A 57,671-nucleotide genomic window follows, 5' to 3' on the forward strand; every position below is an offset into this window, starting at 1 on the left:
AACTCAGAAGTGAAACGTTGTAGCGCCGATGGTAGTGTGGGGTCTCCCCATGTGAGAGTAGGGAACTGCCAGGCATTAAATAAGACGAGAAAGCCAACCCAATGGGTTGGCTTTTTTGCGTTTGGGGTTTTTATATAGCTTAAAAATCTAAAAACATGAGTTGCTTGTTTTATATTGAAGCTGTTAATAAGATAATTGCTAAATAATACCTTGGCTCCAACGAGAAAATTGTTCAATCCCCATCCGGTTCAATATATAACGAAACCAAACACTGTAATTTTGTGCATTCTCTTCAATATCTTGATAAAGAGAATCAAGAGAGATCCAGCGATAATTCATTACTTCATCTGGATTGCTATGTGGTAATTCGTTACTAAACCCAAGAAATAGGTGATCAAATTCATGCTCTATCAGATCATCTGTCACTTTTTCGTTATACAGAATAGTTCCAATAGATTGCATATCACATTTCATACCTAATTCTTCATCTAGACGACGATGAATAGCATCTGAAAGTAATTCGTTTGGAAGCGGGTGGCTACAACATGTATTTGCCCATAAACCACCAGAGTGATATTTAGATATTGCACGTTGCTGAATAAGTAATTGCTGTTTTGAATTAAAAATAAATATTGAAAAGGCTCGATGTAAGGCGCCTACAATATGAGCTTCAAGCTTTGGCATTGTTCCCAGCTCATTATCATTTTTATCTACGAGAATGACAGCGTCTTCCACAAGAAATCACCTTAATAAAATAATATATTGTTATAGCGTGAATATAACATGACTGTATATCAAATAATGATTTATTGTGTTGTTCTTTTTATGGCATCACAGGAATGATGCCTAGAATAAAAGGAAAGGAAGATCTAAGGGGTATAATATTGAACACCAATCTTAATAAGTTCTCTACCTTGTGATTTTCGATGCTTATTTGTATCTCTTAATGAATAAATACAGCCGCAATATTCTTGTTGGTAGAATTGTTCACGTTTACTTATTTCGATCATTCTGGCTGAACCCCCCTTTTTACGCCAATTATAATCCCAATAAACCATATTAGGATAAGACGCTACTGCTCTTTCACCACAGCCATTTATCTGTTTCATATCTTTCCAACGTGAGATCCCAAGTGAACTAGAAATAACGGAAAAGCCATTTTCAGAGGCATAAAGGGCTGTTCTTTCAAAGCGCATATCAAAACACATTGTGCATCGAATACCACGTTCAGGTTCTTTTTCCATTCCTTTAGCTCTTTCAAACCAATTATCAGTATCATAATCAGCATCAACAAAAGGAATATCGTGTTTTTTAGCAAAGCGAATATTTTCTTCCTTACGAATTAAATACTCTTTTTGGGGATGAATATTGGGATTATAGAAAAAGATAGTGTAATTAATACCTGAAGCTTGTAATGCTTCCATGACTTCACCAGAACAAGGAGCACAGCAAGAGTGTAGTAAAAGCTTATTTGCATTTGCAGGTAATGTGAGTTTTTCTCGTATAAGAGTCATAGATGATCCTAAATAACATTATTTTAGTTGTAAAATGATGCCTTTATTATAGTAATAAATACGTAGGTAATCTGCTTTTTTAAAATTATTTAAAAATAACCACTTGTTTTATATAAATTAAAAATGATGAACGAAAATGATTTAGGTAATGACTATCAGAGAGTTTGCTAGATTCATATTATGATGAGAGGTAAGATGAAATACTAATTCTGCTACTGATTGTAGCAAAATCTAAAATAAAGGAATTTAGTTATGTCATCTATATTACCTCGCTCTGTAACCTCGCCAAAAAAATTCTTTATTGGTAGCCAATTACTGTCTTCTGTCGGTAAATATGTAAAAGATTTTGGTGATAATGCATTTATTATTAGTGATGAGTTTTTTTTAGAAAAAGTAACTAAAGAAGCAGTTCCTTCTTTAAAAGAAAATGGCATTGTTTCACTGGTTGAAAAATTTAATTATGAATGTACTGAGGCAGAAGTTAATCGCTTAGGTAAAATTGCGGTTGAAAATAAAGCGAACGTTATTATTGGTATTGGGGGCGGTAAGACATTAGATGTGTCTAAAGCGGTTGCTTATTATCAGCATATTCCTGTTATTTTATTCCCAACTATCGCTTCAACTGATGCTCCTTGTACTGCATTGTCTGTGTTATATAAAGAAAATGGTGAGTTTGATAAATATTTATTCTTACCACAAAACCCTGATGTTGTTATCGCAGACACCGCGATTATCGCATCAGCACCACAACGCTTTTTCTCAGCGGGTGTTGGTGATGCACTAGCAACTTACTTTGAAGCTCGCGCTTGTTATCAAGCTGACGGCTTAAATTTAGTGAATCAACGTCCATCACGTACAGGCCTTGGCTTAGCGCAACTTTGCTTTGAAATGCTAAGTGAAAATATTGATAAAGCAATGGATGCGATTCGCCATAAAATTACCACTCCTGCATTAGAGCAAACTATTGAAGCAACAATCTACCTTAGTGGTGTTGGTGCTGAAGCAGGTGGCTTAGCAGCTGCTCACGCAGTAAATAATGGTATGTCTGCAGTTGAGTCTTTACACCGTGTTCAACATGGTGAAAAAGTAGTATTTGGTTTATTAACTCAACTAGTGTTAGAAAATGCACCACAAGAAGAGATTGATGAAGTGATCCGTATTATCAAAGCGGCAGAATTACCACTGACACTTGAAGATATGGGTATGAAAGAATTTATTGAAAGCGAATGGCGTACTGTTGCTAAAATTGCCTGTGCTGAAGGTGACACAATGGGCAATATGCCAATGAGAGTGACTGAAGAAGATGTTTATAATGCAATGATTGCAGCTAACGCATTGGCTCATCGCTATAAATAATTCTTAGCTTGGCAAATGATTATCTTAAAACCCCAAATTAAGTTTGGGGTTTTTCTTTAGTCTAATGTTGGATTCATTTGAGCAAGATCGAAGGGTGTTATCTGATAAACATAGTAGTTCAACCAATTTGCAAACAATAAATGTCCATGACTACGCCAAGAAGCGATAGGTTTTTTGTTCGGATCATTATTAGGAAAATAGTTTTCTGGTAATTGAGGATCTAACCCTGCTTTAACATCACGGTGATATTCATCTGCGAGTGTATTAGGATCGTATTCAGGATGCCCTGTTGCAAAAACAACTCGTTTATCTTTTGATGCAAATAAATAAGCACCTGCTTCTTCCGAAGTTGCAAGGATCTCCAAATCAGTATTATTTTGAATAAAGTCGATAGGAAAACCAGCGTAACGAGAATGGGGGGCAAAGAAAGTCTCATCAAATCCGCGTGTTAACAGTGAATATGGTGAGCAAGTATTATGACTATATACGCCTGAAATTTTTTGTTCTAGCGTATATTTAGGCAGATCATATAAGATATTCAACCCAGCTTGAGCCGCCCAACAAATAAAGAGTGTAGAAGTAACATGCTCTTTAGCCCATGTAATCACCTCTTTTATTTCATCCCAATAAGCTACATCTTCAAATTCAACTAACCCTAATGGTGCGCCCGTGACAATAAGGCCATCAAAATTTTGCTCTTTAATTTGGTCAAAATCGCAATAGAAAGTATCGAGGTGCTCTATAGGTGTATTTTTAGGAATACGAGAGTCAATACGTAATAATTGAATATCAATTTGAAGAGGACTATTAGAAAGCAATCGCAGAAATTGATTTTCTGTTTCTATTTTCTTTGGCATTAAATTAAGGATAAGCACTTTTAAAGGGCGAATGTCTTGAATACTCGCTCTACTGGATGTCATAACAAAGACATTCTCTTTTTGTAAACAACTGACTGCGGGTAGCTCATCGGGTACTCTAATTGGCATTTCAATAACCTCTAAAAACTTCTAGACATCTAGAAGCCTAAATTTAGCTAATAACCTTTTGAATGTCGAGGTCTTCATGTTGTGTATGAAGAATATTCATATAAGAAAAAGCTATATAGCTAAAATCATCAAGCATTAACCATTCCTTTTCTCTGTTTATTATCGATCTCTTCCAGATCCCTCGAGTTATTTTGAAATTTTGATTTTTGTACAATAAAAAAACACCGATGTAATCACATTGTTAAAAATTATTTAAATAAAAATGGAATTCATTTTTGATTTTTGTAAAAACTGCATTAGTCTTAATCAGGTGTGCAAAAGCTTTTAGGGGAATGCAGAATGTCACAATCGTTAACTACAGAAGAATTAAATTTTACGCAATCTTTTGGTGAACAGGAAAAAGAGATATTAAATCATGATGTTAAATTATTTTTGACTGATTTGGTAAGTCACTTTTCAGATAGACGCCATGCTTTATTAGCTGAAAGGGATAGCTGGAAACACAGAGTTGATAATGGCGAGCTTCCTGATTTTATTTCGGAATTAGATTCCATTATAAAATCGGAATGGAAAGTTAATCCTATACCAAAAGATCTTCAAGACCGTCGTGTTGAAATAACGGGACCTGTTGATCGTAAAATGGTCATCAATGCATTAAATGCCAACGTAAAAGTCTTTATGGCGGATTTTGAAGATTCCTTAGCGCCTACATGGGACAAAGTGATTGATGGTCAAATCAATTTACGTGATGCAGTCAAAGGCACCATTTCTTATACCAATGAACAAGGCAAATGTTATCAGCTTAAAGCGTCACCTGCGGTATTGATTGCAAGAGTAAGAGGTCTTCACCTTCCTGAGAAGCATGTGTTATGGCAAGGCAAGCCTATTGCAGGGGGATTATTTGATTTTTCTCTGTATTTTTACCATAACCACAAAGCCTTATTAGAAAAAGGGAGTGGCCCTTATTTTTATATTCCTAAATTGCAAACATGGCAAGAGGCTAAATGGTGGAGTGATGTTTTTCATTTCACAGAGAAGCGCTTTGGTTTAGCAACAGGAACCATTAAAGCCACGGTATTAATTGAAACCTTACCTGCTGTTTTCCAAATGGAAGAAATTCTATTCCATATGAAAGAGCATATCGTTGGGCTTAACTGTGGTCGTTGGGATTATATTTTTAGCTATATCAAGACATTAAAAAATTATCCTGATCGTGTATTGCCCGATAGACAAGGGATCACGATGACTCAACCTTTCTTAAGTGCTTATTCGCGTTTACTGATCCAGACTTGCCATAAACGTGGTGCTTTTGCGATGGGTGGAATGTCTGCGTTTATTCCAAGTCGAGATCCAGAGCAAAACGGCATTATTTTGAAAAAAGTATTTGATGATAAAGAGCTTGAAGCAACAAATGGCCATGATGGTACTTGGATTGCTCATCCAGGCCTTGCTGAAACAGTATTGTCTGCTTTTGATGCCGTATTAGGGGCTCGCTCAAATCAACTCGATGTGCAACGTAATGAAAAAATAACAGCAGAAATGTTATTGGCACCTTGTACAGGTGAACGTACAGAAAAGGGCATGAGAGCTAATATCCGCGTTGCTGTGCAATATATCGAAGCTTGGATTTCGGGTAATGGTTGCGTACCTATCTATGGATTAATGGAAGATGCGGCAACAGCAGAAATATCGCGTACCTCTATTTGGCAATGGATACGCCATCAAAAAACACTGTCTGATGGGCAAGTCGTGACTAAAGATCTCTTTCGTAAAATGCTGAAAGAAGAGCTTGAAGTCATACACCAAGAAGTCGGTGACACTCGTTTTGAAGAAGGGCGTTTTAAAGAAGCGGCTTCTTTGATGGATAAGATTACAACCCAAGATGAATTAGTCGATTTTCTGACTTTACCGGGTTACCAACTTTTAAATTAAAAAAGATACGTCAAACGTATTTATAAACTGCAAACATCATCACTACCGTATTTATAGGAGCTGTTTTTATGACTATTAGTAGATCAGAGCAAATCGCCCAATTAGAGAAAGAGTGGGAACAACCTCGCTGGAAAGGCATTACCCGTCCTTATAGCGCTGAAGATGTCATTAAATTAAGAGGTTCCGTTAACCCAGAACATACCTTAGCAAGACGCGGCGCTCAAAGGCTTTGGTTATCATTAAATGGAAAATCAAAAAAGGGTTATGTTAATGCATTAGGTGCTTTAACGGGTGGGCAAGCATTGCAACAAGCAAAAGCAGGGCTAGAAGCTGTTTATCTTTCAGGATGGCAAGTAGCAGCAGATGCTAACACAGCAGCAAGTATGTACCCTGATCAATCTTTATATCCGGTTGATTCTGTTCCTAATGTTGTTCAGCGTATCAATAATACATTTAGACGAGCTGATCAAATTCAGTGGTCAAATGGTATTGGTCCTCAACATAAAGATTATATTGATTTTTTCCTTCCGATTGTGGCTGATGCTGAAGCAGGTTTTGGCGGCGTATTAAATGCTTTTGAATTAATGAAAGCGATGATTGAAGCTGGAGCGGCTGGCGTTCACTTTGAAGATCAGCTAGCTGCGGTAAAAAAATGCGGACATATGGGAGGAAAAGTATTAGTTCCAACCCAAGAAGCGGTACAAAAGCTGGTTGCTGCCCGTTTAGCTGCGGATGTATCTGATGTACCTACATTACTTGTTGCGAGAACAGATGCCGATGCTGCCGATCTTTTAACTTCAGATTGCGATCCTTATGATAGCTCGTTCTTAACTGGAGAGCGTACGCCTGAAGGTTTCTTCTGTACTCACGCGGGAATTGATCAGGCTATTAGTCGTGGTCTTGCTTATGCGCCTTATGCCGATCTGGTGTGGTGTGAAACATCACTTCCTGATCTGAAAATGGCCGCTAAGTTTGCAGAAGCTATTCATGATAAATATCCCGGAAAGATGCTGGCTTATAACTGTTCGCCTTCTTTTAACTGGAAAAAGAATCTTGATGATCGCACGATTGCGCATTTCCAAGATGAGCTTTCTGCGATGGGCTATAAATTCCAATTTATTACTTTAGCTGGCATTCACAGCATGTGGTTCAACATGTTCGATCTGGCACATGATTATGCCAAGGGTGAAGGTATGAAACATTATGTTGAGAAGGTACAAGAAAAAGAGTTTGCGGCACTTAATCAAGGCTATACCTTCTCATCGCATCAACAAGAGGTGGGAACAGGGTATTTCGATAAAGTAACGACAATTATTCAAGGTGGTATGTCTTCTGTAACGGCACTAACAGGCTCAACAGAAGAGCAACAATTCTAAGATCCCAAAATATCATTATCTGTTTTTGTGGTGATAATTCAGGAGCAGGATGCTCCTCTTTTTCTTGAGGTTGTTAATGACGCCAGAAGATTTGATTGCTCAAACAATTTTACAAGGCTTTGATGCACAATATGGCCGCTTTCTTGAGATAACGTCAGGGGCACAATATCGTTTTGAGCAAGCAGATTGGCATGGTGTCCAAATTGCGATGAAAGAGCGCATCCGTTTATACGACAATCATGTTGGATTAGTGGTTGAGCAACTAAAATGTATTCGACATGATATTGATAAAGAAAGTCTTTTTCTACAAAAGGTGAAAGAGAATTATACGCAATTATTGCCCAACAACCCTCGATTTGAGATTGCCGAAAGCTTTTTTAATTCTGTTTATTGTCGTCTGTTCTACCATCGCGAATTGAATAAAAAGAATCTTTTTGTTTTCTCATCACAACCAGCTTATCGCTTTACACAAGCGCCTCGGCCATTATCAAAGCAGTTTGTTATTCAGAGTGATTTACCGACATTACTGCAAGATATTTTATCGCGCTTACCTTTGCGGTTACCGTGGCAAAATAAACAACGCGATATTCACTCTATCTGTGATGTACTTACTGCTCAATTCTCTTCTGAACAATTGCACAATGCGGTATTTCATATTGCAAACGAACTCTTTTATCGTAATAAAGCGGCTTGGTTGATAGGAAAAATAGTGATTAATGATCAATATATTCCGTTCTTATTACCCATTCATAATATTGAGCAACAGTTACTGATTGATACTTGCCTTATCTCTGCGGATGAAGCGAGTATTGTCTTTGGTTTTGCTCGTTCTTATTTTATGGTTTATGCCCCATTTCCTGCGGCATTAGTTGCTTGGCTAAGAGATATATTACCGGGTAAATCTATCGCTGAGCTTTATATGTCTATTGGATGCCAAAAGCATGGTAAAACAGAATATTACCGCGAATATCTTGCCTTTATGAATTTTTCATCAGAGCAATTTATTGAAGCTCCTGGGGTAAAAGGTATGGTGATGTTGGTATGTACATTACCAACGTATGATCGTGTTTTTAAAGTGATTAAAGATAAGTTTGCACCACAAAAAACGATCACTGCAGAGCGAGTAAAAGAGTGCTATCAATTGGTTAAAGAGCATGATCGTGTTGGACGAATGGCGGATACTCAAGAATTTGAAAATTTTGTGATCGATAAGAAAAGAATTAGCCCTGAATTAATGGCGATCCTTGAACAAGAGATCCCCAATAAGTTGGAAGATCTGGGTGATAAAATACTGATCCGCCATCTTTATATGGAACGTAGAATGATACCGCTCAATATCTATATGGAGCAGTGCGATGAAAATCAACTTAAAGCTGTTGTTGAAGATTATGGGCAAGCGTTGAAAGAGCTTATCGCGGCGAATATTTTTCCCGGCGACATGCTGTTTAAAAACTTTGGTGTGACTCGACACCATCGTGTGATTTTCTATGATTACGATGAAATTAGTTATATGACAGATATGAATTTTCGTGCTATCCCGCCAGCTCGTTATCCTGAAGATGAATTAGCGAGCGAGCCTTGGTATAGCGTTGCGTTCAATGATGTATTTCCTGAAGAATTTCGCTATTTTTTATGTAGTGATAAGCAAGTTTGTCACTATTTTGAAGCTCAACATCGTGAGCTTTTATTCCCAGAATATTGGCAGCAACAACAGCAAAAAATTAAAGAAGGGTATATCGAAGATGTTTATGCCTATTCTCAATCTAAGCGATTTACTTAATAAATAGTCCTTAGAAAAGATAAAAATAAAGATAGGTACAAGGGGATACCTACCTTTATTGGATAAAACCTATTTTTATACAGAAATAATTAACGCTGAGTGCCAGCGACAGCTTCTTTAGCTAATTCAGTAATACGTTGGAAATCACCTGCTTTCACTGCATCATTAGGCACTAACCAAGAGCCACCAATACAAAGCACACTCTCAAGTGCAAGGTAATTACGGTAGTTTTCTGGCGAAATACCGCCAGTTGGGCAGAAGCGGACTTTTGAGAATGGTCCTGCAATTGCTTTTAATGCCTTCACACCACCATTAGCTTCCGCAGGGAAAAATTTAAATTCATTTAATCCGTAGCTCATTCCCAGCATTAATTCAGACACTGTTGAAATACCTGGAATTAAAGGAATAGTACCTGCAACGGCTGATTTGAGTAATGCTTCTGTTAATCCTGGGCTGATAGCAAATTGAGCACCTGCTTCAGTGACTTGCGCTAATTGTTGAGGATCAATTACTGTACCTGCGCCTACAATAGCTTCAGGAACTTCTTTGGCAATACGGCGGATCGCCTCAATTGCGCATTCTGTACGTAATGTTACTTCTAAAACTTTTACACCACCGGCGACTAAAGCTTTTGCAACAGGGACGGCATCATCAATATGGTTGATAACAATAACAGGAACAACAGGCCCTGATTTTAGTACAGACTCTGCACTTGTATTCCAATGATCCATGATTGTATTTCCTAATCAGAAAGTGGTGAGCAAATGAATTTAATCTGCTCCTCGTTAAGCCTCAAAACTTGCCTACATTAAAAATCAATGCAACAAGCACCTTGTTCAGCACCTGATAAATGACGGCGTAAATTAACGAATAACTCACGACCACAGCCTGTATTATTGGCACTTAAATCAGGAATTTCATCTTGGCGAGAATTTAATGTTTGCTCATCAACAAGCAAGGTTAACTCACCTGTTTTACCATTAACGCGAATGATATCACCATCACGTACTTTGGATAGTAAACCACCATTTACAGCTTCTGGAGTAACATGAATTGCGGCGGGTACTTTACCGGAAGCCCCTGAAAGTCGGCCATCTGTAACTAATGCGACTTTATAGCCTTTATCCATTAATACACCTAAAGGTGGCATAAGTTTATGTAATTCAGGCATACCATTCGCTTGTGGTCCTTGATAACGTACAACAACCACACAATCTTTATTTAGCTCACCAGCTTCAAACTTAGCAGCAATATCATGTTGGCTATTAAACACAACAGCAGGTGCTTCGATGATTTTATTTTCATCAGGTACCGCAGAGGTTTTCATTACGGCTCTACCTAAATTACCTTGCATCACTTGTGTGCCACCATGTGATGAGAATGGGGTATTAATATCCGCAATCACATCTTTATCTAAAGAGCTTATAGCGCCTTCACGCCAATCAAGTTTACCGTTATTTAACCAAGGCTCTAGGGTATAACGCTCAATACCAAATCCTGCAACAGTGTTCACATCCCGATGAATTAAACCTTTTTTCAGTAGCTCACGAATGATCAGTGCAATACCACCAGCTGCTTGAAATTGGTTAATATCGGCAGGGCCATTAGGATAAATGCGTGCAATAAGAGGAACAACTCGTGATAGTTCAGAAAAATCATCCCAATTAATAATTATACCTGCTGCGCGTGCCATTGCGACTAAATGCATGGTTAGATTAGTTGAACCACCTGTTGTTAGCAGCGCAACAATGCCGTTTACAATGACTTTCTCATCAACTAATTGACCGATAGGAAGATAATTACCTGAATTTTCGGTTAATCGTACAATCTGATTTGCCGCTGCATCAGTTAATGCATCACGTAGTGGTGTATCCGGATGGACAAAGGAAGCGCCGGGTAAATGTAATCCCATCATTTCCATGACCATTTGATTAGAGTTTGCGGTGCCGTAAAAAGTACAGGTTCCAATGCTATGATAAGACGCTGCTTCGGCTTCTAATAAAGCATTACGATCAACCTTACCTTCAGCATAAAGTTGACGAATACGAACTTTCTCTTTGTTTGGCAAACCGCTAGTCATAGGGCCTGCTGGAACAAAAATAGCAGGAAGATGACCAAAAGAGAGAGCCGCCATAGTCAGTCCAGGAACAATTTTATCGCAGATCCCTAAATAAAGTGCGCCATCAAACATATTGTGAGACAAACCGACCGCAGCAGACATTGCGATAATATCACGGCTAAGGAGCGACAACTCCATGCCATCTTGACCCTGAGTAACACCATCGCACATTGCAGGAACACCTCCTGCGACTTGCCCTACTGCACCAACAGCATGTAATGCTGTTTTAATTTTTTGAGGATAATCTTCATACGGTTTATGAGCCGATAACATATCATTGTAAGCAGTGATAATGGCAATATCATTATGAACCATATTTTTCAGGCGATTTTTATCTTCTACCTGACAAGCTGCGAAACCATGAGCCAAATTACCGCAAGCCAATTGAGCACGATGCACGGTTTGGCTTTTTGCTGTTTCAATTTTGTTCAGATAAGCACGACGAGTCGCTTGTGAACGAGCAATAATACGCTCAGTCACTTGTTTTACTGTCTCGTTAAGAGGAACAAAGTCGTTCTGAATTGAGTCATGATTTTTAGGGTTCATAATGATGCTTCCTTTATTCACACAAGGGTGATGAGCGTTACTATTAGCTTTAGAAAAAGAATATTTAAATTTGCTATAGTATTTGTTACCGGTAACATTGTTACGGGTAACAAGAAGAGTTGCAATACTCTTAATACGTCTTAAACAACATCTGTGATCGACATCAATTTTTTAAGGTGATAAGTAACAGTTTTTTAATATTTGATGGGAATAAAGAGGGAAAAGTCGACTTTTTACCAAGCTGAATCGTTTTATTTTGGAAAATACCTTCCTTGTTGTTGATGACAAGGAAGGCAAAAGTCAGGTTAACTTTTTACACCACCGTATTCACGGCTAATTTGTTTTGCTGCTTTGATAACCATCGCACCTAATTCAGTAATACGTGAATCTGTCATTCTAGAAACTGGACCTGAAAGTGAAATAGCCGCAAAAGGCTGGTGGTGTTCATCATAAATACAAGCACCAATACAGCGAAGACCTAAAGCATGTTCTTCATCATCGAAAGAAAAACCTTGTTTACGAGCTTGCTCTAAGTTTTCTTTTAGAGATGAAGGGAGTGTTCGGGTGTGAGGTGTATAAGCCATTAAGCCTTTTTTCTGGAGCAAAGGCAGTAATTTATTTTCTGGCAAAGTAGAAAGGAATGCTTTACCTGCACCAGATGCATGCATTGGTAATTTACCGCCAATAGGGGCAGACATTCTCATTAGTGCATTGCATTGCACTTGATCGACAATCACCGCATCAAATTCAATTTGGTCAAGAATAGCCAGATTAACGGTTTCGCCAGAATCTTCCATTAATTGACGCAAAATAGGATGCACCATTACCAAAAGATTACGGGTTTGTAGAAAACTACTACCAACAATAAAGGCGTGTGTTCCTACAACCCATAAGCCTAAATCCCCGACTTGGCGGACAAAACCATGTTGTTGAAGTGTTGTGAGTAGGCGGTGTGTTGTGGAATTAGGTAATCCAGCTTGAAAGGCAAGATCTGTTAGGGCGATACCACCCGGAGATTCGGAAATATATTCCAATAATGTCAGTCCACGACTTAGCGACTGAACAGGGCCTCCTTGTGCGGTGCTTTGAGTGGCAGTTGTTTTCGTCTTACGCACTTTTTTATTTGTAGGGGAAACTGTCATGCATACACTCCAGAAATGCTATCCATATTAATATCTATTATGAACTATCTGGTGTAATAAAACTCCTCCGATCACTGCATTTTTCAAAACAAAATGTGTGATAAGAAATATTTATTAAAAGCGTTTATCACTAAGTGAAAATCTCTCATCTTCGTCTTAGAAATCTTTGCAAAAAGATATGGTAGGATAAAAAAACAACGAAATAACAATAAAGAAAAACAAGCACAAAAGCATTCTCGATTAAGAGGAAACAACGTGGCAAACATAAAACAACAACTGGTAGAAGCATTAGGAAAACGTATCTTAGTACTTGATGGCGCAATGGGTACGATGATCCAGCAATATCAACTGACAGAAGCCGATTATCGAGGTGAGCGTTTTGCTGATTGGGATTGTGATGTTAAAGGGAATAATGATCTTTTAGTCTTAACACAACCTCAAATTATTGCAGATATACATGATGCATATTTTCAGGCTGGTGCTGATATTGTTGAAACTAATACTTTTAACTCAACGTCCATTGCGATGGCTGATTATCACATGGAGTCGTTCTGTTTTGAGCTGAACGAAGAGGCGGCAAAATTAGCGAAAGCCTGTGCAGATAAATGGAGTGCCTTAACACCGGATAAACCTCGTTATGTAGCGGGTGTTTTGGGGCCAACAAATAGAACAGCATCCATATCTCCTGACGTTAATGACCCCGCTTTTCGTAATATTTCATTTGATAAGCTGGTGGACGCTTATCGAGAAGCAACGCGCGGATTAATTAAAGGCGGTGCTGATTTAATTATGGTCGAAACTATTTTTGACACATTAAATGCGAAAGCAGCTATTTTTGCGATTAAATGTGAATTTGAAGCGTTGAATATTGAATTACCTGTGATGATCTCTGGCACCATTACAGATGCTTCAGGAAGAACTTTAACGGGTCAAACAACAGAAGCGTTCTACCACTCTTTACGTCATGCTGATGCGCTCTCATTTGGTTTAAACTGTGCGTTAGGCCCTAAAGAATTACGCCAATATATTCAAACACTCTCACAAATTTCTGAAACTTATGTCAGTGCTCACCCTAATGCGGGTTTACCTAACGCATTTGGAGGCTATGATTTAGATGCCCAAGAAATGGCTGAGCAAATTAAAGAGTGGGCACAAGCGGGTTTTCTTAATATTGTCGGTGGATGCTGTGGAACAACCCCTGCGCATATTCTCGCAATTTCACAAGCAGTAGAAGGTATTGCGCCAAGAGTATTACCTTCCTTGAAAAAAGCATGTCGTCTTTCAGGTCTTGAACCATTAATCATTGATGAGAATTCACTGTTTGTGAATGTGGGAGAACGAACTAATGTTACAGGCTCTGCTAAGTTTAAACGTTTGATAAAAGAAGGTAATTATCAAGAAGCGTTAGATGTTGCACGTCAGCAAGTTGAAAATGGCGCTCAAATCATCGATATCAACATGGACGAAGGCATGTTAGATGCTGTTGAAGCCATGACGCGTTTTCTTAACCTTATTGCTGGTGAACCTGATATCGCTAAAGTACCCGTGATGATTGACTCCTCTAAATGGGAAGTGATTGAAGAAGGTTTAAAATGTATTCAAGGCAAAGGAATTGTTAACTCCATTTCGATGAAAGAAGGAGAAATACCGTTTCTTGAACATGCTAAGTTGGTGCGTAAATACGGTGCCGCTGTTGTCGTTATGGCATTTGATGAAGTAGGACAAGCAGATACTAGAGAACGCAAAATTGAAATTTGCCGTCGAGCTTATCAATTATTAACAGAGCAAGCGGGTTTTCCACCTGAAGATATTATTTTTGATCCTAATATATTTGCTGTCGCAACAGGAATTGCAGAGCATAACAATTATGCTGTTGATTTTATTGAAGTCTGTGCAGATATTAAATCTCAATTACCTTATGCCTTAATTTCTGGTGGGGTATCTAACGTTTCCTTCTCATTTCGGGGTAACGATCCTGTTCGTGAAGCAATTCACTCTGTTTTTCTTTATTACGCCGTAAAAAATGGCATGGATATGGGAATTGTAAATGCAGGGCAACTTGCCATTTACGACTCATTACCTGATGAACTGCGTAATGCAGTTGAAGACGTTATTTTAAATCGCCACGAAGAAAGCACTGACAACTTATTGGCATTGGCAGAGCGTTATCGTGGCACTAAAAGCGATGAACAAAATCACCAGCTTGCTGAGTGGCGACAATGGGATGTAGAGAAACGCCTAGAGTACGCGTTAGTTAAAGGGATCACCGAATTTATTGTTGAAGATACAGAAGCATGTCGCCAACAAGCATCAAGCCCCATTGAAGTGATTGAAGGGCCATTGATGAATGGCATGAATACGGTGGGTGATTTGTTTGGTGAAGGCAAAATGTTTTTACCTCAAGTTGTGAAATCAGCAAGAGTGATGAAACAAGCCGTTGCTTATCTTGAACCTTATATTCAGGCCTCCAAGCAAGCAGGTTCTTCTGCAGGTAAAATCTTACTGGCAACGGTAAAAGGTGATGTTCACGATATTGGTAAAAATATTGTGGGTGTTGTTTTGCAGTGTAATAACTATGAGATCATCGATCTTGGCGTAATGGTGCCTTGCGACAAGATCCTACAAACAGCAATTGATGAAAAAGTTGATATTATTGGTCTTTCAGGACTGATCACGCCATCACTTGATGAGATGGTGAATGTTGCCAAAGAGATGGAAAGACGCGGTTTTTCTTTACCCTTAATGATTGGTGGAGCAACAACTTCTAAAGCGCATACCGCAGTAAAAATAGAGCCAAATTACAGCCATCCTACCGTTTATGTGCAAAATGCATCGAGAACTGTAGGTGTTGTTGCGGCACTATTATCTGAAACACAACAAGCTGATTTTGTTGCTAAAACGCGTCGTGAATATGAAGTCGTACGCCAGCAATATGCCAGAAAAAAACCTCGTACTCCTCCTGTTTCTTTAGCGGTTGCGCGAAATAATGCGCTACAAATTGATTGGCAAAATTACACGCCGCCAAAGCCCAATCAATTAGGAGTGCAGGAAATTACCGCCAGTATCGAAATTTTGCGTGAATATATCGACTGGACGCCTTTCTTTATGACGTGGTCTTTAGCAGGTAAATATCCTCGTATTTTAGAAGATGACGTGGTCGGTGAAGAAGCTAAACGGGTATTCGCTGATGCGAACACGATGCTGGATAAGCTAAGTCGTGAAAAATTATTAACACCTAAAGGAATAATGGGGATCTTCCCTGCTAATCGTTTGGGTGATGATATTATTATTTATCAAGATGAAAGCCGACAGCATGAGTTATTGCACAGCTGCCATTTGCGCCAGCAAACAGAGAAAAAAGAGTTTCCTAACTACTGTTTAGCTGATTTTATTGCGCCAGTGGAAAGTGGTATCCCTGATTATTTCGGTGCTTTTGCAGTCACAGGTGGGTTAGAAGAAGATGCCCTTGCGAATGCTTATGATAATGCTCATGATGATTACAATAAAATCATGGTAAAGGCGTTATCGGATCGTCTTGCTGAAGCTTTTGCGGAATATCTTCATCAATTGGTTAGAACAAAAATTTGGGGTTATAGCCCTGATGAAAACCTCTCTAATGACGAACTTATTCGAGAAAAATATCAAGGAACTCGACCTGCACCGGGATACCCTGCCTGTCCGGAACATACAGAAAAAGCCAAAATTTGGCAATTACTCGATGTTGAAAATCGCATTGGGATGAAACTGACAGATGCTTATGCCATGTGGCCCGGCGCTTCGGTATCGGGTTGGTATTTTAGTCATCCTGAAAGTAAATATTTCGCTGTTGCTCAAATTCAAAAAGATCAGGTTGAAGATTACGCAAAACGCAGAGAAATGAGCGTAAGTGAAGTTGAACGTTGGTTAGCGCCTAATTTAGGGTATGAGTCTTAGTTTATTTTTATTTTCAGATCTCAATAATGTAATAAATAGTGAGGGGATAGTAATATCCCCTTGTTATTTTCACTGGTCGATCCCATTAAAGATGTTTAAGCTGTGAACCTGTATCAGAAAAAAGGACATTACAATGAACTATACTTTGTACCTTCAGAAAACCCCACCTGCTGGCGCTGAGGTGCCGTTTCCTTCTTTAGCAAAAGGAAATTATCCATTAAGTGAAGTTTTAATTAATGCTTTTTTAAATCTGATGCAATTAACAGGAAGCTTAGATACTGATGTTATTTTAGATGAAAAAGCCTTTGATAAAATTTGGCTGAAAGCCGAAATGACCCCTGCCCGCATTGAAGAAGTGGGAGACTATATTTATCATAAAATTCCTACCTCTCCAGAACCTGTTGAAGAAGAAATAGAATTATTTAAACAGGCAATGAAAGAAGAAGAAGCGTTATTAGCCAAAGAGAGTGGAAAAGAAGGAAATCTTCCTATCCATAAATTTGCTACTAATGATGGTTGGATTGTCACGCCGAAAGAGTGTGAGATTATTGCTTCTACACTTACCGCTAAACTGCTAGAAGATAACCGCGTTTTTGTCGAAAAAATTGCGAAGATGTCTCATTTATCGCATAAGACTTTAGAGATTGCCTTAATTGATTTCGGTAAATTTAATCAATTTGCGAAAAAATATAACGGTTATCGGGTGTATTAAATTATTAAGAAATAGGCTTCTTATTAGAAGAAGCCTATTAGAAAATTTTAATTTTGTTTTATTTAAAATTAAAGGGTTAATTAATTTGTAAATTTATTTCTTTTAATTTACCTACATGATGATCTACCATTTTTAAAATTTTATCATCAGATAATTTAAAATATTTGTCGCTAAGTATATCTAATTCATTTTTATATCTGTGAGTGATATTATTTGTGCTTTCAATAAATTTATCTAGATTATTATCATATTGTTGAAGTTCTTTTATATACTGTCTAAGTTCAGTTGAATCCATTTCTTTTTCATTTTTAATTTCATGGCAATTTATTTTATCAAGAATTTGGGATTTGTATTTGTTATATTCATTTATTTTTTCAGGGATGTTTTTATCATCAATGTTTTCAATTTCTTTTGTTATTTCCTGAAAGCATTTATAGTGTATATCAATGAGTTCTTTTATTTTCTCGTTGGGTCCTTTTATTTTATTAAATAGCTCTTCTTTAATTTTTAAAAGAGTTTCTTTTTTACTTACTTCACTTTCTTGACTTATTTTTTTTATATTTTCTTTTTCAAGTTTATTTAGTAGTGTGTTGTATTGTCCTATTGCAATAATATCTTTATTTTTACATATGTTCTTTATTTTCATTATTGATTCAATACATTGTTGATCTAATAAAGAACTATCTTTTATATCATTAGAAGAAGTCTTATTTAACTCAATATTTTTTAAAATAGAGAGTGTGTTTTTCTCTGCTGTTGTATAACTTTGATTTGAGTTTTCGACCGAGGAAAGCTGATTTTTTATTTTTTTTAAAGTATTATCTGCGTTAGAGTATGTTACTTTTTCTGCATTGTTTTTTATAAAATTGCAAAGATTACCATCAAGTTTCATTTTTATTACTCCATTAATAAAATTAGAGTTCTATTCTAATTATTATTAAATGAAGCTCTTTAAAGCTTACACCATTTCAATCATTAAGGTTGAATTTTGAGAGAGATAAAATTTTATCTCTCTTTTATATATTGATAATTGGTTATTAATTAAAACAAAGTATCATGTAATTTACGCACAATATTATCTGCATCTTTGCCATCAACTAATAAACATAAATTATGAGTACTTGCACCGTGGCTAATCATACGAATATTGTAATTTTCTAATGTGCCGAAAATCTTAATACCTAAACCATTTACCTGTGAAAGAGAGTTACCAATCACGGCAACTAACGCCAGATCTTCTTCTACTTCAACACGGCATAATGCAGAAAGCTCGGTTAATAAGGCATTCGTTAATAAACTGCCTGATGAATTTGTTGTACCCGTTGTATCGAGGGTTAAAGCAATACTGACTTCAGATGTTGTTATCACATCAACTGAAATATGATGGCGCGATAAAATGGTGAAAATTTCAGCCAAGAAACCACGTGCATGAAGCATTTTCAAGCTATGTAACGTGAGCAATGTTTGCTTTCTACGCAGTGCGATTGCGCGAAATACAGGTGGATTTTCTGTTTGCGTACACACTAAAGTACCACCTTCTTCGGGAGCTTTGCTTGAGCCAACAAACACTGGAATACCGCTACGAACAGCAGGTAATAATGTCGCAGGGTGTAATATTTTAGCGCCAAAGGTTGCCATTTCAGCCGCTTCATTAAAGGCGATTTGATCGATGCGATGTGCTTCTGGCACTATTCTTGGATCTGTACTGTAAATGCCGGGTACATCTGTCCAGATATCGACACGAGACATTCCTAGTGCTTCACCAATCAAGGCAGCTGTATAGTCACTTCCACCGCGACCTAGTGTTGTGGTTCTGCCTTTTGGCTCTTGACCAATAAAACCTTGCGTTACAATAACTGTTTCTTCTAGGCGAGGTTGAATAAGGTTTTTTGTGAGTTCAGTAAGCTGCGCCATATCGGGTTCAGCGTGACAAAATAGATCATTCGTTTTCATCACTTTTCTGACATCAAACCAATCTGCCTGTATGCCTTTTTCACGCAATAACTCAACGAAAAGCAAAGTTGACATTAATTCGCCATGACTGACTAATTCGTCAGTTAACGCATCCGATGTAGCAAGTGAAGCAGCTTCAGAAAGCATCTCAATATTTTCAAGTAGACGATTTATTTCTTGCGAAATAATCTCTGGCTGAGAAAGCTGGTTGATAATCGCGTATTCAATATCACGAACTTGTGAGAGTAAAGCTTCTCGCTGTGAAGGTTCAGTACCTGCTGCAAGCTCAATCAATAGGTTAGTTATTCCCGCAGATGCCGAAAGAACAACAACACGAACTGACTTTTGTTTAAGAATAATATCTGCACATTTTTCCATTGCTGAAAAGTTAGCAACACTGGTGCCACCAAATTTAGCGATAGTGTATGGTGATGATGCAGGTGAAGGCGTAGCAGTATTATCAGTCATTGTCGTATTCCTTTAGGCAAAAATGAGATGTTGGACACACTTAGGAATATCGGTTATTAAGTAGAGAGTCAATGCAGAGTGAAGAATAATCAATTTAATTAATAATCAGCTCTGCATTATCGGTTTTACCTATGTAAGTAATTAGTACTAGATTTGTTGAATGGTTTTGACCAATATCATCAAATGAGAAAGAATTGACTGTAACTATTAAATGTCAGGCTACAATCTGAGAATATTGGATTGTAATCTTAAGAGAGTATTGTGAATGAAAAATGTAAACCCAACCCAAACCTTAGCCTGGAAGGCATTAGAAAACCATTTTTCGGTTATCAAAGATACCGAGATGAAAACACTGTTTGCTCAGGAATCATCACGCTTTGAGCAATTTTCAAAGACGTTTTCAGACCAAATTCTAGTGGATTTTTCAAAAAACCGTATTACGAAAGAAACATTAGAAAAATTGCAGGCTTTGGCTAAGGAATGTGATGTTGAAGGCGCGATAAATAGCATGTTTACGGGTGAAAAAATCAACCGTACTGAAGATCGTGCTGTATTACATACTGCATTACGTAATCGTAGCAATGCTCCCGTTATCGTTGATGGCAAGGATGTCATGCCAGAAGTTAACGCTGTGCTGAATAAAATGAAGAAATTCAGTGAGCGTATTATTAGTGGTGAGTGGAAAGGTTACACAGGTAAGGCGATTACTGATGTTGTAAATATTGGTATCGGTGGTTCTGATCTTGGCCCTTATATGGTGACAGAAGCATTACGCCCGTATAAAAACCATCTTACTATGCATTTTGTTTCTAATGTCGATGGTACGCATATCGCAGAAACACTGAAAAAATGTGATCCTGAAACAACGTTATTCCTCATCGCATCAAAAACATTCACCACACAAGAAACCATGACAAATGCGCATTCAGCAAGAGATTGGTTCTTAGCCTCTGCGAAAGAGAGTGCATTTGTTGCTAAACACTTTGTTGCGTTATCGACTAACAGTACCGAAGTGGCAAAATTTGGTATTGATACTGCCAATATGTTTGAGTTCTGGGACTGGGTTGGTGGCCGTTATTCATTATGGTCAGCAATTGGTTTATCTATCGCATTATCTGTTGGTTATGACAACTTTGAGCAATTGCTGGAAGGTGCTCATGCTATGGATAACCACTTTAGAACAGCAGATGCTGAAAATAACATCCCAATGATCCTCGCTCTGATTGGCATTTGGTATAACAATTTTTTTGGCACAGAAACTGAAGCGATTCTGCCATACGATCAATACATGCATCGTTTCGCTGCTTACTTCCAACAAGGCAATATGGAATCTAATGGTAAGTATATTGATCGTGATGGAAACAAAGTGAATTATCAAACGGGTCCTATCATTTGGGGAGAGCCGGGTACAAACGGTCAACATGCGTTTTACCAACTGATCCACCAAGGAACCAAAATCATCCCTTGTGATTTTATTGCTCCAGCAATTAGCCATAATCCATTATCAGATCATCATGCAAAACTGATGTCTAACTTCTTTGCTCAAACAGAAGCACTTGCTTTTGGTAAAACACGTGAGCAAGTTGATGCTGAATTTGCCGCAGCAGGAAAAGATCCTAAAACCATGGGTTATGTTGCACCTTTTAAAGTGTTCGAAGGTAATCGTCCAACTAACTCTATTCTGTTAAAAGAAATTACGCCTTATTCATTAGGTGCATTGATTGCAATGTATGAGCATAAGATCTTTGTACAAGGTGTTATTTTCAACATCTTTACGTTTGACCAATGGGGTGTTGAATTAGGTAAACAACTGGCTAACCGTATCCTTCCTGAATTAAAAGGTAAGGAAAGTGTTAATAGCCATGATAGCTCAACAAATAATCTGATTAACCGTTACAAAGCATGGCGTTAATCGAATAAACTGAATATAAGTAGTTGGTTAGATAAAAAGGAGGTTTTTATAACCTCCTTTGTTTTTTGATTGTTTAGTGCTCAATCTGATTTTCTTTTAACGCTTTTTTAGATTATTTATGCGAAATGTTATCAGCTTTTAACTTCCATTAGTCACATCATGATATCCTTATGCATCATGACTCACACAAGCTAGGATCATCAAAGCGTGATGATGAATAAATGTTCAAAAAATCAATAATTACCCCTGCACCTATCCATTGGCTACCCAGTGAGGAACATGCAACTATTCAAGAAAGTACATTAAGTTGGTTAATGGAATTAGGCTCAATGACACGGCGATTTGAACAATATTGCCAGAAAGTTACTGTAATGCCTTATCAAGAAGGATTTATTGAGGTTATTGAATCAACTGACGAAAGCGTGTGTTTACCCAAAAGTCAGCGTTATTGGTTAAGAGAAGTGGTATTGTGTGGTGACGATATTCCTTGGTTATTAGGGCGGACGTTAGTACCAGAAGAGACATTGACAGGCGAAGATAGAAAACTGGTCAATCTAAGAACCGTTCCACTTGGGCGTTATCTGTTTCAGGAAACAACCTTAAGTCGCGATTTTATTCATATCGGGCAACAAAATGGGTATTGGCTACGCCGTTCTCGTTTCCAGCTTTCAGATAAACCTTTATTATTAACCGAGATGTTTCTACCTGCATCACCAGTGTATAAGAAGTAATTAGGGGGAGCTAAAATTGGAGGGAAGTATGACGCAAAGTAAATGGCAAGCATATAGCCGTTTAATGCGTATAGATAAACCTATCGGAGCGCTATTATTACTTTGGCCAACTTATTGGGCTTTATGGATTGCTGCTAAAGGCTTTCCTGATTGGCATATTCTGATTGTCTTTACTATTGGCGTGTTCTCTATGCGTGCCGCTGGGTGTGTAATAAACGACTTTGCTGACCGAAAAATTGATGGCAGTGTTGAACGAACTAAAAATCGACCATTACCTAGTGGGGCTGTGACAGAAAAAGAGAGCAAAATTTTATTTATCGTATTGGTGCTCTTGTCCTTTGCATTAGTTCTAACACTTAATACCATGACTATTTGGCTCTCTGTTGCAGGGCTTGCGCTGGCATGGTTTTATCCTTTCGTTAAACGGTTTAGTAATCTACCTCAGCTTATTTTAGGTATGGCTTTTGGTTGGTCAATCCCTATGGGATTTGCTGCCGTTTCTGAAAGCTTGCCGTTAGTGTGTTGGCTATTATTCCTTGTCAATATTGTCTGGTCTGTTGTTTACGATACGCAATATGCAATGGTTGATCGTAATGATGATATAAAAATTGGGGTTAAATCTACTGCTATTCTATTTGGTCGTTATGACAAAATTATTATCGGTATTTTACAACTGGTGATGTTGGCATTATTAGTGGGTATCGGTATTTTGCTGAATCTGAAAGGTATCTACTACTGGTCGCTATTGTTAGTAACGGCGCTGTTTATTTATCAACAGAAGCTTATTGCAGAGCGTGAAAGAGCGCCGTGCTTCCAAGCTTTTATGAATAATAACTATGTTGGCTTTGTTTTATTTGCGGGTATTTTATTTAGTTATTTTTAAGATAAGTAAGCGCTGAAGTATTCTCTACTATTGAGTAGAAACAAAAAGGGATAAGCAATGAGCTTATCCCTTTTTCTATTTTGGTCATGGCACTATTTACTGATTACTCATCAGATTCAGACTCACTTTTTTCATCAGCAGCTTGTACTGAATTGTTATCTTCAGTGATCCCTACGCTTTCAATGGTTAAGCGAATTTCTGGTGACATTAATTTTGCAATCACTTGGTAAAGGGCAGATGCGTCTGCTTTTAGGATATCTTCATTATCATTGAGATAGCCTTCTTCACGTAGTGTTGAAACTAAGGTAGAGAATACCGCTTTATCAAAGAATTCAGGTGCGTTGATACCATGTAAGACAGAAAGACGTTGTGCCAAGATACGGCTCTCTTTTTCCAATAATGCACGGCTAATTTCAGGAGCAAAATTGAGTAAGGAAAGCGTAATCCCATAGCGTTGCAATGTTTCTCTGACGCTGGCGGCTAAAAGTTGTAATGGACGAATACGCGCTGGATTAATACGCAGTAAGCCATCACTATCACAACAAATCAGGCGCTGACGGCACAGTTCTGTAATCAAAGTATTAATGACTTCAGGGAGCTCTTCTTTCTCATAACGAATAAATAGTTCCGCTTTGATAAGAGGGAAGATTAGCTCAACTTGTTTCATTAAATCATCACGATGAATTTTTTCATGATGTAAGACGATGCTTGCAATTAATGATGGAGTGATCATTAAGTGGATGGTGTTGTTGCGGTAGTAAGTCATTAATACCGCACTTTCACGAGGGAGCACCACAATATCACCTAGGCTGTCTTTTTCGACTTGGAATTTATCTGATTGCAACGCGTGTTCTAATAAGGCTTCAGCATTTTTATCAGACACAATCATGTCTGTCGAATAAGGCACATTGCGTAATAATTGCAGATAACAATCGACTTGCTCTAATAGTTGCTCTCTAGTGAGAGCACGCTGACGTGATGCCAACAAGGCTGTTGAAACAAGGTTGATTGCATTAATAGACGCCGCATTATTGATATGAACCATAATATTATCGGCCAGTGTGCTTACTGTTGGGTTTAACCAACTTGGGCGTTGTGGCTCAATTGGGTCAATATCATCACGCCATTGTGGAACAGCCTGATTTAAGTATTGGACAACAGAAATCGGTTCACCAAAGTTCACATAGCCTTGACCAAGGTTACGTAATTTACGTAATCCTCTGACCATCTGCATAAAGCCTTCTTTCTCTTTTGTTGCGCCACGTAACTCTTTGGCATAGGTTGCCACTTCCATAACGTGTTCATATCCAATGTAAATTGGAACAACAGAGATAGGGCGTGTTTCACCGCGTAACATGGCTTGTACAGTCATTGAAAGTGTTCCTGTTTTAGGATCTAACAATCGACCGGTACGAGAACGTCCACCTTCAACGAAATATTCAATCGAGTAGCCACGTGTAAATAGCTCACCTAAATATTCGCGGAAAATGGTGGAGTAAAGCTTGTTACCTTTAAAGGTTCTTCGGATAAAGAAAGCCCCTAAACGGCGGAAAATAGGCCCTGCTGGCCAGAAATTGAGGTTAATACCTGCCGCAATATGTGGTGGTACTAAACCTTGGTGATAAAGCACATAAGAAAGTAGTAAGTAGTCCATGTGGCTACGGTGACAAGGAACATAAACGATTTCATGCCCATCTTGTGCGAGTTTACGTACTCGCTCGGCATTATAAACGTTGATACCTTGGTAGAGCTTATTCCATGTCCAACTTAATACGCGATCACTAATACGCACCGCTTCATATGAGAAATTAGCTGCAATTTCCTCCATGATATCTGTGGCATTTTTACGCGCTTTATCAAGTGAGATTTTCTTCGCTTTTGATTCATCTTCAATCGCTTTTTCAATGGCTTTCGATGAGAGCAATTTATTGAAGAGATCTTGGCGTGCTGGCAATTTTGGACCAACAGCCGCTAAACGCTGACGTGAAAAGTGGATACGCGCAACACGCGCAAGTTTTCGAGCTATACTGGTGTCAGTACCGTGTTCGTTCGCCATTTCACGCATTGAAACAGTGGGTGAAAAACGAACAAAGCTATCACGACCTAACCAGAGGATAGCGATAAATTTTTGGATACCGTTAAGCACACGTAAATGTGGAACGCCATTATGGCCTTCACGACCTGGAGAGCGTCCAAACATCACGGAAACCGGCAACATCTCGATATCAAGATGTGGGTTATTACGATGTGCATCAAGATAAGCGTGGAATGTCTTCACGGAATCTTTACGAGGATCGGGCGAGTAGTAACGGAATACTCTTGGGCCGTCATCAATAAAGACATATGCAGGAAGCTTAGTTCCACTGATTTCGATAGGTTGCAGCGGATCAGGCAATCCTAAAGAGAGACACTGCTGTCGTAATGTCAGTAAGTCCGCCTTTGAATGATAAGGCAGAACATAAAGGAAAGATCGCGACGTATCTAACCCTAATTCAGCGATAGGATCAGTCGGAACTCGTTTGCTTTTTACCAATAATTTTAGTGGTAAATTCAATGTGTTATAATATAGTTTACGCCAAGCTGACATAAATAGTTGTAGCCTCTTATTAGCAATACTTCGAAAGCATAACAGAAAGTCTTTCGTAGATCTGTGGTGCTGTGACAATATTAATAGAGAAAAGTGGCAAAATAATCGTTTGTTTTCGATAGAGTTTATTATGGCTAATCAAAATAAAGGTCTTACCCGAATCATCAAAGCCGGTGGCTATTCATACAAAGGCATTCGTGCCGCTTGGATTAATGAAGCCGCTTTTAGACAAGAAGCAATTGTGACCTTGGTTGCAATTATCCTTTCATTTTTCATCGATGTCAGTGGTCTAGAGCGCATTTTACTCATTGGTTCCGTTGTATTGGTTGTGATCTTGGAACTAGTAAATAGTGCAATAGAAGCCGTTGTCGATCGAATTGGATCTGAATACCACGAATTATCCGGACGTGCAAAAGATATGGGTTCTGCCGCCGTTCTGATCGCTATTATATTGGGATTATTTACTTGGGTAACCATTCTTTGGGGGCATTTCTTCGCATAAAGTTAAAAAATTCGATTTTTGTCGAAAAATAATCCAAAGATGCGTGTTTTATATTCATTTAAGGTTTCAAATCGTCATATACCTGTATATACTCACAGTCTGACTGTATAAACAAACAGGGGGCGGAATGAAAGCATTAACTGCAAGGCAGCAGCAGGTTTACGATTTGGTTCGTGATCACATTTCGCAAACGGGTATGCCACCAACACGGGCTGAAATAGCTTCCCAACTTGGGTTTCGCTCACCAAATGCGGCAGAAGAGCACTTAAAAGCTCTTGCTCGTAAAGGCGTGATAGAAATTGTCTCTGGTGCGTCCAGAGGTATCCGTTTGCTAATGGAAGAAGAGCCAGAAGGACTGCCATTAATTGGGCGAGTCGCTGCTGGTGAACCACTTTTAGCGCAAGAGCATATTGAAAGCCACTATCAAGTTGACCCAATGCTATTTAAACCAAGTGCAGATTTTTTATTGCGCGTTAATGGTATGTCAATGAAAGATATTGGCATTATGGATGGTGATTTACTTGCTGTGCATAAAACGCAAGATGTTCACAACGGGCAAGTTATTGTGGCTCGTATCGAAGATGAAGTGACAGTAAAGCGCTTTAAGAAAAGCGGTAATAAAATTGAACTTCATGCAGAAAACCCAGAATTTTCACCTATTATCGTCGATTTACGCGAACAAAGCTTTACTGTGGAAGGTTTAGCAGTAGGGGTTATTCGTAACGGCGAATGGCTGTAATTTGTACCAACGTAAGTCAATACAACTTATTTTATAAAGATGCAGATGATATGTAAGACCACAAAATCATCTGCATTTTTTTATTTCTAATTTGTATAAAAAAACACCATTTCACTACAAATGTAATTACAATATGATGTGTTTTAATTACGGAGGTGCTTATGACAACGATACAAGTCACCTGGCTTTTTGTATTTTATAAGCTCAACGAGGCTTATAGTCGCCGGTTTTTTTCTGCTTAAGGTTATCATCCATACTGTGATCATGATGGCAACCTTCAGGATGTGTACACTCTTGTGCTTCGTGGCACTGTGAACATAATCCATGAATTTCTATGACGCTATGTCGTAAATGAAATCCACTCTCTTTTGCTAGTAATGAAATTGCATCTTCAATTTTATGGCTATTCTTTTCAGTGACAGATAAACAACGGTCACAAATTAGCATTACTGACGTATGTTCAACATCATCAAAATGATGACAAAGTACATAACTGTTGGTGGATTCTATTTTATGGATAAATCCTTGCTCAAGTAAAAATTCTAACCCACGATAGACAGTAGGTGGTTTTGCTTGTGGCTCAACTTGGCGTAATAAATCCAATAAATCATATGCGCTGATAGCAGAAGGTTGCTGCATTATCAGACGTAATACTGCCAGACGTTGTGAAGTCAGGCGAACACCTCGTTTCTGGCAGATCTTTTCTGCCTGAGCGAGCAATTTCTCTTCATTCATGGGGATAAGATGCTCTCAGACGTTGTTAATGACACAGATCCTATCATATTTTTCAAGAGTAAACCTTTGTGTAAAGTGGGGTTTTGTGAAAATAACTGTGGTATTACGTCCTTTTTAAAAGTATCTGTTGTTAGAACAAAAAACCCAGCTTGAGCTGGGTTAATTTTTTAAGTGATTTTAGATAAATTGTTCTCAAGTAACTATCAGAACGGAATATCGTCATCAAAATCCATTGGTGGTTCATTGTTTGGCGCTGGTGCGGCAGCTGGTTGTTGTGCTGGGCGAGATTGTGCACCACCGCTAAATTGTTGTGATGCTTGTGGCTGTTGTGGTTGACCCCAACCGCCTTGACCACCTTGAGAAGGTGCGCCATCTTGGCCACCACGGCCGCCTAACATCTGCATTGAGCCACCAATGTTAACAACAACTTCAGTGCTATATCTGTCTTGACCACTTTGGTCTTGCCATTTACGTGTTTGTAACTGACCTTCGATATACACTTGTGAACCTTTACGCAGATATTCGCCCGCAATTTCCGCTAATTTGCCGAAAATTACCACACGGTGCCACTCGGTTTTTTCTTTCATTTCACCGGTTTGTTTATCGCGCCAGCTTTCTGATGTTGCCAGTGTTAGATTGGCAACTGCACCGCCACTTGGCATATAACGGATTTCTGGATCCTGCCCTAAATTACCGATAAGAATAACTTTGTTTACGCCTCTGCTCGCCATGTGAGGTACTCCTGCGAAAGTAAATTTTTTGAAATCATAAGCGAATAAGTTTATCACGTACGCTAAAATTTGAATATGACGTGTGATGAATTTCTCAATTGTGAACATTGTCGAAATTTTTCTGTCTCAAAATGACAGAGTTACATCACCATTCAATTTCACTATATATACTGTATATCCATTCAGTTAACTTTGTGTCATAATTATCCGATTCTTTCTTTTTCGGCGACTCTCTCAATCCGGGATATATTCATGGATAAAATCGAAGTACGGGGCGCTCGCACCCATAATCTAAAAAATATCAACTTGATCATTCCTCGCGATAAACTGATTGTTATTACGGGGCTTTCTGGCTCAGGTAAATCTTCTTTAGCCTTTGATACGCTTTATGCAGAAGGGCAACGACGCTATGTGGAATCGCTTTCTGCTTATGCTCGTCAGTTTCTTTCGTTGATGGAAAAACCTGATGTTGACCATATTGAAGGTTTATCCCCCGCTATTTCGATTGAGCAGAAATCTACGTCGCACAACCCACGTTCGACAGTGGGAACGATTACAGAAATTCACGACTACCTACGTCTCTTATTTGCACGTGTTGGTGAGCCTCGTTGTCCTGATCACGATATTCCGCTCGCCGCTCAGACGGTCAGCCAAATGGTTGATAATGTACTTGAACAACCTGAAGGCAAGCGCCTAATGCTTTTAGCGCCTGTGGTGAAAGAGCGTAAAGGCGAGCATATTAAGTTACTTAATAATCTTGCCACTCAAGGTTATATTCGTGCTCGTATTGATGGTGAGGTGTGTGATCTCTCCGATCCACCAACATTAGAGTTACAGAAGAAACATACCATTGAAGTGGTTATTGACCGCTTTAAGGTTCGAGACGATCTGGCTCAACGTTTAGCTGAATCTTTTGAAACCGCATTAGAGCTTTCTGGTGGTACCGCTGTTATCTCTGATATGGACGGTAGCAATGCAGACGATATTGTTTTTTCTGCAAACTTTGCTTGTCCTGTTTGTGGTTACAGCATGAGCGAACTAGAGCCTCGTTTATTCTCCTTTAATAACCCTGCTGGTGCTTGTCCAACGTGTGATGGCTTAGGTGTTCAGCAATTCTTTGATCCTGAATTAGTGATCCAAAATAGAGAGATCTCTCTTGCTGGTGGCGCAATTAAAGGGTGGGATCGCCGTAACTTTTACTATTTCCAGATGCTTCGCTCATTGGGTGAACACTATCATTTTGATGTTGAAGCGCCATTTGATTCGTTACCAGATAATATCCAGAAAGTCATTTTAACGGGTTCAGGCAAAGAGAATATTGAATTTAAATACACAAACGATCGTGGCGATGTTGTTGTTCGTCATCATCCTTTTGAAGGTGTATTAAATAATATGGAACGCCGTTACCGTGAGACAGAATCTAGTGCGGTACGTGAAGAGCTTTCTAAATATATTAGTAATCGCTCATGTGCCTCTTGTGGTGGTACACGTTTACGCCGAGAAGCACGTCATGTGTATGTTGAAAATACAACATTGCCAGAAATAGCCGATTACAGCATTGGTCATGCAATGACCTTTTTCCAAAATCTAAAATTGAGCGGTCAACGCGCGAAGATTGCAGAAAAAGTCTTAAAAGAGATTAGTGACCGACTAAAATTCTTGGTAAATGTGGGATTAAATTACCTCACACTTTCTCGCTCAGCTGAAACATTATCAGGTGGTGAAGCACAACGTATTCGTTTAGCAAGCCAGATTGGTGCGGGATTAGTTGGCGTTATGTATGTGTTGGATGAGCCTTCAATTGGTTTACATCAACGAGATAACGATCGCTTACTTGAAACGCTGATCCATTTACGTAATTTGGGTAACACAGTGATCGTCGTTGAGCATGACGAAGATGCTATCCGTGCCGCTGATCATGTTATTGATATTGGACCTGGTGCGGGTGTTCATGGTGGTGAAGTTGTCGCTCAAGGAACTCTTGAAGATATCATTAATAACCCGAATTCATTAACGGGGAAATTCTTAAGTGGTGAGCGCCGTATCGCAATTCCAGGGCAACGTGTACCAGTTGATCGTGAAAAAATGCTGACTATTCTTGGCGCAAAAGGTAATAACTTAAAAAATGTCAATCTGAAATTACCAGTAGGTTTATTTACCTGCATTACAGGCGTTTCAGGATCAGGTAAATCAACACTTATTAATGATACGTTATTCCCTATTGCCCAACGCCAATTAAATGGGGCTACAAATAGTGTACCTGCGCCTTATTTAGATGTTGAAGGGCTAGAGTATTTCGATAAAGTTATTGATATTAACCAAAGCCCAATAGGTCGTACTCCTCGTTCAAACCCTGCAACTTATACAGGTGTCTTTACACCTATTCGTGAGTTATTTGCGGGTGTACCTGAATCTCGTACTCGTGGTTATACGCCGGGTCGTTTTAGTTTCAACGTTAAAGGTGGTCGTTGTGAAGCTTGCCAAGGCGACGGCGTCTTAAAAGTTGAAATGCATTTCTTACCTGATGTGTATGTACCTTGTGATCAATGTAAAGGTCAGCGTTATAACCGTGAAACCCTTGAAGTTAAATACAAAGGAAAAAATATTCACGAAGCGTTGGATATGACCATTGAAGAGGCGAGAGAATTCTTTGATGCAGTGCCTGCATTGGCTCGTAAACTACAAACATTGATTGATGTTGGTCTTTCTTATATTCGTTTAGGGCAATCAGCAACGACTTTATCGGGCGGTGAAGCGCAGCGGGTTAAGTTAGCAAAAGAGTTGTCAAAGCGAGGTACGGGACAGACTCTCTATATTCTCGATGAGCCGACAACAGGGCTTCACTTTGCTGATATTGAATTGTTGCTTGAAGTTCTTCACCAGTTACGTGACCAAGGTAATACCATTGTTGTTATTGAGCACAATCTTGATGTGATCAAAACCGCAGACTGGATTGTAGATCTTGGCCCTGAAGGCGGAAGTGGTGGCGGTCAAATTTTAGTGTCAGGCACACCAGAGCAAGTTGCAGAGTTTGAAGGCTCACATACTGCAAGATTCTTAAAACCAATCTTAGAGCGCGGTTATTAAGATCACACCACTTATTACCTTATGATCTAAGCGCTACGAACAATAAACCCTTTACTGTTTGTAGCGCACTTTCTTCAAGAAAAGTAAATCCATGGAATATGATAGAATTTAATTCTATCGAAAAAAGTATTCTCTTTGGGTTATACACTTCCTTATCTATTTTTATCTTATTAACCGCCTATTTTTATAAAAAACAGATTAAATGGTTAATTATGCTGTTTTGTAACATAATTTTAACTAAATACGAGATAACAAAGCTAAATAGAAAGGATTATCATAGTATATCGTGATAGACAGCACAGTTTATTTGGTGATTTGTTTCAATTGTTATACTTGACTATTATTGTATAACAATAGTTGTTTTTTATTATTAATCAATTGGTTGTGTGTTTTTAAGGGTTGCAATAGAGGGAAGGTTATTATTTACTGTGCTCTTTGAACAGATAATCCTACTTTTCTCCTTACGATAGAATTTTTTTCCAAATCATTTCGGGCTATTACGATTTATAACAACTTTTTTCTCCGTAATATTCCCTATCATTTACCCATAATAAATAATACCTGCAAAGAGTAAGGCTATTTCGACATCGCAATGTTAGATAGACTTTTTTTACCCCCAAAAATTCGTTTTGCTATTAACAATTACAATATAAAAAGTGAGTACTAATATGGAAACGGCTTCCTCAAAAACAGAGACAACAAGCTATCCCGCAACTAGTGCTGGCGCTCGCCGCGCAGGTATGACTGAACAAGAATGGCGTGCAGCAATTAAATTCGACGGCAATGATGTGGGCTGGGTTATCATGAGTATCGGTATGGCTATCGGTGCAGGTATTGTGTTTTTACCTGTGCAGGTGGGTCTGATGGGATTATGGGTTTTCCTATTATCCTCGATCATTGGTTATCCTGCTATGTACCTTTTCCAACGTCTATTTATTAATACGTTGGCTGAATCTCCAGAGTGTAAAGACTACCCAAGTGTTATCACCGGTTATCTTGGTAAAAACTGGGGTATCTTATTAGGTGCGCTCTACTTTGTGATGTTAGTCATTTGGATGTTTGTTTACTCAACAGCAATCACCAATGACAGTGCTTCTTATTTACAAACATTTGGTGTTACTGAAGGTTTACTGTCAGAAAACCCATTCTATGGTTTGATCCTGATTTGTGCGTTAGTGGCTATCTCTTCTCGTGGTGAACAATTACTGTTTAAAGTATCAAGCTTCATGGTACTGACTAAACTGTTTGTTGTTGCAGCGTTGGGGATCTCTATGATTGGTATGTGGCATCTTTATAACGTAGGTGCATTACCACCGGCTGGACGTTTAATCAAAGAAGCAATCATTACATTACCGTTTACACTGACTTCAATTTTGTTTATCCAAACATTAAGTCCAATGGTTATCTCTTACCGTGGTCGTAATAAAAACCGTGAAGTTGCTCGTCACAAAGCATTACGTGCAATGAACATCGCGTTCGGTGTGTTGTTCTGTACTGTTTTCTTCTATGCAATCTCATTCACATTAGCAATGGGTCACGATGAAGCAGTTAAAGCGTATGAGCAAAATATCTCTGCATTAGCGATTGCTGCGAAATTCTTCCCTGGTGGTTGGGTAACAGTTGTAAGCGTAATGCTGAACATCTTCGCCGTAATGACTGCATTCTTTGGTGTCTACTTAGGTTTCCGTGAAGCGACACAAGGGATTGTGATGAACATCCTGCAACGTTATCTCCCAGCAGAGAAAATTAACCAAAAATGGGTGCAAAACGGCATCATGATTTTCGCTGTATTACTGGCATGGGGTGCAATCATTCTTAATGCGCCAGTACTGAGTTTCACTTCAATTTGTAGCCCAATCTTCGGTATGGTGGGTTGTCTTATCCCTGCATACTTAGTGTACAAAGTACCAATGTTACATAAATACAAAGGTGCATCACTTTACCTGATTATCTTTACCGGTTTACTGCTCGTTATCTCTCCGTTCTTGGCATTCTCATAGTCGCCAACTTCGGTTCTAGTTAGGAGTTGTTTTTAAAAACTAAATTAATCCAAGGTGTTAGATTATGAGCCAGAACAAAAATTCTCATTTATGGTCACAGTTTGTTCGTCAGTTACGTGAAGGTGTTAAGCCCGCAGTCGGTTGTACTGAGCCAATTTCATTAGCATTGGCAGCAGCGAAAGCAACTGCACTTTTAGGCGAGCCTGTTGTTCGTGTCGAAGCTTGGGTTTCACCAAACTTGATGAAAAACGGAATGGGCGTAACAGTGCCGGGAACGGGAATGGCTGGGCTACCTATTGCAGCAGCATTAGGTGCAACAGGAGGAGATCCTGATGCAGGACTGGAAGTCTTGTTAAAAGTATCCGCTGATGCAGTTGCTCAAGCTAAGACACTGGTCGCTGAAGGTAAAGTCATAGTAGGTGTAAAAGCACCTTGTGAAGATGTTCTTTACTCTGAAGCGAAAGTGTATAGCCAATCTGGTTATGCCATCGTTAGTATCGCAAGAGAGCATACACATGTTGTTCGCTGTGAATGTAACGGTAACGTTGTTTTTGAGGAAGATAAATCAGCGCTTACCAATAATTGTGAAGGTACTGATGAAAAACCTTTTACTGATGTTTGTGCTGAAGATATCTATAACTTTGCACTTAATGTGCCAGTGAGCGAAATTGAGTTTATGCTCAATGCCGCTCGTTTAAATGGCGCTTTATCGGAAGAGGGGCTACAAAATACCTATGGATTAGCCATTGGTCGTACCTTAATTCTGCAACAAGAGAAAGGTTTGTTAGGTAAAGACTTACTTAATGAAATCATGATCAGAGCATCAGCCGCATCTGATGCTCGCATGGGGGGAGCAGTATTACCCGCAATGAGTAATTCAGGCTCAGGCAATCAGGGAATTGCTGCAACATTGCCTGTGATGGTTGTTGCTGAATTTATCAAAGCAGATGATGAAACCTTACTGCGTGCGTTGGTTTTATCTCACTTAATGGCAATTTATGTTCATAGCCATTTCCCACCCCTTTCCGCTCTTTGTGCTGCAACAACCGCTTCAATGGGAGCAGCTGCAGGAATGGCATGGTTACTCACAAAAGATTTCACCACTGTCAGTATGTCTATTAACAGTATGATTGGTGATATCAGTGGCATTATCTGTGATGGCGCATCGAATAGCTGTGCAATGAAAGTATCAAGTAGTGCAGCGAGTGCTTATAAAGCCGTATTAATGGCGATGCAAAATCAAAGCGTTGCAGGTACTGATGGTATTGTCAGTGACGATGTCGATAGCTCAATAGCGAATCTCTGTGCATTAGCCAGTCGTGCAATGCAACATACAGATATTCAGATCATTGAGATTATGGAAGAAAAAGCGCGTCGTAATGCTGGGGAAAAGAAGCAAGTTGTCAATATATAAAAGGCGAAAACCTAAACCGACAGTGATGTTGTGATGCAGTAAAAAGAAATACCTGCTTATGAGAATAGGCAGGTATTTTTTATCATGAAATTACGTTGATTGGCTTAGATACTCACAGTAGCAAAGGCTTGGGCAATGCGTTGAACATTACCTGTATTAACACCTGCCATACAAACACGACCCGTACCGACAAGATAAATACCAAATTCGTCACGTAATCTATCAACTTGTGCTTGTGTAAAGCCGGTGTAGCTAAACATACCGCGTTGAGTTAATAGATGATCAAAATTCTTTTCAGGTAGAGCAACTTTTAAAGCTTCGACTAAAGTCACGCGCATTTCTTTAATACGGTCACGCATATGCGCGACTTCTTTTTGCCATTGTGCAGTTAAAACTTGGTCTGATAGCACTTTATTGACAATTTGCGCGCCATAGTTTGCAGGGCTTGAATAGATACGGCGTACACCCGCCTTTAGCTGACCTAATACGTGTTCGCATTCAGTGGCATTATCACAAACAATGGATAATCCGCCTGCGCGTTCACCGTAGATCCCAAATATTTTTGAAAAAGAGTTACTGATAAGTATCGGTAATCCTGCTTTTGCCATAGTACGAATAGCATAAGCATCTTCATCTAAATTTTCGGCAAAGCCTTGATAAGCAATATCTAAGAATGGGATGGCTTGGCGAGCTTTCAATACTTCAGTGACTTGATCCCATTGATCTTTAGTTAGATCGGAGCCTGTTGGGTTATGGCAACAAGGGTGCATCAATACAATGCTTTTTTCAGGTAGTTTTTTAAAGCAATCTAACAGAGCTTCAAATTTTACGCCTTTAGTTTCAGGATCAAAGTAAGGGTAGTGATTCACTTTGAAGCCTGAGCCTGCAAAAATAGAACCATGATTATCCCAAGTTGGATCACTTATCCACACTTCTGAACCTGGGAAATAACGATGCAGAAAATCAGCACCCACTTTTAATGCACCTGATCCACCTAATGTTTGGATCGTGGCAATTTTCTTTTCTGCAATTAGAGGATTATCTGCACCGAAAAGGAGATCTTGAATTTCGCTACGATAAGGCGCCAGCCCTTCCATTGGTAAATAAAGTGTTGCGGTGGGTGTCATGGCATTGAGTTGCTGACGTGCAACTGAAACTGTTCCTAAAATAGGGGTCTTGCCTTCTTCGTCATAATAAAGACCAATGCTTAAATTAATTTTATCCTGGCGTGGGTCTTTGTTATAAACATCCATCAATGAGAGAATCGGATCTCCCGGAAACGCTTCAACCTGTTGAAACACGGCTTCTTCTCCAATCACTTTTAGTGTGTCATAGGGATACAATATCGTGTGTATTATTGTTCGTCTAGGTATTCCATGATGACGCGAGAGGTTAATTTGGTAATCAACTCATAGGCGCTAATACCACTATATTTGGCAATTTCTTCTACCGGCAACACATCTCCCCATAAAATAGCTTCATCACCAACACTATCAATCAGTTCAGTCCCCAAATCGACGCTGATCATATCCATAGAAACGCGACCAACAATAGGCACTTTTCGACCATTTATCCACACAGGAGTACCTGAAGGTGCGCTGCGAGGATAGCCATCGCCGTAGCCAATTGCGATCACACCAAGATAAGTGTCTTTTTCACTTACCCATGTGCCACCATAACCAACAGGCTCACCAGCTTTATGTTTACGAACAGCAATCAGGCTTGTTTTTAGCGTCATTGCAGGGGTTAAGCCAAAGTCTTTGCCCGTTCTTTCATCACCAGTAGGAGAGATACCATAAGTGATAATACCGGGGCGAACCCACTGATAATGGACTTGAGGCCAAAATAAAATACCAGCAGAAGCTGCGATAGACTTATCACCGGCTTTATCTTGAATAAAATCTTGAAATAGCGAGATTTGTTTTTGTGTCGCCTCAGGAACATCGGGTTCATCAGCGCGACTAAAATGGCTCACAATATTGACAGGTTGTTGTACATTTTTGCAGGCGGAAAGACGTAAATAGAAGGCTTGTGCGTCTTCAGGACGTACTCCTAGGCGGTGCATACCCGTATCGATTTTCATCCATACTTTGACGGGTTCATCTAAGTCAGCCTGTTCTAATGCTTCTAATTGTTCTTGGCTATGAACAACGGTTTCAATGTGGTTGACGACTAAAATAGGCAGGTCAACGACATCAAAAAAGCCTTCTAACAGGAGAATGGGTTTTACAATACCCCCACTTCGTAAGGTTAATGCTTCACCAATACGTGCAACACCAAAACAATTAGCATTATCCATTAGGGTATATGCTGTTTCTAATAACCCATGACCATAAGCGTTTGCTTTCACGACAGCTATCAGGTGGCTATGTGGGGCATAGTCTCTCACATGCTGAAAATTGTGACGCAGAGCGCGGCGATCTATCACTGCGGTTGCCGCTTTCATATTATTCCAATACTTCCTTTAATTAAGTCAAGGTTAGTGATTATTCATCGTCGTAAGCGGGGCCAGCATAGTTATCAAAGCGTGACCATTGGCCGTTAAAGGTCAGTCTTACTGTACCAATTGGGCCGTTACGTTGTTTACCGATGATGATTTCTGCAACACCTTTTAAATCGCTACTTTCGTGGTAAACCTCGTCACGGTAAATAAACATGATAAGGTCAGCATCTTGCTCAATAGAGCCTGATTCACGTAAGTCGGAGTTAACAGGGCGTTTATCAGCACGTTGTTCCAAACTACGGTTTAACTGTGATAGTGCAACCACAGGAACTTGTAATTCTTTAGCTAACGCTTTTAAAGAACGAGAAATTTCAGCAATTTCTAGTGTTCTGTTTTCAGATAATGAAGGTACTCTCATTAGCTGCAAGTAGTCAATCATGATAAGGCTTAAACCGCCATGTTCACGATAAATTCGACGAGCACGAGAGCGTACTTCTGTTGGTGTTAAACCTGATGAGTCATCGATATACATATTGCGTTTTTCAAGCAAAATACCCATGGTGCTTGAAATACGTGCCCAATCCTCATCATCAAGCTGACCTGTACGAATTCTTGTCTGATCGACACGAGATAATGATGCCAACATACGCATCATGATTTGGTTGCCGGGCATCTCTAAGCTGAAGATAAGTACAGGTTTTTCTTCTGTCATTGCCGCATTTTCACATAAGTTCATGGCAAATGTAGTTTTACCCATAGAAGGGCGAGCCGCGACAATAATTAAATCTGACTTTTGTAACCCTGCAGTTTTTTTATCAAGATCTTGATAACCACTCGAAACCCCTGTGACACCATCATGAGGCTTTTGATAGAGCTGTTCTATTTTTTCAACAGTTTCTTCTAAAATTGCATCTATTGCTTTAGGACCTTCGTCTTTATTGGCTCGAGTTTCAGCGATTTGGAATACTCTAGATTCGGCAAAGTCGAGTAGATCTTCACTGGTGCGTCCCTGAGGATCAAAACCTGCATCTGCAATTTCGTTGGCAACTTTTATCATATCGCGAACAACCGCACGTTCTCGGACGATATCCGCATAAGCGTTAATGTTCGCCGCACTTGGCGTATTTTTTGAAAGCTCAGCTAAGTAAGCAAAACCCCCCACGCTGTCTAGTTCGGCGTTTTGTTCTAATGCTTCTGATAGCGTAATAAGATCGATAGGTTTACCTAATTCCAGCAAGCGTTGCATTTGCGAGAAAATAGTACGATGAGGTCGGCTATAAAAGTCTTCCGCGGTGACTCGTTCAGAAACATTATCCCAACGTTCATTATCTATCATCAGACCGCCTAACACGGACTGCTCTGCTTCCAGCGAATGGGGAGGTAGCTTTAATCCCTCCATTTGTCGGTCTTTGATATCAGACATCAGCTTGTCAGTGGTCTTATTTCTGGCCATAAATCCTGCATAAAAATCGAAAAAGTGTCAGTACGCTCTAGTATACGCTAACCCAATTATCTGTGCCTTGTAGAAATAGCTATCCTTTGTCATTATCACTAAAGGTCTTTAGAGCTTGCTTATTTAACCCCTCATCCTATAAAGGAGAAAATAATGGCTAAACGTATTCAATTTGCAACTCATGGTGATGCAGATGTTCTTGAGTTAGCAACATTTACACCTGCTCCTCTTGGCGATCATGAAGTTCAGGTTGCGAATAAGGCAATTGGTATTAACTATATTGATACTTATGTACGTAGTGGGTTATATCCTGTAAGCCAATTCCCTAGTGGGTTAGGCACTGAAGCTGCTGGCATTATTATCAAAACAGGCGCTAAAGTGACTTCACTAAAAGAAGGGGACAGAGTTGTGTATGCGCAATCTCCGCTAGGGGCTTATAGCGATACGCATAATGTACCAGAAAATAAAGTGGCACGTCTGCCTGATAATATCTCTTTTGAACAAGCCGCAGCCTCTTTTTTAAAAGGATTAACGGTTTATTATCTCTTCAATGAAACCTATAAATTACAAGCAGGTGAAACTTTCTTATTCCACGCAGCCGCTGGTGGCGTTGGTTTAATTGCAAGCCAATGGGCGAAAGCAATTGGTGCAAAAATGATTGGTACAGCAGGTAGTGATGAAAAGGTTGCTAAAGCAAAAGCCGCAGGCGCATGGGAAGTGATTAATTACCAGACTGAGTCGATTGTAGAGCGAGTCTTGGCGCTGACTAATAACCAAAAAGTACCTGTTGTTTATGACTCTGTTGGTAAAGCAACTTGGTTAGACTCATTAGACTGTTTACAACGTCGTGGCTTAATGGTGAGTTTTGGTAACGCATCAGGTGCAGTAACTGGCGTTGATTTAGGTATTCTCAATAAAAAAGGTTCTTTGTATGTCACGCGCCCATCTATTTCAGGTTATATCACAACGCGTGAAGAGCTAGATGCTGCAAGTGAAGCGTTATTTGCATTAATTGGTAGTGGTAAAATTGATGTAAGTGTACCTGATAATCAGAAATTTGCTTTAGCAGATGCGAAAGATGCACACCGTTATCTTGAAAGTAGACAATCTCAAGGATCAAGCTTACTTATTCCTTAATTATTATTTGTAAGATTTAAAACCTGTTTGAAATAAAGTAGACAGGTTTTAAATACTTATCTTTCAATTATTTTTCAGTGACAAATTTAAGAGCATTTTCTAAAACAGATAAGTCAGCACCTTGTTTATGGGCATTTTCACTTAAATGACGACGCCATTGTCTAGCACCTGGGATACCTTGGAAAATTCCTAACATATGACGAGTTACATGACCTAAATAAGTACCTTGTGAAAGCTCTTTTTCAATATAAGGATACATTGCTCTTACTGCCACGACGGAATCAGCAATAGGTAACTGATTATCAAAAAGTTCATGATCAACATGCGCTAGAATAGATGGGTTTTGATAAGCCTCACGACCAACCATAACACCATCCATATATTTTAAGTGTTCCTTCGCTTCTTCTAGTGACTTAATGCCACCATTAATCGCCATAGTGAGATGCGAGAAATCACGCTTTAACTGATAAACACGAGGATAATCTAAAGGTGGAACCTCACGATTCTCTTTTGGACTTAAACCCGATAACCATGCTTTACGTGCATGAATAATAAAGGTATCACAGTTATTATCACGACTAACTGTATCAATAAAATCACATAGAAATTCATAGCTATCTTGATCATCAATACCAATACGTGTTTTTACTGTGACAGGAATATCAACGACATCGCGCATCGCTTTCACACAATCAGCGACGAGTTGCGCATCTCCCATTAAACAAGCACCAAAGCGCCCATTTTGTACGCGATCTGAAGGACAACCCACATTTAAATTAATTTCATCATAGCCACGCTCTTGTGCCAATTTTGCACATTGCGCCAAAGCTTGGGGATCGCTTCCACCTAACTGTAAAGAGACCGGGTGTTCTTCTTCACTGTATTTTAGATAGTCACCTTTACCGTGAATAATGGCGCCTGTTGTAACCATTTCAGTATAAAGCAATGTATTTTTACTTAATTGACGAAAGAAATAGCGACAATGACGATCTGTCCAGTCTAGCATCGGTGCAACAGAGAAGCGGTTCAAACTATACTCTTTTGAATTGCTACTAACATTATGATTTTCTGTTGATTTATTGAGTTCTATATTCTCTAACATGTTGTAATTCTTTCGTCTATTTAGGCGGTGATTATCTCTAAATTGTTAAGGAGATAAAATGAGCGCGCATTATAGCATAGAGGATAGCTTACACATGCTGGATCTGATGCTAGGATGATTTTATAAAGCTGAAGATAAGTGATAATAAACTATAAAATAGGAAAACATAATGCCAACAGAAAAAAGAGCATTACCTTATTTCAAATATCATCCTGAACCGATAAAAACAGGTGCTTTTATCACAGATGATACCGTTATATGTGATTGTTGTGGAAAGGAAACTGATATTTATTACGAAGGGCCTTTTTTTAGTGTTGATGATATTGAAGCGCTTTGTCCTTGGTGTATCGCAGATGGCTCTGCCAGTGAGAAATTTGAAGGTGATTTTCAAGATCTCTCTTCTGTTGAAGGAACATTATCAACCTATGATAGTAACGGTGAATATTCAGGTTATCAGTCAGGTGTACCTAAAGAAAATCTTGAAGAGTTGATCCGTAGAACGCCGGGATATCAAGGATGGCAACAAGAACATTGGCTTACACATTGTGGCGATCTTTGTGCATTTGTTGGTTATGTTGGATGGGAAGATATTGCTGATAAATTAGATGAATTTGTTTCTTTGGCAGAAGATATTGGTGAGATAGGTATGAATATGGATGATTTACCTAATAACTTAACTAATGAAGGCCATTGCCAAGGTTATTTGTTTAAGTGTTGCTGTTGTGGAAAACTACGTCTACATATCGATTTTAGTTAAAAATATTACTCAATAAATATTAAGTCTATTTTTATAATATAGACTTAATATTTATTTTGTTAAAAACAACCTATTTATATTATCTCTATTAAAAATGGAAATAGTCACTGCTCAATGTTTTACGCTATAAAGCAAAAAAATAAAAAGAGGAGCATTGATTATGAATATTAAAAGAAAGATCCTTATAAAATTAAACAATCTTGATTGTGATAATAAAAAATTGTCACTTCCTACTTCCCATGAAATGCATCATTCCCTTTTCAATAATATACCCTTAGTTCCGGTAACATCATCTGTTCATCAATTACCACCAAAAAGTTATATTGATTCTATTTCAATAAACTTTAATGATCTAAATAAATATTATTATCTAAATTTACCGGAGAATAATCATTATCCTTTAGATGAAGTTATTAAAGCATTAAGACAACACCCTGACATTGAATATGTACAAACAGTGCCTATACAGCCTATTGAACCTCCTAATATTACGCCTGATTTTACTCAATATCAGCAATATTTAAATTCGCCAGAAAAAACAACGGCGAATATTAGTAAAATTAAAGGGCTTGGGATTTGTGAAGCATGGAAACAAGAAGCATACGGGCAAGGAGTACAAATCGCTGATATTGAATGGGATTTCAATCTTTCTCATCATGATTTATCAACGGATAACATTACATCATTATTACCTTTCAATGAAAAAACTAGTCAGGCAGATCATGGAACAGCTGTCGCTGGCTTAATTATGGGGAAAAATGATGGCAAAGGGATCACTGGACTCGCTTATAAATTAGATATGTTTTATGCCATCTCTGAATTAACTTGTGGACGTATCGATGCGATTATCGCGAGTAAACGCATACTACATGCTGGTGATATTGTTTTATACGAAATGCAAACAATCTGTGAGCATCAGGCTTATGTACCTGCGGATTATGAAATGCATATTTGGGAAGCAACTCGTGCTTTAACCGATGCTGGGATCATAGTGATTATGGCTGCAGGTAATGGAGGGGTAGATCTAGATTTACCTGTTTATGAAAGTTATCGACAACGTCATGATAATAATTCAATACGTGTTGGTGCCGGCTCACCTTATACATTAAATCGATTACCTTTCTCAACACACGGTTCACCTATTCATGTACAAGCATGGGGAGAGGATGTTGCAACTGCGGGTTATGGTGATCTATTTCGAAGTGATGATAACCATACTTATACGGCTAATTTTAGTGGTACATCGTCAGCCAGTGCTTTAGTTGCGGGAGCTGCCGCTGTGATCCAATCTTGGTATAAAGACCATACAAACAGTGTGTTAACGCCGATACAAATGCGTGACTTATTAATTAGAACAGGCACTTTTCCACTGTTAAATGGCAAAATTGGACCTTTACCCAATGTGAATAACGCAATTCTGTATTTAAAAAAACTAATAAAACGTCATTAAGTACAATAGTGTTAATTCCTTTAGCACCTCCTAAATATTAGGGGGTGTTATTTAAATTTCATCTATATGATATATAAAGTTTTTATCATCCTAATAAGATTGGGATCTAAAAATAAGCACAATTTAATCCACTTTTTGTGTAAATAATAATCATAAAATTGTGTTGCAAATAAACGTGATAATAAGTTTGTATAGGAAAATAAGGCGATTAGATAACTTCTGAGAGAAAATTTATTTAATCATAAACTTAAGTGATTTTTGTGATTTATATAAATTAATAGCATTTTGATTTTACTGTATTTTTAGCATAAACCCTAAAGAGCATAGTTTATGATGAAAAACTTAAATATGAATAGTTTTTCATTGTTTATGCGCCTTTTTGCTTTCAATTTCACGCCACTGCGTTTATCATTTTCCGCTTGTACTATACATACGGCGTCGCTGGTTTTGGGCTTCTGTGGAGCATAATGCTCCGGCAGCTCACACAGTCTTTTCCAGTGGCGGTTCTATCTGCATTATTCTTCGGGATAGAGTATTACCTTAAATGACTGAGAAAACATCTCTGATACCAGTTGTCGAATTAAAATCCTTAAGTAAAGGTTTCGACGGAAAACAAATTATTTCCCGCCTCGATCTCACTATCAACCATGGCGAGTTTTTAACCATCCTCGGTCCCTCGGGCTGTGGTAAGACGACGGTTTTGCGTTTAATCGCGGGTTTAGAAGACGTTGACGATGGGCAAATTATCCTTGATGGGCAAGATATTACGGATATTCCAGCGGAACAACGTTTTGTAAATACGGTTTTTCAAAGTTACGCGCTTTTCCCACATATGACTGTTTTTGAAAACGTCGCATTTGGTCTTCGTATGCAGAAAACACCTGCTGATGAGATTAACATTCGCGTTGAAGAAGCTTTGCGTATGGTGCAACTTGAAGATTTCGCACAACGCCGTCCTGCACACCTTTCTGGTGGACAACAACAACGTGTCGCGATTGCGCGTGCTGTTGTGAATAAACCAAAGGTCTTATTGCTTGATGAATCACTATCTGCACTGGATTACAAATTACGTAAACAGATGCAAAATGAATTAAAAGCCTTACAACGTAAATTAGGGATCACCTTTATTTTCGTGACTCATGACCAAGAAGAAGCGCTGACGATGTCAGACCGGATCGTGGTGATGCGTGAAGGACGTATTGAGCAAGATGGTACTCCGCGTGAAATTTATGAAGAGCCAACAAATCTGTTTGTTGCGCAATTTATAGGTGAAATTAATATTTTTGATGCTCGCGTTCTCCATCGTATTGATGAAACGCGTATTCGTGCTGATGTTGAAGGTCATGAATGTGATATTTATACCACATTGCCTGTGACACAAAACCAGCAACTCAAAGTATTGCTTCGACCTGAAGATCTCCGTGTTGAAGAAATTCACGATCTCGAAAACCTTCCTGGGCTAATTGGTTATGTTCGTGAACGTAACTATAAAGGCATGACGCTAGATTCTGTTGTTGAAATGGAAAATGGCAAGGTGGTGATGGTCAGTGAGTTCTTTAATGAAGATGATCCAGATGTTGATCACTCGTTAGACCAAAAAATCGCAGTAACTTGGGTTGAAAGCTGGGAGGTCGTGCTGGCAGATGAAGAAAACACGTAAACTATTTCAAAACATCGTAATTACTGGTGTTGTGGGTTGGTTGATGGTGTTCGTCTTCTTGCCGAATATCATGATCATTGCGACCAGTTTTTTAACGCGTGATGATGCCAATCTTGTCGAGATGGTCTTTACACTCGATAACTACTATCGCTTATTTGATCCTATGTATGCAGAAGTGTTACTGCATTCTATTAATATGGCGGTGGTTGCAACGTTAGCTTGTTTATTATTAGGTTATCCCTTTGCTTATTTCTTGGCAAAAATGCCTAAAAAAATACAGCCACTGATGTTGTTTTTATTGATTGTACCTTTTTGGACAAACTCGCTTATTCGTATTTATGGGTTAAAGATATTCCTAAGTACCAAAGGTTATTTTAACGAATTTCTGTTGTGGATTGGACTTATTGATAAACCACTCAGAATTATTTATACCCCAGAAGCGGTTGTACTGGGGCTGGTTTATATTTTATTACCTTTCATGGTATTACCGTTATATTCCAGCATTGAAAAATTAGACAAACCTTGTTTAGAAGCAGCGCGTGATTTAGGTGCTAATAAATTTCAGACCTTTATTCGTATTATTATTCCATTAACAATGCCGGGCATTATTGCGGGTTGTTTACTCGTAATGCTACCTGCTATGGGCTTATTCTTTGTTGCCGATCTAATGGGAGGCGCGAAAAACTTATTAATTGGTAACGTAATTAAGAGCCAATTCTTAAATATTCGTGACTGGCCTTTTGGTGCAGCTACAAGTATTTGCTTAACATTAGTGATGGGATTAATGCTGTTTGTGTATTACCGAGCCGTGAAGTTACTACATAAGAAGGTAGAAATAGAATGATAGGACGGTTATTGCGTGGTGGATTTATGTCCATTATTTACGCGTATCTTTATATCCCGATCATCATTCTGATAGTTAACTCTTTTAACTCATCACGTTTCGGGATTAATTGGAAAGGATTTACCACAGATTGGTACACCATTTTATTTAATAATGACAGTCTGCTTCAAGCCGCTGGACATTCATTAACAATGGCGGTCACTTCTGCGACATTTGCGACATTAATTGGCTCATTAGCGGCAGTTGCTCTTTATCGCTACCGTTTTCGTGGCAAAAAATTTGTCGGTGGAATGCTGTTTGTTGTGATGATGTCGCCAGATATTGTTATGGCGATCTCTTTGCTTGTACTGTTTATGATCCTAGGTGTTTCATTAGGATTTTGGTCGCTTCTATTTTCACATATTACATTTTGTCTGCCTTTTGTTGTGGTCACCGTGTACTCACGATTAAGTGGATTTGATGTGAAAATGTTGGAAGCGGCGAAAGACTTAGGGGCAGGTGAATTTACTATTTTACGTAAAATCATTATGCCTCTGGCGATGCCAGCAGTAGCTTCAGGTTGGTTATTAAGCTTTACGTTATCTATGGACGACGTTGTAGTTTCCTCCTTTGTGACGGGCCCAAGCTATGAAATTTTACCACTGAAAATTTACTCAATGGTAAAAGTCGGGGTTTCACCGGAAGTGAATGCGCTTGCAACCATCCTTTTAGGTCTATCTTTAGTATTAGTATTAATTAGTCAGTTGATCTTAAGAGATAGAACTGGCAAAGCGTAAACATGTATTAGTGCAAGTTTCTCGCACTTTTTGGGGTCTTGAAGACCAATCTGTTGGAGGTAGGCTCGCTGCCTATTTGATATTAACGCATCAACCACTGAAGGAAACATAAATGAAAAAGTGGTCCTCTGTACTTGCTGCCAGCGTAATGGCATTAAGTATCGGCACAGCATCGGCTGATGATGGTAAGACATTATATTTCTACAACTGGACGGAGTATGTGCCGCCTGGTTTGCTTGAACAGTTTACGAAAGAAACTGGGATTAAGGTGATTTATTCCACCTATGAATCCAACGAAAGCATGTATACCAAGTTAAAGACCTACAAAGAGGGGGCTTATGACTTGGTGGTTCCTTCTACTTATTTTATTTCTAAAATGAGTCATGAAGGAATGCTACAAAAAATCGATAAATCAAAATTAACGCATTTTGATAATCTCGATCCTAGCTTATTACATAAGTCATTCGACCCAGAAAATGATTATTCCATCCCTTATATTTGGGGTGCGACCGCTATTGGTATTAATAGTGATGAAGTTGATGTCAGTAGCATTACTTCATGGGCAGATTTATGGAAACCTGAATATAAAGATAGCCTGCTATTAACTGATGATGCCCGTGAAGTTTTCCAGATGGCATTATTAAAATTAGGCTATTCAGGTAATACAACCGATCCTAAAGAGATTGAAGAAGCCTATAAAGAGCTACAAAAGCTGATGCCAAACGTATTAGCCTTCAATTCAGATAATCCCGCTAACCCTTATATGCAAGGGGAGGTTAATTTAGGGATGATTTGGAATGGCTCGGCATTTATTGCTCGGGATGCGGGTGCACCTATTGAAATGGTGTGGCCAAAAGAAGGTGGCATTTTCTGGATGGATAGCTTAGCTATTCCTGCCAATGCCAAGAATGTTGAAGGTGCTCATAAACTTATCGACTTCTTATTACGCCCAGAAATAGCAGCCAAAGTTGCGGAGAATATTGGTTATCCGACACCAAACCTAGCCGCACAAAAATTACTGCCAAATGTGATCACTAAAGATAATTCTCTTTATCCAACAGAAGAGATTATCAACAAAGGTGAATGGCAAAATGATGTTGGTGATGCGACCGTGTTATATGAAAGTTATTACCAAAAATTAAAAGCTGGGCGCTAATCGCGTTTGAGTATAGTTCTGAGCCACCTTTAAGGTGGCTTTTTTATAACAGAAGAAACGTCATTTTATTTAGCGAAAAATAAAAGTGAAGTAAAAAAGAGTTTGTAATGAGAAAAATAAACTATGTTCAATTAAAGTCATTTTTAATACAACTTTCGGCAATTAACCGATTATTTTTTTCTTGAGTTTTTCTTCGTTGTTCAATACTTGAAACATGATTACTTTGTAAGAAATAGCTAATATGAACATCAAATTTTTCAGAAATACGATAAATTAACTCGATACTGATCCTATTTGTCCCGCGTTCATAACGAGAAAGCTGTTGCTGGCTTATCTCTAATCTTTTAGCAAATACAGTTCCCGAACATTTTAATTTTTTTCGTAAATGGCGTATTCGCTGGCCTATACGAAAATTAATGGTTTTGCTGTTATCTATCATTTATCAGCCTTAAAAATTCAAATCATTATTGATAAGAAAAAGTCAGACTGGCTAACCCGTTTGCTTTACCAGGTTTTAGTGTTCCAGTCGTGATATATCGGGTTGACAGGTTTAATGTGTAGTTTTCGTTATTAGATGTTGTTATATGAAGTAAACGTTGATTAGGTTGCCCCGTAGCACTAATGTCTGGCCCATAAGTCACAGGTGTTGGGTTATCATTAAAGAAAAATTGAATACCAATACCAGATGCATCTGAGTCTGATGTTAATGTAAGAATATCCGTATTATTAGAATAAGTAGATTGGTCAGTCATGCTGGCATATAAATGTACATTGGTGTCGCAATTCACTGAAATAGGCTTTGTTTGTGTTTTTGATGTTGAGCCGATAGCGCTCATATCTCTCATTGAGATATCACCTAATTCATAAGTAAGATTTTTGGTATTTACTGTGCAACCACGAGCTTTAATGGTGATTGTTACAGGATTTATTGCGACAAGTGATGTGTTATTTCCTTTATGCCCTCCGCCATATTCAGACCAAGTATTGGCAATTACGGTGTAAGGAATATTATAAACACCCGTTTCTAAGTGTTCGTCAGTAACAACAAAGACAACTTTTGCTTTTAATGAAACGCGGTTTACACCTTTATTTACGGTAGAGCCTACGGCTGGATAAATAATAGTTGCACTAGAGCCAGTGCCGACATCAATAGGGACATAAGAAACATTGTCATTGTTATCTTTTAAACCAAAGGCGTAACCAATACTTTTTACACCAGATAGCGAATAAACCGGATATCGATTACTCCCTTCGTAATAATAGATCCCACTTATTTTTGAACCCAGTGCATTAGCATAGAGCGTTTCAACCCAGCATTTTTGTAGAAATTTATTCTCACATTTAAAGCCGTTATGAACAGATGTCTCTCCAATCCATGTTGACGTGATGGGGGTACCTGCAGGCGTTCCGTCCGCTGCACCATCAAAATTCATCGGTACAGGTGATACAATAAGAGGATCTGCCACTGCCCATGCCATCTTTTCAGGAATAAACACTAAAAAAACCAGTAATGATAAGGAAGAAAGGGAATATTTCATTATTGGTACTCCAGTAAAAAAGTTGTAGTCGCATTAGCTTGCCCTGAACTGACAGGCAAATGTGTTGCGATGTATCGGGCATAGAATTGCAAGGTATTATCTTGATTAGGCAATAACAGGTAAGGTTGGCTTTTTTCATTGATGGCAATAGGTGTGCCTGACTTATCCATAAGTGCAATAGCAACACCTTGAGCACCATTCTTATTAACTGCAAGTAATGTATTATCAGATGCAGAAGGTGTTCCTTTAAAGCTGACTTTTACGCCGCTGGCTTCGGGTTGGCAATCTACCAACTTAATACTAAAAGGGATAATAGGTGTACGTTGTTGAGCGATTGTCGTTGAAGTGAAATCTTTAGTCGCAATATTACCTAGTTTTACTGTAATTGTTTTTGAGTTGGTTTCTACCGTGCAAGTGTTGCCAGTTACTCGGGCATTAATTTGAACTAAAGTGTCATAAGTATTGCCTTTACTTATAGAAAGTATCAATAAAGCCAAAACAAGCATTAATCTGCGCATTATTGGCACTCCTGTGTCATTTTTACAAAGGGCTCATTATGTTGCTCAAGAGGTAGTTGATAACGCACTTGGCAATGTTTGGACGATCCATTGCCCCAACGAACATCTAATAGGCCTGAGAGAGGTACTCCAGAGAGGTAGAGCAAGCCATCATCACCCACAATACCGGAGAGGTTATTTAGCTTATCGGTGGCAATTGCACCAAAAGGTAGAGGTCGTCCTTGTTGTCTTAATGTCAGTAATAAGCGATATCCTGTTTTGGCGTCAAAGTTAACTTTAATAACTGCACCTTGAGTAGGGATAACCTGCTGAATATTTTGCTCAATTTCAACATTATCAGGGAGGGCAGTGGTATCAAGAGCAACTTTGTTTTGGCGATAAGCTGTGGCATAGGGAATGACCGCGAATCCACGCCAATCAGTATAAATCCCCGTTGCATTATCAATAGGTACATCTGCTGTTTTGCTGGCATCGACTAAAATGGTATTTGAACTTAATGGCTGACTTAATGTGATCCCTTCACTATGTAACAACATACCACCTGCAAGGCTGTAATTGAGTTGTTGAGCATCTTGATGGTAGTTATAACCTGCATTGAGATTGCCATATCGGCTTTGATATCCAAGGGATGCACTTCCTATATAGTTGCCACCTTGATTGCTATATCCCTGTTGGACACTGTAATTTAATGTATTGTCGTCGAGTAAAGTGCCAGCAACACCTGCATTATGAGCAGAATAGCCGTTATTATTATGGCTGTAGTTATAAGTGAAATAGGCACTATTGGCGGGTTGATAACCGGAAGGCATAAGAAGTTGTAACGGAATAGAAATTCCAAGAGAGAGAGTTTGATCTCGTTCTCCACTATTCATCATGCGGTTATAACTATAAATAATGTTGTAAGAAAGTCCTTTGATATTGCCGTTATAACCCGTTTGTATTAATACATTTTTCTCATTTGTTCCCCAATAGTTTTGCCAGTGTGTTGTCATAAAAACAGAGCCATAATCGGCAAGTTGTTGTGACAAATTGATCTGGAGACTGCCTTTTTTATGATTACGCAGATCAAAATAACGTGAAGGTGTTTGTTGATTATCCTCATAGAGATAACCAGACATACGCGTGTTGAGCGTCTCTTCTAATGTGTAAAATCCAGCAGTAGAGTAGCGATAGCCTAATAATTGAAAATTAGTGCCAAATTGGTTAAGTGATTTTGCGTAGAGAAAACGTAAAGAGTAGCCCTCAGATATCGAATCATCAGGTAGTCTGCTATGAGCAAAAGTGATATCCGTTGATAATGCGCCCAAGGTGCCCATATTTTTACCGGCCCCAAGTGCATAAGATTGATAATCTGCTGTAACTAAAGCTCCACTATATACTGTTGTGTCATAAGGCAATCCATAAATTAGGTGACCTTGTAAAAAGCGTGGCTTTTTATTTTGGTTATTTTGGCGAATTTCACCTGCTTGAATAACAAATTGTTTTTGACCTTCCCGCTGTAAAATGGGTACCGCAGAATACGGCACGACATAATCATGTTTTCCGCCGTCATTTTCTTCAACAGAAACATAGAGATCTCCGCTATTTGATGTTGGATAGAGATCCTTAATTTCAAATGCTCCAGGAGCGACAAAGGTTTGGTAAATAATATAGCCATTTTGTCTTATAACGACTTTGGCATTACTATTTGCTATTCCTCTAACAATAGGAGCAAAACCTCTTTGACTATCAGGTAACATGGTGTCATCGCTTTCTAAGGAAATTCCTCGGAAATTAATGCTGTCAAAAAGTGTTGATGACGTATAACTGTCGCCAATTTGTAATTGGCTTTTTAGCGATACAATATTGCGTTGAAGATAAGTATTAATATGGTTCCACTGGTTTTTTCCGTTCGATGAATTCCAAGTGGAATAATCTCTTAATCGCCAAGCACCAATATTGATCCCACTACGTAGATTTAGATAGTAACTATTATTATGGGAATTTCCCCAACTATTGGCTCCACTAAAGGTATAATTTAATATTCCCGCAGTAATACCGTTATCCCATTTCTCTGGTGGAATATAACCACGAGCTTTAAGATCTAAAGCGGCTTGAGGAATTTGAATTTTTAATGCTTGCTTATCAATGTCATAATTAACAATAGAGTCAGGAATAATGTCTTCAATATTAATACATTGATTATCTAAGGCATTTTCAATATCAGAAAATATTTTAGTATTAATGCCTAATGATTGATAAAAAGATTTATTTAAACAAGGGATTACATTTTTATCTTGGCTAATAAAACGGATATTTTCTGTTCTCAGATATTCATGATTAAAAATAATATCAAGAGGGTAATCTCCTGGTTTGATACTATTTCCGGCTTCAAAATAGCTTAAATCAGCGACAGAATCGGGAGAGTCAGCCAAAAATGCAGGATTAAATCGGTTTGCACTGTGTGCTAAAAATGGCAAAGCCATTGATATAGTGATAGCACCAGAAAAGAAAAAATAAACTGTATTTTTATTAATCATGTTTTTTTGACCAAAAAGCTCGGAGCCGATGTAATCATTAATGAGAAATTTCTTTTTTTAATACAGCTGTCTGTGCACCATAATCATTGATTGTTTGGAATGAAATTAGGTTCGCATTACTCTTTATTTTTCCTAACATTAATTGAGATAACGGATTGATCATGATGCTTGCTGGAAGTTGATTATCCACTACTGCTAAATTCACCATGGTTATATGATAAGGTGTTGGATTATTCGCAATAAGCTCACCATTCTGGTAAGAAAAAGAAATCTCATTTGCAAATTTTTCATTATATGCAGGTAAATTTCCGGGACGATAGAAAAGCTTTATTCGGCTCTGTATTGCGATTTGTAATGTATTTTCCTTAGCTAGTTCATCTTGTAATGACGGGATCACTTTTACATTCATCCAAAATAAGCTTTCTCTATCTTCAGGTAATGGTGCTCCGGTATACATAATTCTTAATGCATTTTCTTTATTGGCATCAAGAATATATAAAGGAGGTGTGACTATAAAATCATTATTTTTAATTCCTTGATTATCAGAAACCCATGACTGAATTAAAAAGCTATTTTCTTTATCTGAGTTAGTAATAACAAGATTGGTTTGTTTAATATTCGAATTATAAATAATACGTGTGGCACCTAATGAAACACCACTAGAGTAAGATAATAATGAAAAGAGAAAAATAATAAAGAATGTAAGTATTTTTTTCATAATAGAAATATATTAGATAATGAATATAGGACAATTATTTTTTTGATAAAAAATATGCCGTCCTTGGCAATAAGATATCAATCAAAAATGATTAGCAATTAAGAGTAAGTAACCATAAAGTTTGTGGTAACGTTTGCGCTACCCGCCTTAACAGTATCATCAGTTGAAACTAGAGATGCGTTATAATTTAATTGGTTTTCGCCCTCAATTAACTTTTGAGTCGTTGATGGTTGACCAGGAATAACATTTTTACTGCTTGAGTCAGTAATTTTTAATGCTACATTTGTAGCCGCACCACTACCTTGTAATGCAAATGCGTTTGCATCGCCATCAGAAGCTGTGCCATTAAAAGTAATTGCAGCTAATGTTGAAACTGTAATATCGCAGTTATTTAATTTAATACTAAAAGGAATACGACCTGTTTCGTCACCTTTTTTGGTAAATTCGGCAACGCGGAATTGACCTAAACGAACAGTTTGATTTGCTGAGCTACTATCAACACCACAGGCTGCATTAACAACAGAACCTTCAAAGTTAACAGTACCGCCATTGACTGTTACTTCTGTTGGTGCAGGAGTACCTGTATCTTCTGCAAATGCAGGTGCTGCAATAACTGCCATTGCAGAAGTGATAATTGCAGATAATAATAACTTTTTCATTAATTGTTCCTATTTTTTAAATATATACCTAACCGTTAACTTAATAAATTAAGCTAACAGTTAACTCTATTTATTTCCTATTCTTAGATAGAGAATAAAAGGGGGTAAATTATTTTTAGACGTGTAACGTAAGGCTATTTATATATATTTAACAGAGCGCTATTACCGCAATTATCGTAAAAACGATAAAACAGTCATATTCACACCTAAGTCAAATTTTCAAAAATTATAGATGTGCTAAAAAAAATAGAGAAATCGTTTTAAACGATCGTTTTTGGCTTGTTTTATAGGTAGTATCTATTGATTTCGTGATAACTATCGGTAATAGTTAGTGTTAAAAAGTGGATAAATATATTACTTTATCTAATGATTCTTATGATTTTTATATCATGTTGATATCTATATTGTTTTTACTTTTTGTTTTTACTCTGTTATTTAACTCTTATAAAGAGCGTCTTAAAAAGATGATGTAAATATACTTATAACATGATGTTTCATAAAATATATTTCATATTGAAACTATTTATAGAATGATACAAAAAATAACACTTTTTGTGATCAAAAAAGACAATATTGTCTGTTTCTGTATTCAAATATAAATTTAAAGTTTATTTTTATAAAAAAAGTAGAAATATTATTTATTCATTTTAAGTTGAAATTAAAAGACGTATTTTAAAAATATAAATTTGATGATACTTTTTTCACTACCTATGGGAGTAGGTCAATATGTTTTCTGCTTGATATTAATTGTAACAAAATGTTTCACCATTCAATTTTTTCTTTATTATTTTTGCATAAAAGTGATTAAAGCAATTATGCTGGTTTTATTTTAATATCGGTTCTAATGATAAAATCTTAAATCTGAAGGCATAAAATGATATCTAGCTCATCAAAAGGGACGTTATATGGCATTGTTGCTATTCTTCTTTGGAGCACCATTGTTGGCTTAATTCGTAATATTAGTGAGTATTTTGGTGCTGTAGGAGGTGCTGCACTGATTTATACCACAGGCACACTCTTTCTTATTTTGATCTTAGGTGTACCTAAGTTATCACGCTTTCCTAAACGCTATCTCTTCTGGGGTGGGCTATTATTTGTTACTTATGAAGTGTGCTTATCTCTGGCTTTAGGATTTGCAACAGACCGAACACAAGCCATAGAGCTAGGGATGGTTAACTATTTATGGCCTAGTTTTACGCTAGCCCTTGCTGTAATACTTAATAAGCAGCGATTCTCTATTTTACTGATTGTCGGATTATTATGTGCATTTAGTGGATTAGTCTGGGTTGTTAGTGGTGATAATCCGCTAACAATTGACGGTTTATGGAAGAATATTCAAAGTAATCCATTAAGCTATATATTGGCATTTTCAGGTGCCATTTTATGGGCGTTTTATAGTAATTTAACGCGCCTTATGTCTGGCGGGAATAACGGTATTGTGCCTTTCTTCTTATTAACGTCACTTGCCTTGTGGGGGCAATACCTATTCTCAGCGCCAGTAGAGTGGATCGTTAATACAAAAAGTATCACGCTATTGTTAATAACTGGTGCCGCTATTGGGCTTGCAAATGCTGCTTGGACAATCGGTATGATCAGGGGCAATGTGACCTTATTAGCCACACTTTCTTATTTCACTCCCGTTATTTCTACTGCATTCTCATCAATATTGTTGTCTACCGCGCTCTCTTTCTCATTTTGGCAAGGGGTAATGATGGTGACAGGGGGCTCTTTAATTTGCTGGTTAGCAACTCGTCAAAAAACGATAAAATCACTTAAAACGGCAAAATAATGCAAAATAGAGGGTTATTAAGTTAAATATTGATGTAAATAGAGGTCATTGGCTCAATAAACTCTATTTAAAAAAAGAAGCATTTGTGCAAGTTGAAATTTTTTCACTATGCGATGAGAGGAATATCGGCTTATCTATACTCATCATATTCCAATTTGTAGCTTTACTGATTAGTGACTTATTCACTTATCGCCTAGCTGCATCTCGAATTATTTAGAGTATAAGTAATACTATAAGAACAAATGCAACAAAAAAGGAATTGCTATGAAACTTGAGACACTCTCTGTTCACGCGGGTTATTCACCTGATCCAACTACAAAAGCCGTTGCTGTACCCATTTACCAGACAACATCTTATGCATTTGATGATACGCAGCATGGTGCGGATCTCTTTGACTTAAAAGTACCCGGTAATATTTATACTCGCATAATGAATCCAACCAATGACGTATTAGAAAAACGTGTTGCAGCATTAGAGGGCGGAATTGCGGCAGTTGCCGTAGCATCGGGTATGGCTGCTATCACTTATGCAATTCAAACTATTGCACAAGTGGGGGATAATATTGTTTCTGTCGCTAAGCTTTATGGCGGTACTTATAACTTAATGGCGCACACATTTCCTCGTATTGGTATTGAGGTACGCTTTGCTCCTCATGATGATATTGCTGCTCTTGAAGCGTTAATTGACGATAAAACAAAAGCGGTATTTTGTGAAACCATCACAAATCCAAGTGGAAATATTGTCGATATCCAAGCATTGGCCGATGTAGCTCATCGTCATGGCGTACCTTTAATTGTTGATAATACAGTTGCAACACCTTATTTATGTCGCCCTTTTGAACATGGTGCGGATATTATTATTCACTCTTTAACCAAATATATTGGCGGTCACGGTAATTCTATCGGAGGCATTGTTGTTGATTCCGGTAAATTCCCTTGGGCTGAGCATAAAGATCGTTTTGAGATATTAAATACACCTGATGTCTCTTATCATGGAGTAAATTATGTCGAGCACTTTGGCGCAGCTGCTTATATAGCAAGATGTCGTGTTGCGCCTTTGCGTGGAACTGGTGCGGCTCTATCACCTTTTAATGCATTCTTGATCCTACAAGGGTTAGAAACGCTGGCACTACGTATGGATCGCCACACTGAAAATGCACAGAAAGTAGCAGAATATTTGCAAAACCATCCTCAAGTTGCATGGGTTAAATATGCAGGTTTAAGCAATCACCCTGAGCATGATTTAGCGGTACGTTATATGTCAGGTAAGCCAGCCGGTATTCTCTCTTTTGGGATCAAAGGTGGTGCAGAAGCAGGTGCTAAATTTATAGATGCATTGCAGCTTATTGTTCGCCTGGTGAATATTGGTGATGCAAAATCATTAGCATGTCATCCAGCATCAACCACACATCGCCAATTAAATGATGAAGAATTAGAACGCGCAGGTGTTTCACGAGATTTAATTCGTTTATCTATTGGCATTGAGCATATTGACGATATTCTTGCAGATTTAGAGCAGGCATTAAAAGCCAGCATTTAATTAATATTATCAAATTATCAATTTAAAACCTTCTTTATTTAAAGGAGGTTTTTTTATACTTAAATTTCTTAAATTTACTAATATATTTTAGAAGGGCTAATTTTATTATTTTTAATATAAGGATATATAATGAATATTACTTCTATATTTAGAGATACAGTGAATCAACTGACAACAGGAGCAGGAAAAGCAATAAACAGTGTTGTCGATTTTTTTTCTAGTCTTCGTTCGGGTATAACGGGTATATTTAATAGTAATACTTCTTTTAGACAAGTTGCAATAGATCCGAGCCTTATTAATTATAATGATCCAGGAAAAACTTCACACAGTAATTTACAGGATTTTTTACATGAGAAATGTGGGGTAAATACAACAGAAGGTCGAGTAAATAGAGAAAAAGATAATATAGAAAACAATATATATGAAGAACCTATATATAATACAATAAATGAAGAACCTATATATGATACAATAA

General features: G+C 38.2%; 45 protein-coding genes (1 of these 45 running past the window's edge). 24 read left to right on the plus strand and 21 right to left on the minus strand.

The window, feature by feature from the left end; genetic code table 11:
* Positions 1–198: 198 nt before the first annotated feature.
* Together idi and C0T34_RS17335 are read right to left on the minus strand one after the other, a co-directional pair.
* Entirely contained in the window at positions 199–735 is a 537-nt protein-coding gene (idi, locus tag C0T34_RS17330) for an isopentenyl-diphosphate Delta-isomerase (protein ID WP_088494403.1), read from the minus strand.
* Between the two features lie 134 nt (positions 736–869).
* Complete coding sequence (locus tag C0T34_RS17335; RefSeq protein WP_109850558.1) at positions 870–1,514, minus strand: epoxyqueuosine reductase QueH; 645 nt, start codon at positions 1,512–1,514, stop codon at positions 870–872.
* A 252-nt stretch (positions 1,515–1,766) separates the two neighbouring features.
* On the opposite strand from C0T34_RS17335, the gene C0T34_RS17340 reads away from it, so the two are divergent.
* Positions 1,767–2,870 (plus strand): glycerol dehydrogenase, encoded by a 1,104-nt coding sequence (locus tag C0T34_RS17340; RefSeq protein ID WP_109394770.1) that lies wholly within the window; start codon positions 1,767–1,769, stop codon positions 2,868–2,870.
* A 56-nt stretch (positions 2,871–2,926) separates the two neighbouring features.
* Here the strand turns inward: C0T34_RS17340 and metA are convergent, their stop codons facing one another.
* Positions 2,927–3,856 (minus strand): homoserine O-succinyltransferase, encoded by a 930-nt coding sequence (metA, locus tag C0T34_RS17345; RefSeq protein WP_109850559.1) that lies wholly within the window; start codon positions 3,854–3,856, stop codon positions 2,927–2,929.
* Positions 3,857–4,195: 339 nt separating this feature from the next.
* Between metA and aceB the strand changes: the two genes are divergently transcribed.
* The 3 genes from aceB (at position 4,196) to aceK (ending at position 8,944) form a co-directional block, all read left to right on the plus strand.
* Entirely contained in the window at positions 4,196–5,788 is a 1,593-nt protein-coding gene (aceB, locus tag C0T34_RS17350) for a malate synthase A (protein ID WP_109850560.1), read from the plus strand.
* Positions 5,789–5,856: 68 nt separating this feature from the next.
* Positions 5,857–7,164, plus strand: coding sequence for an isocitrate lyase (gene aceA / locus C0T34_RS17355; RefSeq protein WP_098941746.1), 1,308 nt, complete (start codon positions 5,857–5,859; stop codon positions 7,162–7,164).
* Positions 7,165–7,240: 76 nt separating this feature from the next.
* Positions 7,241–8,944, plus strand: coding sequence for a bifunctional isocitrate dehydrogenase kinase/phosphatase (gene aceK / locus C0T34_RS17360; RefSeq protein ID WP_109850561.1), 1,704 nt, complete (start codon positions 7,241–7,243; stop codon positions 8,942–8,944).
* Positions 8,945–9,033: 89 nt separating this feature from the next.
* Here aceK and C0T34_RS17365 read toward each other — a convergent pair whose 3' ends face one another.
* From C0T34_RS17365 to iclR, 3 genes are all read right to left on the minus strand, one after another.
* Positions 9,034–9,675 (minus strand): bifunctional 4-hydroxy-2-oxoglutarate aldolase/2-dehydro-3-deoxy-phosphogluconate aldolase, encoded by a 642-nt coding sequence (locus tag C0T34_RS17365; RefSeq protein WP_109850562.1) that lies wholly within the window; start codon positions 9,673–9,675, stop codon positions 9,034–9,036.
* Positions 9,676–9,752: 77 nt separating this feature from the next.
* On the minus strand, positions 9,753–11,609 hold the full coding sequence (edd, locus tag C0T34_RS17370; protein WP_109850563.1) for a phosphogluconate dehydratase: 1,857 nt from the start codon (positions 11,607–11,609) through the stop codon (positions 9,753–9,755).
* Positions 11,610–11,914: 305 nt separating this feature from the next.
* Complete coding sequence (gene iclR / locus C0T34_RS17375) at positions 11,915–12,751, minus strand: glyoxylate bypass operon transcriptional repressor IclR (RefSeq protein WP_075673076.1); 837 nt, start codon at positions 12,749–12,751, stop codon at positions 11,915–11,917.
* Positions 12,752–13,006: 255 nt separating this feature from the next.
* Here iclR and metH point away from each other — a divergent pair, with 255 nt between their 5' ends.
* Both metH and C0T34_RS17385 read left to right on the plus strand, forming a co-directional pair.
* Positions 13,007–16,684 carry a methionine synthase gene (metH, locus tag C0T34_RS17380; protein WP_109850564.1) on the plus strand — a complete coding sequence of 1,226 codons (3,678 nt, stop codon included), beginning with the start codon at positions 13,007–13,009 and terminating at the stop codon, positions 16,682–16,684.
* A 133-nt stretch (positions 16,685–16,817) separates the two neighbouring features.
* A complete protein-coding gene (locus tag C0T34_RS17385) occupies positions 16,818–17,396 on the plus strand; it encodes a hypothetical protein (protein WP_202611101.1) in 579 nt (192 codons plus the stop codon).
* Between the two features lie 76 nt (positions 17,397–17,472).
* Here the strand turns inward: C0T34_RS17385 and C0T34_RS17390 are convergent, their stop codons facing one another.
* On the minus strand, positions 17,473–18,288 hold the full coding sequence (locus C0T34_RS17390) for a hypothetical protein (RefSeq protein WP_109850565.1): 816 nt from the start codon (positions 18,286–18,288) through the stop codon (positions 17,473–17,475).
* Between the two features lie 149 nt (positions 18,289–18,437).
* Complete coding sequence (lysC, locus tag C0T34_RS17395) at positions 18,438–19,817, minus strand: lysine-sensitive aspartokinase 3 (RefSeq protein WP_109850566.1); 1,380 nt, start codon at positions 19,815–19,817, stop codon at positions 18,438–18,440.
* A 265-nt stretch (positions 19,818–20,082) separates the two neighbouring features.
* On the opposite strand from lysC, the gene pgi reads away from it, so the two are divergent.
* From pgi to ubiA, 3 genes are all read left to right on the plus strand, one after another.
* On the plus strand, positions 20,083–21,729 hold the full coding sequence (gene pgi / locus C0T34_RS17400) for a glucose-6-phosphate isomerase (protein WP_109850567.1): 1,647 nt from the start codon (positions 20,083–20,085) through the stop codon (positions 21,727–21,729).
* 221 nt (positions 21,730–21,950) lie between these two features.
* Positions 21,951–22,460, plus strand: coding sequence for a chorismate lyase (gene ubiC, locus C0T34_RS17405; RefSeq protein WP_098941753.1), 510 nt, complete (start codon positions 21,951–21,953; stop codon positions 22,458–22,460).
* Between the two features lie 28 nt (positions 22,461–22,488).
* A complete protein-coding gene (ubiA, locus tag C0T34_RS17410; RefSeq protein WP_088494414.1) occupies positions 22,489–23,343 on the plus strand; it encodes a 4-hydroxybenzoate octaprenyltransferase in 855 nt (284 codons plus the stop codon).
* A 103-nt stretch (positions 23,344–23,446) separates the two neighbouring features.
* Here the strand turns inward: ubiA and plsB are convergent, their stop codons facing one another.
* A complete protein-coding gene (gene plsB, locus C0T34_RS17415; protein ID WP_109850568.1) occupies positions 23,447–25,930 on the minus strand; it encodes a glycerol-3-phosphate 1-O-acyltransferase PlsB in 2,484 nt (827 codons plus the stop codon).
* 130 nt (positions 25,931–26,060) lie between these two features.
* Between plsB and C0T34_RS17420 the strand changes: the two genes are divergently transcribed.
* Both C0T34_RS17420 and lexA read left to right on the plus strand, forming a co-directional pair.
* A complete protein-coding gene (locus C0T34_RS17420; protein ID WP_006536373.1) occupies positions 26,061–26,432 on the plus strand; it encodes a diacylglycerol kinase in 372 nt (123 codons plus the stop codon).
* Positions 26,433–26,559: 127 nt separating this feature from the next.
* Positions 26,560–27,171, plus strand: coding sequence for a transcriptional repressor LexA (gene lexA / locus C0T34_RS17425; protein ID WP_023583074.1), 612 nt, complete (start codon positions 26,560–26,562; stop codon positions 27,169–27,171).
* 204 nt (positions 27,172–27,375) lie between these two features.
* Here the strand turns inward: lexA and zur are convergent, their stop codons facing one another.
* Both zur and ssb1 read right to left on the minus strand, forming a co-directional pair.
* Entirely contained in the window at positions 27,376–27,906 is a 531-nt protein-coding gene (gene zur / locus C0T34_RS17430; RefSeq protein ID WP_088494416.1) for a zinc uptake transcriptional repressor Zur, read from the minus strand.
* A gap of 203 nt (positions 27,907–28,109) precedes the next feature.
* Positions 28,110–28,637 carry a single-stranded DNA-binding protein SSB1 gene (gene ssb1 / locus C0T34_RS17435; protein ID WP_088494417.1) on the minus strand — a complete coding sequence of 176 codons (528 nt, stop codon included), beginning with the start codon at positions 28,635–28,637 and terminating at the stop codon, positions 28,110–28,112.
* A gap of 252 nt (positions 28,638–28,889) precedes the next feature.
* On the opposite strand from ssb1, the gene uvrA reads away from it, so the two are divergent.
* The 3 genes from uvrA to C0T34_RS17450 all read left to right on the plus strand — a co-directional run bounded on the left by uvrA (position 28,890) and on the right by C0T34_RS17450 (position 35,138).
* Positions 28,890–31,724 carry an excinuclease ABC subunit UvrA gene (uvrA, locus tag C0T34_RS17440; protein ID WP_109850569.1) on the plus strand — a complete coding sequence of 945 codons (2,835 nt, stop codon included), beginning with the start codon at positions 28,890–28,892 and terminating at the stop codon, positions 31,722–31,724.
* 668 nt (positions 31,725–32,392) lie between these two features.
* Entirely contained in the window at positions 32,393–33,724 is a 1,332-nt protein-coding gene (locus C0T34_RS17445; protein ID WP_098941756.1) for an amino acid permease, read from the plus strand.
* 64 nt (positions 33,725–33,788) lie between these two features.
* A complete protein-coding gene (locus C0T34_RS17450) occupies positions 33,789–35,138 on the plus strand; it encodes an L-serine ammonia-lyase, iron-sulfur-dependent, subunit alpha (protein WP_098941757.1) in 1,350 nt (449 codons plus the stop codon).
* A gap of 104 nt (positions 35,139–35,242) precedes the next feature.
* On the opposite strand, the gene C0T34_RS17455 is transcribed toward C0T34_RS17450, so the two are convergent.
* From C0T34_RS17455 to dnaB, 3 genes are read right to left on the minus strand one after another with little or no spacing between them, the layout of a single operon-like run.
* Positions 35,243–36,439, minus strand: a complete 1,197-nt coding sequence (locus C0T34_RS17455; RefSeq protein WP_098941758.1) for an amino acid aminotransferase — start codon at positions 36,437–36,439, stop codon at positions 35,243–35,245.
* 53 nt (positions 36,440–36,492) lie between these two features.
* Positions 36,493–37,584, minus strand: a complete 1,092-nt coding sequence (gene alr / locus C0T34_RS17460) for an alanine racemase (protein WP_098941759.1) — start codon at positions 37,582–37,584, stop codon at positions 36,493–36,495.
* 40 nt (positions 37,585–37,624) lie between these two features.
* Positions 37,625–39,034, minus strand: a complete 1,410-nt coding sequence (gene dnaB / locus C0T34_RS17465) for a replicative DNA helicase (RefSeq protein ID WP_023583065.1) — start codon at positions 39,032–39,034, stop codon at positions 37,625–37,627.
* Positions 39,035–39,187: 153 nt separating this feature from the next.
* Between dnaB and C0T34_RS17470 the strand changes: the two genes are divergently transcribed.
* Positions 39,188–40,171 carry a quinone oxidoreductase gene (locus tag C0T34_RS17470; protein ID WP_109850570.1) on the plus strand — a complete coding sequence of 328 codons (984 nt, stop codon included), beginning with the start codon at positions 39,188–39,190 and terminating at the stop codon, positions 40,169–40,171.
* 67 nt (positions 40,172–40,238) lie between these two features.
* Here C0T34_RS17470 and dusA read toward each other — a convergent pair whose 3' ends face one another.
* On the minus strand, positions 40,239–41,273 hold the full coding sequence (gene dusA / locus C0T34_RS17475; RefSeq protein WP_109850571.1) for a tRNA dihydrouridine(20/20a) synthase DusA: 1,035 nt from the start codon (positions 41,271–41,273) through the stop codon (positions 40,239–40,241).
* A 169-nt stretch (positions 41,274–41,442) separates the two neighbouring features.
* Here dusA and cbrC point away from each other — a divergent pair, with 169 nt between their 5' ends.
* From cbrC to potD, 6 genes are all read left to right on the plus strand, one after another.
* On the plus strand, positions 41,443–42,030 hold the full coding sequence (gene cbrC, locus C0T34_RS17480; protein ID WP_109850572.1) for a PF03691 family colicin E2 tolerance protein CbrC: 588 nt from the start codon (positions 41,443–41,445) through the stop codon (positions 42,028–42,030).
* 160 nt (positions 42,031–42,190) lie between these two features.
* Positions 42,191–43,480 (plus strand): S8 family peptidase, encoded by a 1,290-nt coding sequence (locus C0T34_RS17485; RefSeq protein WP_109850573.1) that lies wholly within the window; start codon positions 42,191–42,193, stop codon positions 43,478–43,480.
* 544 nt (positions 43,481–44,024) lie between these two features.
* The gene (potA, locus tag C0T34_RS17490; protein ID WP_075673056.1) at positions 44,025–45,140 is read left to right on the plus strand and encodes a spermidine/putrescine ABC transporter ATP-binding protein PotA; all 1,116 of its coding nucleotides are present in this window, start codon (positions 44,025–44,027) and stop codon (positions 45,138–45,140) included.
* Positions 45,124–45,984, plus strand: a complete 861-nt coding sequence (gene potB, locus C0T34_RS17495; RefSeq protein WP_023583058.1) for a spermidine/putrescine ABC transporter permease PotB — start codon at positions 45,124–45,126, stop codon at positions 45,982–45,984. The genes potA and potB overlap by 17 nt, the downstream gene beginning before the upstream one ends.
* Positions 45,981–46,760 carry a spermidine/putrescine ABC transporter permease PotC gene (potC, locus tag C0T34_RS17500; RefSeq protein ID WP_088494431.1) on the plus strand — a complete coding sequence of 260 codons (780 nt, stop codon included), beginning with the start codon at positions 45,981–45,983 and terminating at the stop codon, positions 46,758–46,760. The genes potB and potC overlap by 4 nt, the downstream gene beginning before the upstream one ends.
* Positions 46,761–46,872: 112 nt before the next feature.
* Entirely contained in the window at positions 46,873–47,916 is a 1,044-nt protein-coding gene (gene potD, locus C0T34_RS17505; RefSeq protein WP_075673054.1) for a spermidine/putrescine ABC transporter substrate-binding protein PotD, read from the plus strand.
* Positions 47,917–48,043: 127 nt separating this feature from the next.
* On the opposite strand, the gene C0T34_RS17510 is transcribed toward potD, so the two are convergent.
* The 6 genes from C0T34_RS17510 to C0T34_RS17535 all read right to left on the minus strand — a co-directional run bounded on the left by C0T34_RS17510 (position 48,044) and on the right by C0T34_RS17535 (position 53,868).
* Entirely contained in the window at positions 48,044–48,355 is a 312-nt protein-coding gene (locus C0T34_RS17510; RefSeq protein WP_098941767.1) for a helix-turn-helix transcriptional regulator, read from the minus strand.
* A 25-nt stretch (positions 48,356–48,380) separates the two neighbouring features.
* Positions 48,381–49,454, minus strand: coding sequence for a fimbrial protein (locus tag C0T34_RS17515; protein ID WP_109850574.1), 1,074 nt, complete (start codon positions 49,452–49,454; stop codon positions 48,381–48,383).
* Complete coding sequence (locus tag C0T34_RS17520; RefSeq protein ID WP_109850575.1) at positions 49,454–49,972, minus strand: fimbrial protein; 519 nt, start codon at positions 49,970–49,972, stop codon at positions 49,454–49,456. The genes C0T34_RS17515 and C0T34_RS17520 overlap by 1 nt, the downstream gene beginning before the upstream one ends.
* Positions 49,972–52,491: a fimbria/pilus outer membrane usher protein gene (locus C0T34_RS17525; protein ID WP_109850576.1), complete on the minus strand. Its 2,520-nt coding sequence runs from the start codon at positions 52,489–52,491 to the stop codon at positions 49,972–49,974. Before C0T34_RS17525 ends, C0T34_RS17520 begins: the two co-directional genes overlap by 1 nt.
* A gap of 37 nt (positions 52,492–52,528) precedes the next feature.
* Complete coding sequence (locus tag C0T34_RS17530; RefSeq protein ID WP_109850577.1) at positions 52,529–53,209, minus strand: fimbria/pilus periplasmic chaperone; 681 nt, start codon at positions 53,207–53,209, stop codon at positions 52,529–52,531.
* Positions 53,210–53,307: 98 nt separating this feature from the next.
* On the minus strand, positions 53,308–53,868 hold the full coding sequence (locus C0T34_RS17535; protein ID WP_075673048.1) for a fimbrial protein: 561 nt from the start codon (positions 53,866–53,868) through the stop codon (positions 53,308–53,310).
* 874 nt (positions 53,869–54,742) lie between these two features.
* Here C0T34_RS17535 and yddG point away from each other — a divergent pair.
* The 3 genes from yddG to C0T34_RS17550 form a co-directional block, all read left to right on the plus strand.
* The gene (gene yddG, locus C0T34_RS17540) at positions 54,743–55,657 is read left to right on the plus strand and encodes an aromatic amino acid DMT transporter YddG (RefSeq protein WP_109850578.1); all 915 of its coding nucleotides are present in this window, start codon (positions 54,743–54,745) and stop codon (positions 55,655–55,657) included.
* A 264-nt stretch (positions 55,658–55,921) separates the two neighbouring features.
* Positions 55,922–57,196 (plus strand): bifunctional O-acetylhomoserine aminocarboxypropyltransferase/cysteine synthase, encoded by a 1,275-nt coding sequence (locus C0T34_RS17545; protein ID WP_109850579.1) that lies wholly within the window; start codon positions 55,922–55,924, stop codon positions 57,194–57,196.
* A 129-nt stretch (positions 57,197–57,325) separates the two neighbouring features.
* The coding region annotated (locus C0T34_RS17550; RefSeq protein WP_162556844.1) for a hypothetical protein crosses the window boundary (this coding region is incomplete at its 3' end): on the plus strand, positions 57,326–57,671 show 346 of its 378 nt. Its footprint extends 32 nt past the window's final position.

The sequence above is a fragment of the Proteus sp. CA142267 genome, assembly GCF_003336825.1.
In the GTDB taxonomy this organism is placed as follows: domain Bacteria; phylum Pseudomonadota; class Gammaproteobacteria; order Enterobacterales; family Enterobacteriaceae; genus Proteus; species Proteus terrae.

What these genes read in the sequence shown, in the direction of transcription:
- C0T34_RS17335 (WP_109850558.1), bottom strand. Translation starts at nt 1,514, where the DNA reads ATGACTCTTATACGAGAAAAACTCACATTACCTGCAAATGCAAATAAG.
- C0T34_RS17340 (WP_109394770.1), top strand. Translation starts at nt 1,767, where the DNA reads ATGTCATCTATATTACCTCGCTCTGTAACCTCGCCAAAAAAATTCTTT.
- metA (WP_109850559.1), bottom strand. Translation starts at nt 3,856, where the DNA reads ATGCCAATTAGAGTACCCGATGAGCTACCCGCAGTCAGTTGTTTACAA.
- aceB (WP_109850560.1), top strand. Translation starts at nt 4,196, where the DNA reads ATGTCACAATCGTTAACTACAGAAGAATTAAATTTTACGCAATCTTTT.
- aceA (WP_098941746.1), top strand. Translation starts at nt 5,857, where the DNA reads ATGACTATTAGTAGATCAGAGCAAATCGCCCAATTAGAGAAAGAGTGG.
- aceK (WP_109850561.1), top strand. Translation starts at nt 7,241, where the DNA reads ATGACGCCAGAAGATTTGATTGCTCAAACAATTTTACAAGGCTTTGAT.
- C0T34_RS17365 (WP_109850562.1), bottom strand. Translation starts at nt 9,675, where the DNA reads ATGGATCATTGGAATACAAGTGCAGAGTCTGTACTAAAATCAGGGCCT.
- edd (WP_109850563.1), bottom strand. Translation starts at nt 11,609, where the DNA reads ATGAACCCTAAAAATCATGACTCAATTCAGAACGACTTTGTTCCTCTT.
- iclR (WP_075673076.1), bottom strand. Translation starts at nt 12,751, where the DNA reads ATGACAGTTTCCCCTACAAATAAAAAAGTGCGTAAGACGAAAACAACT.
- C0T34_RS17385 (WP_202611101.1), top strand. Translation starts at nt 16,818, where the DNA reads ATGAACTATACTTTGTACCTTCAGAAAACCCCACCTGCTGGCGCTGAG.
- C0T34_RS17390 (WP_109850565.1), bottom strand. Translation starts at nt 18,288, where the DNA reads ATGAAACTTGATGGTAATCTTTGCAATTTTATAAAAAACAATGCAGAA.
- lysC (WP_109850566.1), bottom strand. Translation starts at nt 19,817, where the DNA reads ATGACTGATAATACTGCTACGCCTTCACCTGCATCATCACCATACACT.
- pgi (WP_109850567.1), top strand. Translation starts at nt 20,083, where the DNA reads ATGAAAAATGTAAACCCAACCCAAACCTTAGCCTGGAAGGCATTAGAA.
- ubiC (WP_098941753.1), top strand. Translation starts at nt 21,951, where the DNA reads ATGTTCAAAAAATCAATAATTACCCCTGCACCTATCCATTGGCTACCC.
- ubiA (WP_088494414.1), top strand. Translation starts at nt 22,489, where the DNA reads ATGACGCAAAGTAAATGGCAAGCATATAGCCGTTTAATGCGTATAGAT.
- plsB (WP_109850568.1), bottom strand. Translation starts at nt 25,930, where the DNA reads ATGTCAGCTTGGCGTAAACTATATTATAACACATTGAATTTACCACTA.
- C0T34_RS17420 (WP_006536373.1), top strand. Translation starts at nt 26,061, where the DNA reads ATGGCTAATCAAAATAAAGGTCTTACCCGAATCATCAAAGCCGGTGGC.
- lexA (WP_023583074.1), top strand. Translation starts at nt 26,560, where the DNA reads ATGAAAGCATTAACTGCAAGGCAGCAGCAGGTTTACGATTTGGTTCGT.
- zur (WP_088494416.1), bottom strand. Translation starts at nt 27,906, where the DNA reads ATGAATGAAGAGAAATTGCTCGCTCAGGCAGAAAAGATCTGCCAGAAA.
- ssb1 (WP_088494417.1), bottom strand. Translation starts at nt 28,637, where the DNA reads ATGGCGAGCAGAGGCGTAAACAAAGTTATTCTTATCGGTAATTTAGGG.
- uvrA (WP_109850569.1), top strand. Translation starts at nt 28,890, where the DNA reads ATGGATAAAATCGAAGTACGGGGCGCTCGCACCCATAATCTAAAAAAT.
- C0T34_RS17445 (WP_098941756.1), top strand. Translation starts at nt 32,393, where the DNA reads ATGGAAACGGCTTCCTCAAAAACAGAGACAACAAGCTATCCCGCAACT.
- C0T34_RS17450 (WP_098941757.1), top strand. Translation starts at nt 33,789, where the DNA reads ATGAGCCAGAACAAAAATTCTCATTTATGGTCACAGTTTGTTCGTCAG.
- alr (WP_098941759.1), bottom strand. Translation starts at nt 37,584, where the DNA reads ATGAAAGCGGCAACCGCAGTGATAGATCGCCGCGCTCTGCGTCACAAT.
- dnaB (WP_023583065.1), bottom strand. Translation starts at nt 39,034, where the DNA reads ATGGCCAGAAATAAGACCACTGACAAGCTGATGTCTGATATCAAAGAC.
- C0T34_RS17470 (WP_109850570.1), top strand. Translation starts at nt 39,188, where the DNA reads ATGGCTAAACGTATTCAATTTGCAACTCATGGTGATGCAGATGTTCTT.
- dusA (WP_109850571.1), bottom strand. Translation starts at nt 41,273, where the DNA reads ATGTTAGAGAATATAGAACTCAATAAATCAACAGAAAATCATAATGTT.
- cbrC (WP_109850572.1), top strand. Translation starts at nt 41,443, where the DNA reads ATGCCAACAGAAAAAAGAGCATTACCTTATTTCAAATATCATCCTGAA.
- C0T34_RS17485 (WP_109850573.1), top strand. Translation starts at nt 42,191, where the DNA reads ATGAATATTAAAAGAAAGATCCTTATAAAATTAAACAATCTTGATTGT.
- potA (WP_075673056.1), top strand. Translation starts at nt 44,025, where the DNA reads ATGACTGAGAAAACATCTCTGATACCAGTTGTCGAATTAAAATCCTTA.
- potB (WP_023583058.1), top strand. Translation starts at nt 45,124, where the DNA reads ATGAAGAAAACACGTAAACTATTTCAAAACATCGTAATTACTGGTGTT.
- potC (WP_088494431.1), top strand. Translation starts at nt 45,981, where the DNA reads ATGATAGGACGGTTATTGCGTGGTGGATTTATGTCCATTATTTACGCG.
- potD (WP_075673054.1), top strand. Translation starts at nt 46,873, where the DNA reads ATGAAAAAGTGGTCCTCTGTACTTGCTGCCAGCGTAATGGCATTAAGT.
- C0T34_RS17510 (WP_098941767.1), bottom strand. Translation starts at nt 48,355, where the DNA reads ATGATAGATAACAGCAAAACCATTAATTTTCGTATAGGCCAGCGAATA.
- C0T34_RS17515 (WP_109850574.1), bottom strand. Translation starts at nt 49,454, where the DNA reads ATGAAATATTCCCTTTCTTCCTTATCATTACTGGTTTTTTTAGTGTTT.
- C0T34_RS17520 (WP_109850575.1), bottom strand. Translation starts at nt 49,972, where the DNA reads ATGCGCAGATTAATGCTTGTTTTGGCTTTATTGATACTTTCTATAAGT.
- C0T34_RS17525 (WP_109850576.1), bottom strand. Translation starts at nt 52,491, where the DNA reads ATGATTAATAAAAATACAGTTTATTTTTTCTTTTCTGGTGCTATCACT.
- C0T34_RS17530 (WP_109850577.1), bottom strand. Translation starts at nt 53,209, where the DNA reads ATGAAAAAAATACTTACATTCTTTATTATTTTTCTCTTTTCATTATTA.
- C0T34_RS17535 (WP_075673048.1), bottom strand. Translation starts at nt 53,868, where the DNA reads ATGAAAAAGTTATTATTATCTGCAATTATCACTTCTGCAATGGCAGTT.
- yddG (WP_109850578.1), top strand. Translation starts at nt 54,743, where the DNA reads ATGATATCTAGCTCATCAAAAGGGACGTTATATGGCATTGTTGCTATT.
- C0T34_RS17545 (WP_109850579.1), top strand. Translation starts at nt 55,922, where the DNA reads ATGAAACTTGAGACACTCTCTGTTCACGCGGGTTATTCACCTGATCCA.